This window comes from Mycobacterium sp. 4858, from assembly GCF_900240975.1.
Lineage (GTDB): Bacteria > Actinomycetota > Actinomycetes > Mycobacteriales > Mycobacteriaceae > Mycobacterium.
In genome coordinates this window covers 2,705,416-2,761,203 of the sequence record NZ_LT968776.1, presented here as the reverse complement: position 1 = coordinate 2,761,203, position 55,788 = coordinate 2,705,416, and the positions used below count along the sequence as shown (strand labels likewise).

At 69.9% G+C, this 55,788-nt stretch carries 58 protein-coding genes, 2 tRNA genes and 1 pseudogene (2 of these 61 cut by a window edge); 31 read left to right on the top strand and 30 right to left on the bottom strand.

Features of this window, described 5'->3' with window-relative positions; all coding sequences use genetic code 11:
* Both C1737_RS21525 and C1737_RS21520 read right to left on the bottom strand, forming a co-directional pair.
* Positions 1-277: the beginning of an ABC transporter permease gene (locus C1737_RS21525; protein WP_068097984.1), read on the bottom strand. 650 nt of this gene lie to the left of the window's left edge; 277 of the gene's 927 nt are visible here — the first part of the coding sequence; it begins with the start codon at positions 275-277; its stop codon lies off the left edge, out of view.
* 3 nt (positions 278-280) lie between these two features.
* Entirely contained in the window at positions 281-1,891 is a 1,611-nt protein-coding gene (locus tag C1737_RS21520; protein ID WP_102419416.1) for an ABC transporter substrate-binding protein, read from the bottom strand.
* A 186-nt stretch (positions 1,892-2,077) separates the two neighbouring features.
* Here C1737_RS21520 and C1737_RS21515 point away from each other — a divergent pair, with 186 nt between their 5' ends.
* Positions 2,078-2,761, top strand: a complete 684-nt coding sequence (locus tag C1737_RS21515) for a hypothetical protein (protein WP_233214804.1) — start codon at positions 2,078-2,080, stop codon at positions 2,759-2,761.
* Between the two features lie 7 nt (positions 2,762-2,768).
* Here C1737_RS21515 and C1737_RS21510 read toward each other — a convergent pair whose 3' ends face one another.
* The gene (locus C1737_RS21510; RefSeq protein ID WP_199182900.1) at positions 2,769-3,311 is read right to left on the bottom strand and encodes a DUF4232 domain-containing protein; all 543 of its coding nucleotides are present in this window, start codon (positions 3,309-3,311) and stop codon (positions 2,769-2,771) included.
* A 115-nt stretch (positions 3,312-3,426) separates the two neighbouring features.
* Between C1737_RS21510 and acs the strand changes: the two genes are divergently transcribed.
* Positions 3,427-5,397, top strand: coding sequence for an acetate--CoA ligase (gene acs, locus C1737_RS21505; RefSeq protein ID WP_102419415.1), 1,971 nt, complete (start codon positions 3,427-3,429; stop codon positions 5,395-5,397).
* A gap of 5 nt (positions 5,398-5,402) precedes the next feature.
* Here the strand turns inward: acs and C1737_RS21500 are convergent, their stop codons facing one another.
* Positions 5,403-6,101: a S1 family peptidase gene (locus C1737_RS21500; protein ID WP_102419414.1), complete on the bottom strand. Its 699-nt coding sequence runs from the start codon at positions 6,099-6,101 to the stop codon at positions 5,403-5,405.
* A gap of 245 nt (positions 6,102-6,346) precedes the next feature.
* Between C1737_RS21500 and C1737_RS21495 the strand changes: the two genes are divergently transcribed.
* Positions 6,347-6,874, top strand: coding sequence for a phage holin family protein (locus C1737_RS21495; protein ID WP_067918853.1), 528 nt, complete (start codon positions 6,347-6,349; stop codon positions 6,872-6,874).
* Positions 6,875-7,828 carry an alpha/beta fold hydrolase gene (locus C1737_RS21490; RefSeq protein ID WP_102419413.1) on the top strand — a complete coding sequence of 318 codons (954 nt, stop codon included), beginning with the start codon at positions 6,875-6,877 and terminating at the stop codon, positions 7,826-7,828.
* Here the strand turns inward: C1737_RS21490 and marP are convergent.
* Genes marP through nth form a run of 4 tightly spaced genes read right to left on the bottom strand, consistent with a single transcriptional unit; the run spans position 7,821 to position 11,217 of the window.
* Positions 7,821-9,014: an acid resistance serine protease MarP gene (marP, locus tag C1737_RS21485; protein ID WP_102420061.1), complete on the bottom strand. Its 1,194-nt coding sequence runs from the start codon at positions 9,012-9,014 to the stop codon at positions 7,821-7,823. The genes C1737_RS21490 and marP overlap by 8 nt on opposite strands.
* 11 nt (positions 9,015-9,025) lie before the next feature.
* On the bottom strand, positions 9,026-9,850 hold the full coding sequence (locus C1737_RS21480; protein ID WP_102419412.1) for a CoA pyrophosphatase: 825 nt from the start codon (positions 9,848-9,850) through the stop codon (positions 9,026-9,028).
* 29 nt (positions 9,851-9,879) lie between these two features.
* Positions 9,880-10,527: a TlpA disulfide reductase family protein gene (locus tag C1737_RS21475; protein ID WP_102419411.1), complete on the bottom strand. Its 648-nt coding sequence runs from the start codon at positions 10,525-10,527 to the stop codon at positions 9,880-9,882.
* Positions 10,528-10,536: 9 nt separating this feature from the next.
* On the bottom strand, positions 10,537-11,217 hold the full coding sequence (nth, locus tag C1737_RS21470) for an endonuclease III (RefSeq protein WP_067918857.1): 681 nt from the start codon (positions 11,215-11,217) through the stop codon (positions 10,537-10,539).
* A gap of 188 nt (positions 11,218-11,405) precedes the next feature.
* On the opposite strand from nth, the gene C1737_RS21465 reads away from it, so the two are divergent.
* Together C1737_RS21465 and crp are read left to right on the top strand one after the other, a co-directional pair.
* Positions 11,406-11,786 (top strand): hypothetical protein, encoded by a 381-nt coding sequence (locus tag C1737_RS21465; RefSeq protein ID WP_068097977.1) that lies wholly within the window; start codon positions 11,406-11,408, stop codon positions 11,784-11,786.
* Between the two features lie 98 nt (positions 11,787-11,884).
* Positions 11,885-12,559 carry a cAMP-activated global transcriptional regulator CRP gene (gene crp / locus C1737_RS21460; RefSeq protein ID WP_067918859.1) on the top strand — a complete coding sequence of 225 codons (675 nt, stop codon included), beginning with the start codon at positions 11,885-11,887 and terminating at the stop codon, positions 12,557-12,559.
* A gap of 171 nt (positions 12,560-12,730) precedes the next feature.
* Here crp and C1737_RS21455 read toward each other — a convergent pair whose 3' ends face one another.
* The 3 genes from C1737_RS21455 to C1737_RS21445 are packed head-to-tail and all read right to left on the bottom strand — an operon-like array spanning position 12,731 to position 14,145.
* Positions 12,731-13,522 (bottom strand): MBL fold metallo-hydrolase, encoded by a 792-nt coding sequence (locus C1737_RS21455; RefSeq protein WP_067918860.1) that lies wholly within the window; start codon positions 13,520-13,522, stop codon positions 12,731-12,733.
* Positions 13,519-13,983 carry a RidA family protein gene (locus tag C1737_RS21450; protein ID WP_102419409.1) on the bottom strand — a complete coding sequence of 155 codons (465 nt, stop codon included), beginning with the start codon at positions 13,981-13,983 and terminating at the stop codon, positions 13,519-13,521. Before C1737_RS21450 ends, C1737_RS21455 begins: the two co-directional genes overlap by 4 nt.
* Positions 13,984-14,145 (bottom strand): DUF4177 domain-containing protein, encoded by a 162-nt coding sequence (locus tag C1737_RS21445; protein WP_007166633.1) that lies wholly within the window; start codon positions 14,143-14,145, stop codon positions 13,984-13,986.
* Positions 14,146-14,222: 77 nt separating this feature from the next.
* On the opposite strand from C1737_RS21445, the gene C1737_RS21440 reads away from it, so the two are divergent.
* Positions 14,223-15,242, top strand: a complete 1,020-nt coding sequence (locus C1737_RS21440) for an ArsA family ATPase (protein WP_067918862.1) — start codon at positions 14,223-14,225, stop codon at positions 15,240-15,242.
* Positions 15,239-16,384, top strand: a complete 1,146-nt coding sequence (locus tag C1737_RS21435; protein ID WP_068097976.1) for an ArsA family ATPase — start codon at positions 15,239-15,241, stop codon at positions 16,382-16,384. Before C1737_RS21440 ends, C1737_RS21435 begins: the two co-directional genes overlap by 4 nt.
* Positions 16,385-16,406: 22 nt before the next feature.
* Here C1737_RS21435 and C1737_RS21430 read toward each other — a convergent pair whose 3' ends face one another.
* Positions 16,407-16,757, bottom strand: a complete 351-nt coding sequence (locus C1737_RS21430; RefSeq protein ID WP_067921444.1) for a WhiB family transcriptional regulator — start codon at positions 16,755-16,757, stop codon at positions 16,407-16,409.
* 359 nt (positions 16,758-17,116) lie between these two features.
* Here C1737_RS21430 and ponA2 point away from each other — a divergent pair, with 359 nt between their 5' ends.
* The 5 genes from ponA2 to C1737_RS21405 all read left to right on the top strand — a co-directional run bounded on the left by ponA2 (position 17,117) and on the right by C1737_RS21405 (position 22,503).
* Positions 17,117-19,549: a transglycosylase/D,D-transpeptidase PonA2 gene (gene ponA2, locus C1737_RS21425; protein WP_067921446.1), complete on the top strand. Its 2,433-nt coding sequence runs from the start codon at positions 17,117-17,119 to the stop codon at positions 19,547-19,549.
* Positions 19,550-19,626: 77 nt separating this feature from the next.
* Positions 19,627-20,586, top strand: coding sequence for a metallophosphoesterase (locus C1737_RS21420; protein ID WP_067921892.1), 960 nt, complete (start codon positions 19,627-19,629; stop codon positions 20,584-20,586).
* Positions 20,583-21,710 (top strand): PLP-dependent cysteine synthase family protein, encoded by a 1,128-nt coding sequence (locus tag C1737_RS21415; RefSeq protein ID WP_199182898.1) that lies wholly within the window; start codon positions 20,583-20,585, stop codon positions 21,708-21,710. Before C1737_RS21420 ends, C1737_RS21415 begins: the two co-directional genes overlap by 4 nt.
* 61 nt (positions 21,711-21,771) lie before the next feature.
* Positions 21,772-21,845, top strand: a tRNA-Pro gene (locus C1737_RS21410).
* An 82-nt stretch (positions 21,846-21,927) separates the two neighbouring features.
* Positions 21,928-22,503, top strand: coding sequence for a hypothetical protein (locus tag C1737_RS21405; protein ID WP_142393480.1), 576 nt, complete (start codon positions 21,928-21,930; stop codon positions 22,501-22,503).
* A 42-nt stretch (positions 22,504-22,545) separates the two neighbouring features.
* Here the strand turns inward: C1737_RS21405 and C1737_RS21400 are convergent, their stop codons facing one another.
* The 3 genes from C1737_RS21400 to C1737_RS21390 form a co-directional block, all read right to left on the bottom strand.
* Positions 22,546-22,848: a DUF4193 domain-containing protein gene (locus C1737_RS21400; protein ID WP_102419407.1), complete on the bottom strand. Its 303-nt coding sequence runs from the start codon at positions 22,846-22,848 to the stop codon at positions 22,546-22,548.
* Between the two features lie 75 nt (positions 22,849-22,923).
* Positions 22,924-23,214, bottom strand: coding sequence for a hypothetical protein (locus tag C1737_RS21395; protein WP_067922594.1), 291 nt, complete (start codon positions 23,212-23,214; stop codon positions 22,924-22,926).
* Between the two features lie 84 nt (positions 23,215-23,298).
* Positions 23,299-23,610: a hypothetical protein gene (locus tag C1737_RS21390; protein WP_233214802.1), complete on the bottom strand. Its 312-nt coding sequence runs from the start codon at positions 23,608-23,610 to the stop codon at positions 23,299-23,301.
* Positions 23,611-23,808: 198 nt separating this feature from the next.
* On the opposite strand from C1737_RS21390, the gene C1737_RS21385 reads away from it, so the two are divergent.
* Positions 23,809-24,504 (top strand): HAD family hydrolase, encoded by a 696-nt coding sequence (locus tag C1737_RS21385; RefSeq protein WP_102419406.1) that lies wholly within the window; start codon positions 23,809-23,811, stop codon positions 24,502-24,504.
* On the opposite strand, the gene C1737_RS21380 is transcribed toward C1737_RS21385, so the two are convergent.
* Both C1737_RS21380 and C1737_RS21375 read right to left on the bottom strand, forming a co-directional pair.
* Entirely contained in the window at positions 24,469-24,969 is a 501-nt protein-coding gene (locus C1737_RS21380) for a DUF6328 family protein (RefSeq protein ID WP_068097971.1), read from the bottom strand. The genes C1737_RS21385 and C1737_RS21380 overlap by 36 nt on opposite strands.
* Before the next feature lie 96 nt (positions 24,970-25,065).
* On the bottom strand, positions 25,066-25,434 hold the full coding sequence (locus tag C1737_RS21375) for an STAS domain-containing protein (protein WP_231980514.1): 369 nt from the start codon (positions 25,432-25,434) through the stop codon (positions 25,066-25,068).
* A 163-nt stretch (positions 25,435-25,597) separates the two neighbouring features.
* Here C1737_RS21375 and C1737_RS21370 point away from each other — a divergent pair, with 163 nt between their 5' ends.
* From C1737_RS21370 to C1737_RS21345, 6 genes are read left to right on the top strand one after another with little or no spacing between them, the layout of a single operon-like run.
* The gene (locus C1737_RS21370; RefSeq protein ID WP_067922575.1) at positions 25,598-26,500 is read left to right on the top strand and encodes an STAS domain-containing protein; all 903 of its coding nucleotides are present in this window, start codon (positions 25,598-25,600) and stop codon (positions 26,498-26,500) included.
* Positions 26,501-26,521: 21 nt separating this feature from the next.
* Positions 26,522-26,911 carry an STAS domain-containing protein gene (locus C1737_RS21365; protein WP_068061358.1) on the top strand — a complete coding sequence of 130 codons (390 nt, stop codon included), beginning with the start codon at positions 26,522-26,524 and terminating at the stop codon, positions 26,909-26,911.
* Entirely contained in the window at positions 26,901-27,311 is a 411-nt protein-coding gene (locus C1737_RS21360; protein WP_067922571.1) for an anti-sigma regulatory factor, read from the top strand. The genes C1737_RS21365 and C1737_RS21360 overlap by 11 nt, the downstream gene beginning before the upstream one ends.
* On the top strand, positions 27,304-27,930 hold the full coding sequence (locus tag C1737_RS21355; RefSeq protein ID WP_067922568.1) for a SpoIIE family protein phosphatase: 627 nt from the start codon (positions 27,304-27,306) through the stop codon (positions 27,928-27,930). The genes C1737_RS21360 and C1737_RS21355 overlap by 8 nt, the downstream gene beginning before the upstream one ends.
* On the top strand, positions 27,927-30,140 hold the full coding sequence (locus C1737_RS21350) for a SpoIIE family protein phosphatase (protein ID WP_102419405.1): 2,214 nt from the start codon (positions 27,927-27,929) through the stop codon (positions 30,138-30,140). The genes C1737_RS21355 and C1737_RS21350 overlap by 4 nt, the downstream gene beginning before the upstream one ends.
* A gap of 49 nt (positions 30,141-30,189) precedes the next feature.
* Positions 30,190-31,209, top strand: coding sequence for an iron-containing redox enzyme family protein (locus C1737_RS21345; RefSeq protein WP_067922578.1), 1,020 nt, complete (start codon positions 30,190-30,192; stop codon positions 31,207-31,209).
* Here the strand turns inward: C1737_RS21345 and C1737_RS21340 are convergent.
* From C1737_RS21340 to selD, 9 genes are all read right to left on the bottom strand, one after another.
* The gene (locus C1737_RS21340; protein WP_082975042.1) at positions 31,157-31,405 is read right to left on the bottom strand and encodes a CDGSH iron-sulfur domain-containing protein; all 249 of its coding nucleotides are present in this window, start codon (positions 31,403-31,405) and stop codon (positions 31,157-31,159) included. The genes C1737_RS21345 and C1737_RS21340 overlap by 53 nt on opposite strands.
* Positions 31,402-32,091: a HemK2/MTQ2 family protein methyltransferase gene (locus C1737_RS21335; protein ID WP_067922563.1), complete on the bottom strand. Its 690-nt coding sequence runs from the start codon at positions 32,089-32,091 to the stop codon at positions 31,402-31,404. Before C1737_RS21335 ends, C1737_RS21340 begins: the two co-directional genes overlap by 4 nt.
* Positions 32,092-32,190: 99 nt before the next feature.
* Positions 32,191-32,745 (bottom strand): type 1 glutamine amidotransferase domain-containing protein, encoded by a 555-nt coding sequence (locus C1737_RS21330; RefSeq protein WP_067922561.1) that lies wholly within the window; start codon positions 32,743-32,745, stop codon positions 32,191-32,193.
* A gap of 25 nt (positions 32,746-32,770) precedes the next feature.
* Positions 32,771-32,983, bottom strand: coding sequence for a hypothetical protein (locus tag C1737_RS21325; protein ID WP_199182896.1), 213 nt, complete (start codon positions 32,981-32,983; stop codon positions 32,771-32,773).
* 152 nt (positions 32,984-33,135) lie between these two features.
* Positions 33,136-34,122: an LLM class F420-dependent oxidoreductase gene (locus C1737_RS21320; RefSeq protein WP_067928523.1), complete on the bottom strand. Its 987-nt coding sequence runs from the start codon at positions 34,120-34,122 to the stop codon at positions 33,136-33,138.
* Between the two features lie 147 nt (positions 34,123-34,269).
* A complete protein-coding gene (gene nrfD / locus C1737_RS21315; RefSeq protein ID WP_102419404.1) occupies positions 34,270-35,361 on the bottom strand; it encodes an NrfD/PsrC family molybdoenzyme membrane anchor subunit in 1,092 nt (363 codons plus the stop codon).
* A gap of 7 nt (positions 35,362-35,368) precedes the next feature.
* Positions 35,369-36,340, bottom strand: a complete 972-nt coding sequence (locus tag C1737_RS21310) for a 4Fe-4S dicluster domain-containing protein (protein WP_068097965.1) — start codon at positions 36,338-36,340, stop codon at positions 35,369-35,371.
* Positions 36,303-39,620 carry a formate dehydrogenase gene (gene fdh, locus C1737_RS21305; RefSeq protein WP_233214846.1) on the bottom strand — a complete coding sequence of 1,106 codons (3,318 nt, stop codon included), beginning with the start codon at positions 39,618-39,620 and terminating at the stop codon, positions 36,303-36,305. The genes C1737_RS21310 and fdh overlap by 38 nt, the downstream gene beginning before the upstream one ends.
* 58 nt (positions 39,621-39,678) lie before the next feature.
* A complete protein-coding gene (gene selD / locus C1737_RS21295; RefSeq protein ID WP_369807569.1) occupies positions 39,679-40,680 on the bottom strand; it encodes a selenide, water dikinase SelD in 1,002 nt (333 codons plus the stop codon).
* Positions 40,681-40,699: 19 nt separating this feature from the next.
* Between selD and C1737_RS21290 the strand changes: the two genes are divergently transcribed.
* The 3 genes from C1737_RS21290 to C1737_RS21280 all read left to right on the top strand — a co-directional run bounded on the left by C1737_RS21290 (position 40,700) and on the right by C1737_RS21280 (position 43,805).
* Positions 40,700-40,794: transfer RNA gene (locus C1737_RS21290), tRNA-Sec, on the top strand.
* Between the two features lie 18 nt (positions 40,795-40,812).
* Positions 40,813-42,105 carry an L-seryl-tRNA(Sec) selenium transferase gene (gene selA / locus C1737_RS21285; protein WP_102419402.1) on the top strand — a complete coding sequence of 431 codons (1,293 nt, stop codon included), beginning with the start codon at positions 40,813-40,815 and terminating at the stop codon, positions 42,103-42,105.
* The gene (locus C1737_RS21280; RefSeq protein ID WP_102419401.1) at positions 42,093-43,805 is read left to right on the top strand and encodes a selenocysteine-specific translation elongation factor; all 1,713 of its coding nucleotides are present in this window, start codon (positions 42,093-42,095) and stop codon (positions 43,803-43,805) included. The genes selA and C1737_RS21280 overlap by 13 nt, the downstream gene beginning before the upstream one ends.
* Here C1737_RS21280 and C1737_RS21275 read toward each other — a convergent pair.
* The gene (locus tag C1737_RS21275; RefSeq protein WP_068097961.1) at positions 43,789-44,253 is read right to left on the bottom strand and encodes a GatB/YqeY domain-containing protein; all 465 of its coding nucleotides are present in this window, start codon (positions 44,251-44,253) and stop codon (positions 43,789-43,791) included. The genes C1737_RS21280 and C1737_RS21275 overlap by 17 nt on opposite strands.
* Between C1737_RS21275 and C1737_RS21270 the strand changes: the two are divergent.
* The 5 genes and pseudogenes from C1737_RS21270 (at position 44,252) to C1737_RS21250 (ending at position 49,789) form a co-directional block, all read left to right on the top strand.
* Positions 44,252-45,627, top strand: a pseudogene (locus tag C1737_RS21270) (hypothetical protein). The gene C1737_RS21275 and the pseudogene C1737_RS21270 sit on opposite strands and share 2 nt — an antisense overlap.
* Before the next feature lie 13 nt (positions 45,628-45,640).
* Entirely contained in the window at positions 45,641-46,294 is a 654-nt protein-coding gene (locus C1737_RS21265) for a DUF4129 domain-containing protein (RefSeq protein WP_102419400.1), read from the top strand.
* Entirely contained in the window at positions 46,294-47,436 is a 1,143-nt protein-coding gene (locus C1737_RS21260; RefSeq protein WP_102419399.1) for a DUF4350 domain-containing protein, read from the top strand. The genes C1737_RS21265 and C1737_RS21260 overlap by 1 nt, the downstream gene beginning before the upstream one ends.
* Positions 47,433-48,413, top strand: a complete 981-nt coding sequence (locus tag C1737_RS21255; RefSeq protein WP_102419398.1) for a MoxR family ATPase — start codon at positions 47,433-47,435, stop codon at positions 48,411-48,413. The genes C1737_RS21260 and C1737_RS21255 overlap by 4 nt, the downstream gene beginning before the upstream one ends.
* Before the next feature lie 53 nt (positions 48,414-48,466).
* Entirely contained in the window at positions 48,467-49,789 is a 1,323-nt protein-coding gene (locus C1737_RS21250) for a DUF58 domain-containing protein (protein WP_067925495.1), read from the top strand.
* Between the two features lie 4 nt (positions 49,790-49,793).
* Here C1737_RS21250 and C1737_RS21245 read toward each other — a convergent pair whose 3' ends face one another.
* A complete protein-coding gene (locus C1737_RS21245; RefSeq protein WP_067925492.1) occupies positions 49,794-50,786 on the bottom strand; it encodes a stage II sporulation protein M in 993 nt (330 codons plus the stop codon).
* A gap of 36 nt (positions 50,787-50,822) precedes the next feature.
* Between C1737_RS21245 and C1737_RS21240 the strand changes: the two genes are divergently transcribed.
* Positions 50,823-51,692 carry an RDD family protein gene (locus C1737_RS21240; RefSeq protein ID WP_199182894.1) on the top strand — a complete coding sequence of 290 codons (870 nt, stop codon included), beginning with the start codon at positions 50,823-50,825 and terminating at the stop codon, positions 51,690-51,692.
* A 9-nt stretch (positions 51,693-51,701) separates the two neighbouring features.
* Here C1737_RS21240 and C1737_RS21235 read toward each other — a convergent pair whose 3' ends face one another.
* A complete protein-coding gene (locus C1737_RS21235; protein ID WP_068097955.1) occupies positions 51,702-52,094 on the bottom strand; it encodes a hypothetical protein in 393 nt (130 codons plus the stop codon).
* 210 nt (positions 52,095-52,304) lie between these two features.
* On the opposite strand from C1737_RS21235, the gene C1737_RS21230 reads away from it, so the two are divergent.
* Complete coding sequence (locus C1737_RS21230) at positions 52,305-53,012, top strand: PadR family transcriptional regulator (protein WP_068097954.1); 708 nt, start codon at positions 52,305-52,307, stop codon at positions 53,010-53,012.
* A gap of 25 nt (positions 53,013-53,037) precedes the next feature.
* Here C1737_RS21230 and glpK read toward each other — a convergent pair whose 3' ends face one another.
* Entirely contained in the window at positions 53,038-54,555 is a 1,518-nt protein-coding gene (glpK, locus tag C1737_RS21225) for a glycerol kinase GlpK (RefSeq protein ID WP_102419397.1), read from the bottom strand.
* 86 nt (positions 54,556-54,641) lie between these two features.
* On the opposite strand from glpK, the gene C1737_RS21220 reads away from it, so the two are divergent.
* Positions 54,642-55,788: the 5' portion of a glutamate--cysteine ligase gene (locus tag C1737_RS21220; RefSeq protein WP_102419396.1), read on the top strand. 338 nt of this gene lie beyond the right edge of the window; the window shows 1,147 of its 1,485 coding nt (coding positions 1-1,147); its start codon is at positions 54,642-54,644; its stop codon lies off the right edge, out of view.

Genomic DNA, 55,788 nt, shown 5'->3' with positions numbered 1-55,788 from the left:
GGGCGAGAACGCTACTCACTGGCAGGCCGGAGTAGGAGCGGCCCAAGTCGCCGCGCAGAACGCCGCCGAGGTAGCGCAGGTACTGAACGATGAACGGGTCGTCCAGGTGGTAGCGGGCCCGCAGCTGCGCGGCGACCTCGGGCGTGAGCGGACGGTCCCCCGCGATCGCGGCGACCGGGTCGCCCGGCAACAGGAACACCATGCCGTAGACGAGCAGCGTGGCACCGAGGAAGACGGGCACCATGATGGCGATCCGGCGCGCGATGTACCAGCCCATGGCTCAGGCCTTGCCGATGTTCTCGTAGTCGGGCAGGCCGTTCCAGGTGAGCTTGACGCCGCTGACCTGCGGCGACCACCCGACCACCGCGATGTAGTACCACAGCGGCACAGCAGGCATGTCGTGCAACAGGATTCGTTGGGCCGCGTTGACCAGCACGTCGGCCCGCTGCAGGTCGGGGGCGGCCTCCGCGGCGGCCAGCGCGGCGTCGAACTCCGGGCTCGAGTATCCGACATCATTGGATCCCGCTCCGGTGGCGTACAGCGGGGCCACGAACTCGATCATCGACGGGTAGTCGCCGATCCAGCCCGCACGGAACGCGGTATCGATGGTGCGGCTGGTGATCTGGGTGCGAAAGCCCGCGAACGTGGGGTGTGGCGCGCCGACGGCATCGATGCCCAGCACGTTCTTGATGCTGTTGGCCACCGCGTCCACCCACTCTTGATGCCCGCTGTCGGCGTTGTATGCGATCCAGTACCGCCCGCTCCATGGCGAGATCGCGTTGGCCTGCGCCCAGAGTTGGCGCGCCCGTTCGGGTCTGAAGTCCAATGCGTCGTTACCCGGGATGTGTGGATCGAAGCCGGGCAGCGAGCTGGCGGTGAAATCCCGGGCCGGGCTGCGGGTGCCGTTGAAGATCTGCTGACAGATCTGCGGCCGGTTGATGGCCGCCGACAACGCCAAGCGGCGCAGTCGTCCTTCCTCGCCCCCGAAATGCGGTAGCCGCAGCGGCGTGTCGAGCGATTGGCTGACCGCGACGGGTGCACTGGCGGCGTTGCCGCCCAGGTCACGTTTGTAGATGGTCAGCGCGCTGGACGGAATCGTGTCCAGCACATCGAGATTACCGGACAGCAGGTCGGCGTAAGCGGTGTCCAGGTTGGCGTAGAACTCGAACCGCAGCCCCTTGTTGTGCGGCTTTCGGTTGCCGTGGTAGTCGGGATTGGGCTTCAAGTCGATCTTGACGTTGTGTTCCCAGGCCGGCCCGTCGGGACCGTCCGCCAATTCGTATGGGCCGTTGCCGACCGGGTTGCGGCCGAACGCCGCCATATCCCGAAAAGCCCTGTCCGGTAACGGGTAGAACGCGTTGTGTCCCAGCCGCAACGTGAAGTCGACGGTCGGCGCCTTGAGCCGGACGGTGAACTCCAGGTCGCTGACCACATGCAGCCCGGACATGGTGGTCGCGCTCGGCTTGGCGGCCGCGACGTCGTCGAACCCGACGATCGGGCTGAAGAAGCTTTGCTGCAGTTGCGCATTGCTGCTCAGCGCCCCGTAATTCCACGCGTCGACGAACGAATGGGCCGTCACCGGCGAGCCGTCGGTGAACTTCCAGCCGGGCTTGAGAACGATTCGGTAGTTGGCGTTGTCGGTCGTCTCGACCGACTGCGCCACTTCCGGCGCCGGCTTGCCGGCGGCGTCATAGGACACCAAACCGGCGAACAGCCGATCCAGGATCCGCCCTCCGAGGCTGTCGTTCGTGGCGGTCGGAATCAGCGGATTGGGCGGTTCACCTCCGTTGACCACCACGAGCTCGGGGCTCAGCGCCCCGCCGCCGCACGCGGTCAGCGACGCGACCGCCGATAAGCCGGCGGCCAGGATCAGCACCCGCATCCGACGCATGACACCCGACCCTAGGGCCTGCCGACCGCACCGGCGGTGAAGTGTCCGGTACGGCATCGTCGATTAGGCTCGCGCCGTGATCGTTGCCTATCTGGCATCGGATGAATCCGCCGCTGAGCAGGCGGGGCGTTTGATGTTCGCGCTCGGCGTCCCCGCGATCGGGTTGGTGTGTCTGATCATCGGCGTGTGGGAGCGCTCGCGCCGGCGTCGGCGGCTTCCTCCCTACCCGCCGCCGTACCACCCCGGCTATCCGCCACCGCCACCGCCGACGGGGTATCCGGGCCCGTACCCCGCTCCTACCCGGGCTGCCCGCCCGCCGTGCCCCCGCGGCAATCCAAGGGCAAGTCGGCCACCGCGCTCATCACCATCGGTATCGTCCTGCTGGCGTTGGGCGGGCTGAACATCCTCCTCCACGCGGCCCGAGCGCTGTCGGAGCACCGGGGTGACTCGTTGCTGCGGGTCGGCGAGTGCATCAGTGAAAACGACTACAAGGCAAACCATTTCGATGCCCACCCGAGCGGTGGCTGCACCGACCCCGCCGCGACTTACGAACTGGCGTTCAAGGGGGACGCCTCAGCGAGCTGCCCCGACGGTAAACGGGAGCACTCGATCTACGAGCGCGCCAGCAATCATTCGACGACGCTGTGTTTCATCGTCAACTTGCAACAGGGCCGCTGCTACCTGTTCATCAGCGACGGCGAATCCGTGAGCCTCAGACCGGGCGACTGCGGCAACCCCAACCAGATTCAGGTCAAAGTGGCGCAGCGCATCGATGGCACGGTGGACGCCAGCCAATGCCCGCCCGGCGACAAGGCGGTCAGCTACCCGCAGCCGGCTCGGGTCTACTGCCTGGCGCGGGCGGACTCGTGACACCGCTTCAGACGGGCGTGACGGGGTGCACCTGCAGCGCGCACGCGTCGATGGCGACCGGCACGGTCAGCACCACGGTCGTGTCCGGGGGGTTGACCAGCAGCTCGGTGTAGGTGGGGCAGGGATCGCCGTCGGCATCGATGGCGATGCCCTCCACGACGGCCTGCGCCTGGGTGGACAGGGACAGGATGACGGTGGGCGGGGAGTCGGCGCCGCCCGGCAGGCCGCCCATGTAGCCGCGCGGCGTGGGTTGCGCATGAATGAGCGGCCCACCGGCACCCGAGTCGACCCCGGGGTAGCCGGTCAGCGTGCACGGCTCCGCGCCGCCGGCGAGGCTGAACACCAGGGTGGTCGCGCGGTGGCCCACGGCGGCCTGAGCCGGCGAGGCGGTGACGGCGATCTGGTCCGACCAGCATGGGGTCGGCGCGTCGGCGTTGTCGGCCGGCATGGCCCACGCCGGAGTCCCCAGCATGGCGGTGGCCGCGTAAACCGTTGCGGCCGTTGCAAAGCTGGGAACTAGTCGGCGAATCCGCCGCCCGTGACCCGGCACAGCGGTGATTATCCGCCATCCGCGCGCACTTTGAGCTCCATTTCGGGCGTTGCATTTCACCTTGTGGGGCTAGGCTCTCTGACGATTGACGAGCCTCGACACTAGGAGGAAGCCAGTGACCGCCACCGACGCCGTAGGCCCGTCGTCGTTTCCGCCGGCCCCCGCGTTCGTCGCGCAGGCCAACGCGGGCGAGGAACTGTACCGCGAGGCCGACGAGGACCGGTTGGCCTTCTGGGCCAAACAGGCGCGTCGGCTGTCCTGGGCGACGCCGTTCACCGAGGTGCTGGACTGGTCGGACGCCCCGTTCGCCAGGTGGTTCGCCGACGGCAAGCTCAACGTCGCCTACAACTGCGTGGACCGCCACGTGGAGGCGGGCAACGGGGATCGCGTCGCGATCCACTGGGAGGGCGAGCCGGGCGACAGCCGCAGCCTGACCTACGCCGAGCTGCAGGAGCAGGTGTGCAAGGCGGCCAACGCGCTGACCGGCCTGGGCCTGGTCGCCGGTGACCGCGTCGCCATCTACATGCCGCTGATCCCCGAAGCGGTGATCGCGATGCTGGCCTGCGCCCGCCTGGGCATCATGCACAGCGTCGTGTTCGCCGGCTTCACCGCGAAGGCGTTACGCGCCCGCATCGCCGACGCGCAGGCCAAGTTGCTGATCACCAGCGACGGGCAGTTCCGCCGCGGCAAGCCGGCACCGCTGAAGGACGCGGCCGACGAGGCCGTCAGAAAGGACGCCGAGTCCGGCCCGGACGGCGACAGCCCCGTCGAGCACGTCCTGGTGGTGCGCCGCACCGGAATCGACGTGTCCTGGGACGACGACCGCGACCTGTGGTGGCACGACGCCGTCGACGCCGCGTCGCCCGAGCACACCCCGGAGGCCTTCGACGCCGAGCAGCCGCTGTTCTTGCTGTACACCTCGGGCACCACCGGAAAGCCCAAGGGCATCGTGCACACCAGCGGCGGGTACCTGACCCAGACCTCGTACACGCACTACTACGTCTTCGATCTCAAGCCCGAGACGGACGTGTTCTGGTGCACCGCCGACATCGGCTGGGTCACCGGACACACCTACGGTGTCTACGGCCCGCTGTCCAACGGGGCCACCGAGGTCCTCTACGAGGGCACACCCGACACGCCGACCCAGCACCGGCACTTCGAGATCATCGAAAAATACGGCGTGACAATCTATTACACCGCGCCCACGCTCATCCGCACGTTCATGAAGTGGGGTCGCGAGATCCCCGACGCGCACGACCTGTCCAGCCTGCGGCTGCTGGGCACGGTGGGCGAGCCGATCAATCCCGAGGCGTGGCGCTGGTACCGCAAGGTGATCGGCGCCGAGCGCCTTCCGATCGTGGACACCTGGTGGCAGACCGAGACCGGCTCCGCGATGATCTCCCCGCTGCCCGGGGTCGCCGCGGCCAAGCCGGGTTCGGCGATGAGGGCGTTGCCGGGCATCTCCGCGAGCATCGTCGACGACCACGGCGATCACCTGACGCCGACCGTCCATCACGGCGAACACGTCAGCGGCTACCTCGTCTTGGACCAGCCCTGGCCGTCCATGCTGCGCGGCATCTGGGGTGATCCCGAGCGCTACGTCGAGACCTACTGGTCCAGGTTCGCCGAGCAGGGCTGGTACTTCGCCGGGGACAGCGCCTATTACGACCGCGACGGCGCCATCTGGGTGGTGGGCCGCATCGACGACGTGATGAACGTGTCGGGCCACCGGCTCTCGAGTGCCGAACTCGAGTCGGCGCTGGTCGGTCACCACGGAGTCGCCGAGGCCGCGGTGGTCGCGAAGACCGACGAGACCACGGGCCAGGCCGTCTGCGCGTTCGTCGTCTTGTGCGCCGAGTACGAGGTGCACGACGGGGTCGTCGAGGAGCTGCGCGCCGAGGTGGCCCGGGAGATCTCACCCATCGCCAAGCCGCGGGAGATCCATGTGGTACCCGAGCTGCCCAAGACGCGCAGCGGCAAGATCATGCGCAGGCTCCTGCGTGACGTCGCCGAGAAGCGGGAGCTCGGAGATACGTCGACGCTGCTCGACCCCGGCGTGTTCGACGCGATCCAAGCCGCGAAGTAGCCGGCTCAGGCCGGTAGCGGTGTGAACCCCGCGCCGGGCCGGTGCTTGGCGTTGACGTCGGCCAGGATCACGCTGAACGACTGCACCACGGCCGGCGTGTGCAGCGGGATGTACTTGATGACGCAGGTCGGCAGGTTGTCGCTGAACGCCCCGTGGATCATGCCGACCAGCATGTTGTTGACCGTCACCGGCGCCCCGGAGTCACCCGGCTGGCCGCAGACCTGCATGACGATGGTGCCCGGGTCCTGGCCCGGCCCCCAGGTGACGCCGCACGAGTTTCCGGTGGTGCGCCCCTGCTTGCAGGCGATCTCGCCGAAGGCCGGATCCGGGCCGACGCCGTTGATCGCGAAGCCGTTGAAGTTGGCGGTCGGCGTCACCTTGGCCGGATCGAATTTGATCACCGCGTAGTCGAGGTTGTCGTTGCCGGCCACCATGGTGCCCAGGATGCCGGCGTTTTCGGCGCCCTCGGCGGCGACCTGAGCGCCGGGACCGCCGCAGTGCGCGGAGGTGAATCCGATCAGCTCACCGGCGGAATCGCCGCCGATGGTCGTCAGGGTGCACATCGTGTCCCCGTTGATGACGATGCCGGCGCCGCCGCCCATCGGGATCCTGACGTCGGCCGCGGCGGCGCGTGGGAGGCAGCCCACCAGGGCCACGAGGACCGCCGCCATCGCCGCCACGAAGCACCGGTGCGCCGTCTGCACAGCACCACTCCCATCGACAGGCCGGACCCGGACCGGCTTGGCCAGTCTAGTCGGCCTGACGCCTCGCCGGTCGTGCCGAGCGAGTTTGCCGGATCGCGTCGACCGGGCGCTGACGTCGCCGCCGGTCGCCGCCGATCGACGTCGGTCCGGGCGCCGTCTTCGGCTGGCCTCGTCTGGCATAGCGCCGCATGGCAACATGAACCGCAACGAGTGAGCCCGGCCGACGACGAAAGAGGGGACCGTCTGTGAGCAAAGCCGACGGCAAGAACGGTGTGCCCAGCACCCTGACCACGATCCCCCTGACCGACCCGCACGCCCGGCCCGCCGAGCCGTCGATCGGCGACCTGATCAAGGACGCGACCACGCAGGTGTCCACGCTGGTGCGCGCCGAGGTCGAACTGGCCCGGGCGGAGATCACCCGGGACGTCAAGAAGGGCCTGACCGGCAGCGTGTTCTTCATCGCCGCGCTGGTGGTGCTGTTCTACTCCACGTTCTTTTTCTTCTTCTTCGTCGCCGAGTTGCTCGACACCTGGCTCTGGCGGTGGGTGGCCTTCCTGATCGTGTTCGGGATTCAGGTGGTGGTCGGGGCCCTGCTGGCCCTGCTGGGCTTCCTCAAGGTGCGCCGGATCCGGGGACCGCGCGAGACCATCGAATCGGTCAAGGAGACGCGCACCGCCCTCACCCCGGGCCACGACAAACCGCAGGGGGCGGCCAAGCAGATCGCCGGACACGGCAAGCACGAGAAGCCCGAACCCGATCCCTCGGGTTGGTAGATGGCGCCGCCGGATCCGTCGGTTACCCGCATCGACGGGCCATGGCGGCACTTCGACGTGCACGCCAACGGCATCCGGTTCCACGTCGTGGAGGCCCTGCCCGACGACGCCGGCACGGCCACGCCGCCCACGGCCCGACCGTTGGTGATGTTGCTGCACGGTTTCGGCTCGTTCTGGTGGTCGTGGCGTCACCAGCTGCGTGGGCTCAGCGACGCGCGGGTGGTCGCGGTCGATCTGCGCGGCTACGGCGGCAGCGATAAACCGCCCCGCGGCTACGACGGCTGGACGCTCGCCGGCGACACCGCGGGCCTCATCCGCGCGCTGGGGCACTCGTCGGCGACGCTGGTCGGTCACGCCGACGGCGGGCTGACCTGCTGGGCCACCGCGCTGCTGCACGCGCGGCTGGTCTCGGCCATCGCGCTGATCAGCTCGCCGCACCCGGCGGCGTTGCGCCGTTCCACGCTGACCCGGCGCGACCAGGGCTACGCGCTGCTGCCGACATTGCTGCGCTACCAGATGCCCCTCTGGCCGGAGCGCCTGCTGACCCGCGACGACGCGGCCGAGATCGAGCGCCTGGTCCGCCGCCGGAGCAGCGCCAAATGGCTTGCCTCCGAGGACTTTTCCGAATCCATCCGGTATCTGCGGATGGCCATCCAGATTCCGTCGGCGGCGCACTGCGCGCTGGAATACCAGCGTTGGGCGGTGCGCAGTCAGCTGCGCGACGAAGGCCGCCGCTTCATGAAATCGATGTGCCAGCAGCTCAGCGTGCCGCTGCTACACCTGCGTGGCGACGCCGATCCCTACGTGCTCGCCGACCCGGTCGACCGCACGCAGCGCTACGCACCGCAGGGGCGTTACGTATCCATCGCCGGCGCAGGGCATTTCAGTCACGAAGAGGCGCCCGAGGAAGTCAACAGACACTTGATGAAGTTCCTCGGCCACGCGGTCAGCTGACGCAGGACCCGGTGGTCACCTGCTGGGTGTCACCGATCTTGGCGAGCTGACCGGCCACCTCGTCGGCCGTCAACACGAAACCGGTGTCGGGGTCGTCGACGGCCGCGCCGAACACCACGCCGAGCACTTGACCGTTCAGGTCGATCAGCGGCCCACCCGAATTGCCTTGCTCCACATTGGCTCTGATGGTGTAGACGTCGCGGGTCACCGGCGCGGGATCGCGGTAGATGTCGGGGCCGCTGAGCTTGATCACCTCGCGGATGCGCGCCGGCGTCGCGGTGAAGTTGCCCCCGCCCGGATAGCCCAGCACCACGACGCTGGTACCGGTTTTCGCCTCGTTCTGCGCGAACGCCAGCGGCTGTGGCGGCAGGTTGGGGACCGCGAGAATGGCGATGTCCACCGACGGATCGTAGGACACGACGGTGGCGTCCAGCGGGCTGCCGCTGGCGTAGATCTGCACGCTGTTGGAGCCGGCGACCACGTGCGCGTTGGTCATCACCCGGTCCGGGGCGATCACAAATCCGCTGCCCTCCAACACCTTCTGGCAGCTCGGCGCCAGGCTGCGCACCTTGACGACGCTCGGCGCGGTGGCCTGCACCACCGGGTTGTTGGCCAGGGCCGGGTCGGGCGAGGCGACGGGAATCACCGGTGTGCGGCTGAACGGCTCCAGCACCGCCGGCAGGCCGGAGGTGTTCAGCAGGGCCGACAGCCGCTTGGGCACCGTCTTCAGCCACGGCGGGGCTACCTCGTTGACCTGGGCCAGCACCCGCGACCCGCGGACCGCGGCGGCCAGTTCCGGCTGATCTTTCGACTGGGTCAGCGGCGTCGCCAGCAACCAGGCCGCGGTCAGCACCACCACCAGCTGAACGCCCACCCCGATGAACGAGTCCACCGTCCGGATCATGCGGCTGCGGATCGCGCCGCGGACCGCCCGTCCCAGCACCACCCCGGCGACCTCGCCGATGACGACCAGCGCCAGGATCAGGAACAGGGCCGCGAACAGCTTGGCCCGGGGCGCGGCGATGTGGCTGACGAGGTGGGGCGCCAGCAGCACACCGGCGATGGCGCCCAGCAACACGCCGACGAACGACAGCAACGAGCCCAGCGCGCCGGAACGCCAGCCCGAGACGGCCGCGATGAAGGCGACCGCCAGCACGGCCACGTCAAGCCATTGCGACGGGGTCATCGAATTCATGTTCATCGCGGGGGTCCACCCTGCTCGCCGACCAGCGCCATCGCCGCGTCCAATTCGCGGACGTCGGTGGTGTCCCAGGGCTGGGCCCAGCCGGCGACGTCGAGCATCGCACAGATCACCTGGCCGGTGAATCCCCAGACCAGCATCTCGTTCAGCAGAAACGCCGGCCCGGCCCACCGGCGGCCGAGGTCACTCCTGTACACCATCAGCCGGTTGGCCGGATTGATGAACGCGCGCAACGGAACCCGCGCCACGATCGCGGTTTCGGCCTCGTTGACGACGGCCACCGGCCCGGGGTCGGGTGAGTAGGCCAACACCGGGACCACGTGGAACCGCGATGGCGCGATGAACGTGCGTTCCATGGTGACCAGGGGACGCAGCCGGGACACGTCGATGCCGGTCTCCTCCCGCGCTTCGCGCAGGGCGGTGGCCACCGGACCGTCATCGACGGGATCTGAGGCACCGCCGGGAAACGCCGCCTGCCCGGCGTGGTGGCGCAGCGTCGAGGCCCGCACGGTGACCAGCAGGTCGGCGTCGTCGGGGACGCCGCCGGCGGGCGGCGCGGATTCCGGACCCGAGAACAGCACCAGGACCGCGGCCTCGCGGCCGCCGCCGCGCATCGCCGACAGCGACGGCGCGGCCTTGCCGGTGATCATCGCCAGCACGTCGGCCGGTAGCCGGCGCCGGTACGCGTCGGGCATCCGGGCGACGTTGTCGACCAGGGGGCGCAGCCACGCCGGGGAGGCGTCGGGCGCCAGCGGAACCGTCCCCCGCGTGTCGGCCGGGGTCCCACCTTCCGCGGGCGGGGGCGTGCCCCCAACAGTCACCGGGCGCTCCAGTCGGTCCAATGTACGGCTTATCCCTTGTCGTTTCCGACCGCTGCGGCGATCTCGTCGGCACTGCCGAAAGCCCTTGGCAGCATCTGGGCAACGCTACCGTCCGGCCGCAGAACCACCGTCGCAGGCATCACGTTTACCACGCCCAGCGCCGCCGCGACCCGCCGGCGGCCGTCCTGCAGCGTCGGCAGCCGAACGCCCAGCTCGGCCAGGCGCAGCAGTGCGGCCGTCTCGTTCTCGTCTTGATGCACGGTCCCCACCGTCACGTCGGGCCCCGCCCGCCGTTGATACTCGGCCATCGCGGGCAGTTCGGCCGCGCATGGGGCGCACCAGTACGCCCACAGGTTGAGGACCACCCGCCGCCCGGCCAGCGCGCGGGCGACGTCGACAACCGAACCGTCCGCGGCACACTCGGCCGTGACACCTCGCAGCGCCTGGGGGCCGGGAGCCTCGCCGGCGGCGGGGCACGGCGGTAGGTCGGCCCGCTGCCGCGGGCCCGCCAAGGCCGCCGCCGTGTCGGCGTCGCGGTGTTCGCGGTCGGCGGTGTCCGCGGTGGTACCGGGCTTCGACGGCGTCGCGGACTCGTCGCGCAGCTGGGCCACCAGGGCCGCGGTCAACGCCGCCACCACCGCGAGGATCGCGATCGTCCAGCGCGTGGTGCGCGTCAAGGCCGTGCCCTACAGGCCGGCCAGGGCCAGCAGGTGCTCGGTTTCCGGGCCCCGCACCAGCGGCGCGGCCAGCAGCGGCTCGGTGGGCCCGAGGCCGAAGGACGGGCAGTCCTTGGCCACCACGCACACCCCGCACGCCGGCTTGCGCGCATGGCACACCCGGCGGCCGTGGAAGATCACCCGGTGGCTCAACATCGTCCACTCGCTGCGTTCGATCAGTTCGCCGGCCGCGCGCTCGATCTTGACCGGGTCCTTGTCGGCGGTCCAGCGCCACCGGTGCATCAGACGCGCGAAATGGGTGTCGACCGTGATGCCGGGAACGCCAAAGGCGTTGCCCAGGATCACGTTGGCCGTCTTTCGGCCCACCCCGGGCAGCGTGACCAGCTCCTCCATGGTGGAGGGCACCTCACCGTCGAACCGTTCGACCAGCGCCTGCCCCAATCCGATCAGGGAGGTCGCCTTGTTCCGGAAGAACCCCGTCGGGCGGATCAGGGTCTCCAGTTCGTCGCGGTCCGCCTGCGCGTAGTCCAGCGCCGACGGGTATCGCTTGAACAACGCCGGCGTCGTCAGGTTCACCCGTTTGTCGGTGCTCTGCGCGGACAGGATGGTGGCGACCGTCAGCTCGAGCGGCGTGGTGAAGTCGAGTTCGCAGTGCGCGTCCGGAAAGGCCTGCGCCAGCGCCCGATTCATCCGCCGGGCCCGTCGCACCAAGCCGGTTTGGGTCTCCTCGGACCAGCGCCGTGCCGCATCGCCGCCCGGAGCTGCCGACGTGGACTTCGTGCGCCCGGACGACTTAGCCGCTGTCACCTACGACAGAGTACTGATTTCGTGATCCCGCCGAGACCTCGTGTTGATTGAAGGCCCTGTTTACTCTCCTTGTGTCATGGTTGCTGGTGGCCGTCGTTCCGGGGCTGCTGATGCTGGCGGCGCTCGGCTTGGGACGGCTCGAACGGGGCCTTTCCCGCGATGACGCCGCGGTACTGGCGGTCACCGAGCTTTTCGAGCGCGTCGAGCTCGTCGACATGCGCACCCTGGCCCGGGAGGGCATGCCGGAGGCGGTGGAATACCTGCACCGGCGCGAGGCCTGGGAACTGTCCGAGGCCGCGCTCGCCGGGATCACGGCCCGGCCGCGGCACGCGGCACCGTCGTTTGCCGCCAGCTTCGTCGACCATGCGGAGCTGACATTGCCGACGCGAATACACGCGCATTCGCCGATCAATCCGCAGTTTAAGGCCACTCGGCGCGTCAATCGTGTGTAGCGTTGCACGTTGGACAAAATGTCCTACCGCTAGACTCAGCACGCGAGCACGGGATTAACCTGCCCGTAGCGCAATCATTGGAAATCTGAAGAGGCAATGTGGACGAGATCCTGGCAAGGGCAGGAATCTTCCAAGGGGTTGAGCCCAGCGCCGTCGCCGCGCTGACCAAGCAACTGCAACCCGTCGACTTCCCCCGTGGGCACACGGTCTTCGCCGAGGGTGAGCCGGGCGACCGGCTGTACATCATCGTCTCGGGGAAGGTGAAGATCGGCCGTCGGTCACCCGACGGCAGGGAGAACCTGCTGACGATCATGGGCCCGTCGGACATGTTCGGTGAATTGTCGATTTTCGACCCGGGCCCGCGGACTTCCAGCGCGACCACCATCACCGAGGTGCGTGCGGTGTCGATGGACCGCGACGCGTTGCGGGCGTGGATCTCCGATCGACCCGAGATCGCCGAGCAGCTGTTGCGGGTGCTGGCCCGACGGCTGCGCCGCACCAACAACAACCTGGCCGACCTCATCTTCACCGACGTGCCCGGCCGGGTCGCCAAGCAGCTGCTGCAGCTCGCCCAGCGGTTCGGCACCCAGGAGGGTGGCGCGATGCGGGTCACCCACGACCTGACCCAGGAGGAGATCGCCCAGCTGGTGGGCGCGTCCCGGGAGACGGTGAACAAGGCGCTGGCCGACTTCGCCCACCGCGGCTGGATCCGCCTGGAGGGCAAGAGTGTGCTGATTTCGGACTCCGAAAGGCTGGCCCGCCGAGCAAGGTAAGCGCGCGCGAAGCGCGGGCGCAACCGAGCGAGCAATCCAACCCCGAGCAAGGTAAGCGCGCGCGAAGCGCGGGCGCAACCGAGCCAGGTAAGCGCACGAATTGCGCCGAGATCGACGTTATCGACGCGTCCTCTGGAACTTTTCCGCGATAGCGTCGATTTCGACGAGAGTTCAGCGCTGCAAATAGTCCAGCTGCGCCTGAACGGACCATTCGGCGGCGTCCCAGAGTTTCTCGTCGACGTCTACGTAGACGTGTTCGACGACCTGGCGCGCGGTGGCGTCCTCGCCGATGTCCCGCAGCGCCGCGCGCACCTGCTCCAGGCGCTCGTGGCGGTGGGTCAGGTAGCCCGAGGCGACGGCCTCCAGGTCGGCCAGCTCCGGCCCGTGACCGGGCAGCACCGTCCGGTGCCCCAGGCCGCGCAGCCGGCGCAGCGACTCGAGATAGTCGGCCAGGCTGCCGTCTTCGGAATCTATGACCGTGGTGCCGCGGCCCAGCACGCTGTCGGCGGTGAGCACGGCGTCGTCGAGCAGGAACGAGAACGAGTCGGCGGTATGGCCGGGGGTGGCCATCACCTTGATCTTCAGGCCCGCCGCGTCGATCACCTCCCCGTCGGCGAGGTGGCCGCCCAGGCCGCGCAGGAAGCCGCTGCCCGCCGAGCGCACCGTCGCCCCGGTCCGCTCGACCAGCTTGTCGATGCCGTCGGTGTGATCGCCGTGCCGGTGACTGATCAGCACCAGCGCGATGCGGCCCAGTTCGGCGACCCGGGCGATGTGTTCGTCGTCGTCTGGCCCGGGATCGACGACCACCATCTCGTCGCTGCCCTTGCCGCGCAGCACCCAGGTGTTGGTGCCCTCGAGGGTCAGCAACCCGGGGTTGTCGGCCAACAGGACCGAGGCGGTGTCGGTGACCGCCCGCAGCCTGCCGTAGGCGGGATGGCTCAGCGACTCGGGTGCGGCGGTCACGGTCGTGAGCCGACCTCCACGATCAGCTCGACCTCCACCGGCGCATCCAGCGGCAGCTCGGACACGCCGACCGCCGACCGCGCGTGTGCGCCGTCATCGCCGAACACCTCGGCCAGCAGCTCGGAAGCCCCGTTGATGACGGCGGGCTGACCGTTGAAACCCGGGGCGGAGGCGACGAACCCGACGACCTTGACCACCCGGGTCACCGCGTCGATGCCCACGAGCGAATCGACGGCCGCCAGGGCGTTGAGCGCGCAGATCCGCGCCATCGCCTTGCCCTCTTCGGGGCTGACCTGCGCCCCGACCTTGCCGGTGCCGGCCAGCTGCCCGGCCTGCATCGGCAGCTGGCCCGCGGTGTAGACCAGGTCACCCGTGCGCACCGCGGGCACGTAGGCGGCCAGCGGCGCCACCACCTCGGGAAGCGCGACGCCGAGTCGCGCGAGCCGGTCCGACGCGGTCATCTACTTGGGGCGCTTCAGATACGCGACGTGTTGCTCACCGGTGGGACCGGGCAGGACGGACACCAGTTCCCAGCCGTCGGCACCCCACTGGTCGAGAATCTGTTTGGTGGCGTGCGTCAGGAGCGGGACGGTGACGTATTCCCATGCGGTCGGTTGGCTCATGGCGCGAGCTTATCGGTCGGATGTGAACGGCTCTGGCCTGCCCGTGGCCCGGGCGCCGGCCGGGCTAGCATGCGAAGGTGGCAAACACATCGAGCGGCGGTAGCGCCGTCGGCTGGCCGGCGCGGCTGTCAAAAGCCCGCCTGCATTTCGTCACCGGCAAAGGCGGGACGGGCAAGTCGACGATCGCAGCCGCACTGGCGCTGACCCTGGCAGCCGGAGGCCGCAAGGTGCTCCTCGTGGAAGTCGAAGGGCGCCAAGGCATTGCGCAGCTCTTCGACGTTCCGCCGCTGCCCTACCAGGAAGTCAAGATCGCCACCGCCGAGCGCGGCGGCCAGGTCAACGCCCTGGCGATCGACATCGAGGCGGCGTTCCTGGAATACCTGGACATGTTCTACAACCTCGGCATCGCCGGGCGGGCGATGCGCCGCATCGGCGCGATCGAGTTCGCGACGACGATCGCGCCCGGGCTGCGCGACGTGCTGCTCACCGGAAAGATCAAGGAATCGGTGGTGCGCGTCGATAAAAACCGGCTCCCGGTCTACGACGCGGTGGTCGTCGACGCCCCACCGACGGGGCGGATCGCCCGCTTCCTGGACGTCACCAAGGCCGTGTCGGATCTGGCCAAGGGCGGCCCGGTGCACGGGCAGGCCGAGGGAGTGGTCAAGTTGTTGCACTCCGAGCAGACCGCCATCCATCTGGTCACCCTGCTGGAAGCGCTGCCGGTGCAGGAGACGCTGGAAGCCATCGAGGAACTCGCCGAGATGGAGCTGCCGATCGGCAGCGTGATCGTCAATCGCAACATCCCCTGCCACCTGCAGCCCGCCGATCTGGCCAAGGCCGCCGAGGGACACGTCGACGCCGACTCACTGCGGGCGGGATTGGAGATGGCCGGGATCAAGCTGAACGACACCGACTTTGCCGGTCTGCTGACCGAAACCATCGAGCATGCGACCGTGATCGCCGCGCGCGCCGAGATCGCACAGCAGCTGGATGCGCTGAAGGTGCCGCGGCTGGAACTGCCCGCCATCTCCGACGGCGTCGACCTGGGAAGCCTCTACGAGCTTTCGGAATCGCTTGCCCAGCAGGGGGTTCGATGATTACCGCACCGAATAGGCTTGACATGGCGGCCATCCTGGCCGACACGACCAACCGGGTGGTGGTGTGCTGCGGCGCCGGCGGGGTGGGCAAGACCACCACCGCGGCCGCCATGGCCTTACGCGCGGCCGAATACGGCCGCAACGTCTGCGTATTGACGATCGACCCGGCCAAGCGGCTGGCGCAAGCGCTGGGAGTCAACGACCTGGGCAACACCCCCCAGCAGGTGCCGCTGGCGCCCGAGGTGCCCGGCGAGCTGCACGCGATGATGCTCGACATGCGCCGCACGTTCGACGAGATGGTGCTCCAGTACTCCGGAAACGGCCGGGCGCAATCGATTCTGGACAACCAGTTCTATCAGACCGTCGCCAGCTCGCTCGCCGGCACGCAGGAGTACATGGCGATGGAGAAGCTCGGTCAACTGCTGGCCGAGGACCGCTGGGACCTGGTGGTGGTGGACACGCCGCCCTCGCGCAACGCGCTGGACTTCCTGGACGCGCCGAAACGACTGGGCAGCTTCATGGACAGCCGGTTGTGGCGGCTGCTGCTCGCGCCCGGTCGGGGCATCGGCCGATTGGTCACGGGCGCAATGGGTTTGGCGATGAAGGCGATATCCACCGTACTGGGCTCGCAGATGTTGAGCGATGCGGCGGCGTTCGTGCAGTCGCTGGACGCGACCTTCGGCGGCTTCCGGGAGAAGGCCGACCGCACCTACGCGCTGCTGAAGCGGCGCGGCACCCAGTTCGTCGTGGTGTCGGCGGCCGAGCCCGACGCGCTGCGCGAGGCCTCCTTCTTCGTCGACCGGTTGTCCCAGGAGGGCATGCCGCTCGCCGGGCTGGTCTTGAATCGCACCCACCCGACGTTGTGTTCGTTACCCGCCGAGCGGGCCATCGACGGAGCCGAGACCCTGGAGGCCGAACCGGATTCCGAGGCGGCCTCGTTGGCCGCGGCCGTGCTGAGCATTCATGCCGATCGCGCGCAGACCGCCAAGCGGGAGATCAGGTTGCTGTCACGCTTCACCGGGGCCAATCCCCACGTGCCGGTGGTCGGGGTGCCCTCGCTGCCGTTCGACGTGTCGGACCTGGAAGCGTTGCGCGCGCTGGCCGATCAGATCACTTCCACCGGAGACGCGGCGGTCCGCTGAGACACCCGGTCGAACCCGTGGCTCAGCCGGCGCTGCGGGTTCTCCTCTTGTCGAAGAAGTCCGCCCAGGACACCACCTCGGGGTGCTGCTTGAGCAGGGCGCGACGCTGACGTTCGGTCATGCCGCCCCAGACGCCGAACTCGACTTTGTTGTCCAGCGCGTCCGCGCCGCACTCCTGCATGACCGGGCAGTGCCGGCAGATGACGGCGGCTTTACGTTGGGCGGCTCCCCGGACGAAGAGCTCGTCCGGGTCCGTGGTCCGGCACAGTGCTTTGGAAACCCAGGCGATCCGTTCTTCGGCATCAACGCTGCGGAGTACCCCTTGAGCGGCCGCAATGTTTGTCCTACGCGCCGCAGGCCGTGTTCCTGACACGAGCTGGTCCCTTCCCTACCGGCCGCCTTCGCGACCGCCCTCCTCAGGTGCAGATCCTGACCTGCGATCTACGCCACACTGTGTACATCGGTGTTACCTGAATCTCACCGTGTGTCTAAGTTAGGTGGTCAGCTGCCAATTGCGCAACAGTCCGATAACGCTTTTTTTGGGACGGGCGTGCCGTCTCGCCTCAGAACCATAGGCGAAGAAGTGATCTTGCACACGTCGGCGGGAGCCTCCGCTGACGCAGGCGACAATTTTATCGCGGCCCCGCGCGTAAAGCACCCGTCGATGACGGGGCGCAAAGTGGACGAACTCGCAGCGTGGCGGCGTGACTGGGGGCCGCTACTGTAGTAGCCATGTCAGACCGCCCCCCGGCCATCCTCACCATCCTCAAGCTTGCGGGGTACTGCTTGCTGGCCGGTGTTGTCGCCACGGCCCTGATGTTTCCGTTCGCGGGCGGCCTGGGGCTGATGTCCAACCGCGCCTCCGAAGTCGTCGCCAACGGCTCGGCCCAACTCCTCGAGGGCGAGATACCCGCGGTGTCGACGATGGTCGACGCCAAGGGCAACACCATCGCCTGGCTGTACTCCCAGCGCCGGTTCGAGGTGCCCAGCGACAAGATCGCCAACACGATGAAGCTGGCGATCGTGTCCATCGAGGACAAGCGGTTCGCCGACCACAACGGGGTGGACTGGAAGGGCACGCTGACCGGGTTGGCGGGCTACGCGCGCGGCGACGTCGACACCCGGGGCGGTTCGACCATCGAGCAGCAGTACATCAAGAACTACCAGTTGCTGGTGACGGCCAAAACCGACGCCGAGAAGCGCGCCGCCGTGGAGACCACCCCGGCGCGCAAGCTGCGCGAGATCCGGATGGCGCTCACCCTGGACAAGACCTTCACCAAACCCGAGATCCTGACCCGCTACCTGAACCTGGTGTCCTTCGGCAACGGTTCGTTCGGCGTGCAGGACGCGGCCCAGACCTACTTCGGCATCAACGCATCCGATCTCAACTGGCAGCAGGCGGCGCTGCTGGCGGGCATGGTGCAGTCGACCAGCGCGCTCAACCCCTACACCAACCCCGAGGGCGCGCTGGCCCGGCGAAACCTGGTGCTGGACACCATGATCGAGAACATCCCGCAGGAGGCCGACGCGCTGCGCGCCGCCAAGGCCACCCCGCTGGGCGTGCTGCCGCAGCCCAACGAACTGCCGCGCGGCTGCATCGCGGCCGGCGACCGCGCGTTCTTCTGCGACTACGTCCAGGAGTACCTGTCCCGCGCCGGGATCAGCAAAGACCAGGTGGCCCGGGGCGGCTACCTGATCAAGACCACGCTGGACCCCGACGTGCAGATCCCGGTCAAGTCGGCCATCGACCAGTTCGCCAGCCCGACGCTGCCGGGCATCTCCAGCGTGATGAGCGTGATCCAGCCCGGAAAGACGTCGCACAAGGTGATGGCGATGGCCAGTAACCGCACCTACGGCCTGAACCTCGACGCCGGCGAAACCATGCGGCCGCAGCCCTTCTCGTTGGTCGGCGACGGCGCGGGGTCGGTCTTCAAGATCTTCACCACGGCCGCCGCCCTGGACATGGGCATGGGCACCAACGCCACGCTCGAGGTGCCGGCGCGCTTCCAGGCCAAGGGCATGGGCAGCGGCGGCGCCAAGGGCTGCCCCAAGGACACCTGGTGCGTGGTCAACGCGGGCAACTACCGCGGGTCGATGAACGTGACCGAGGCGCTGGCCACCTCGCCCAACACCGCGTTCGCCAAGCTGATCCAGCAGGTCGGGGTGACCCGCACGGTGGACATGGCGATCAAGCTCGGACTGCGGTCCTACGCCGACCCCGGCACCGCGCGCGACTACAACCCCGACAGCAACGAAAGCCTGGCCGACTTCGTCAAACGGCAGAACATCGGGTCGTTCACCCTGGGCCCGATCGAGGTCAACGCGCTGGAGCTGTCCAACGTCGCGGCCACGCTGGCCTCCGGCGGCACCTGGTGCCCGCCGAATCCGATCGACAAACTGATCGACCGGCACGGCAACGAGGTCGCGGTGACCACCGAGACCTGCGATCAGGTGGTGCCCGAAGGGCTGGCGAACACCCTGGCCAACGCCATGAGCAAGGACGCACTCGGCGGCGGCACGGCGGCCGGTTCGGCCTCCGCCGCGGGCTGGAACCTGCCGGTGTCCGGCAAGACGGGCACCACCGAGGCGCACCGCTCCTCCGGCTTCGTCGGGTTCACCAACCACTACGCGGCGGCCAACTACATCTATGACGACTCCACGACGCCGACGGACCTGTGCTCGTCGCCGCTGCGCCATTGCGGCGAGGGCGACCTCTACGGCGGTAACGAGCCGGCCCGCACCTGGTTCACGGCGATGAAGCCGATCGCCACCAACTTCGGGCCGGTGCAGTTGCCGCCCACCGATCCGCGCTACGTCGACGGGTCGCCCGGCTCACGGGTGCCCAGCGTCGCCGGCCTGGACATCGACGCGGCACGCTCGCGCCTCAAGGAGGCGGGCTTCCAGGTCGCCGACCAGAACAACTTCGTCAACAGCACCGCCAAGCAGGGCGAGGTGGTCGGAACGACGCCGAGCGGTGCGACGATCCCCGGGTCCATCATCACCATTCAGGTCAGCAACGGCATCCCGCCGGCTCCCCCACCGCCGCCGGAGGGCGCGCCACCGCCGGTCGGCTCGCAGGTGGTGGAGATCCCGGGACTGCCCCCGATCACCATTCCGCTGCTGGCGCCGCCGCCTCCGCCGGCCCCGGGGCAGCCGCCGCCGTAGACCGGCACAGCCCACCATTTCATGCTCGCCGCGCAAGCATTGCGTTGCCAAAGCGCAACCGGCAGTAGGCTGCCAGCATGGCTGATGTTCTGCCCACGCTGATACGCGCCGGTGCCGCCGCGCTCGGTTCTGCCGTCGTCGGCATCGGTTATGCCGCCGTCGTCGAGCGCAACGCCTTCGTCCTGCGCGAGATAACCATGCCCGTCCTGACGCCGGGCTCCACGCCGCTGCGGGTGCTGCACATCAGCGATCTGCACATGCTGCCCGACCAGCGCCGCAAACAGGCCTGGCTGCGCGAGCTGAGCAACTGGGAACCCGACCTGGTGGTCAACACCGGCGACAACCTGGCGCACCCCAAGGCGGTGCCCGCGGTGGTGCAGGCCCTCGGGGACCTGCTGTCGCGGCCGGGTGTCTTCGTGTTCGGCAGCAACGACTACTTCGGGCCGCGCCTGAAGAACCCGCTGAACTATCTGACCAACCCGTCGCACCGGGTCCACGGTGAGCCGCTGCCCTGGCAGGACCTGCGGGCGGCCTTCACCGAGCGCGGCTGGCTCGACCTGACCCACACGCGGCGCGAGTTCGAGGTGGCCGGCCTGCACGTCGCCGCCGCCGGCGTCGACGACCCGCACATCGACCGGGACCGCTACGACACGATCGCCGGACCGGCCAGCCCGGCCGCGAACCTGCGGCTCGGGCTGACCCATTCCCCGGAGCCGCGGGTGCTGGACCGCTTCGCCGCCGACGGCTACCAGCTGGTGATGGCCGGACACACCCACGGCGGCCAGGTCTGCCTGCCGCTCTACGGCGCCCTGGTCACCAACTGCGGCCTGGACCGGTCGCGCGCGAAGGGCCCGTCCCGCTGGGGCGCGCACATGCAGCTGCATGTCTCCGCCGGGATCGGCACCTCGCCGTTCGCGCCGGTGCGCTTCTGCTGCCGGCCCGAGGCCACGCTGCTGACCTTGATCGCCACCCCGATGGGCGGACGCGACTCGGCCAGCGACCTGAGCCGTTCGCAGCCAACAGTTTCGGTGCGTTGAGCCAGCGGACCCGGATCGCGGTCCGCAGCCGCTCGCGGTGCTGGACGGACGACGCGGTCCGGCTGATCCACGCCGACGCCCGCCGCAGCGCCGACACCCACCTGCTGCGCTACCCGCTGCCGTCGGCGTGGGGCCAGGATCGCAGCGGTGTCGGCGGCGATGTCGATGTGGCGCTCTACCTCAAGGACGAGACCACGCACATCACCGGCAGCCTCAAGCACCGGCTGGCGCGGTCGTTGTTCCTGTATGCGCTGTGCAACGGGTGGATCAACGAGGGCACCACCGTGGTCGAGGCCTCGTCGGGCTCCACCGCGGTGTCGGAGGCCTACTTCGCCGCGCTCCTGGGCCTGCCGTTCGTGGCCGTGATGCCGGCGTCCACCAGCTCGTCCAAGGTGGCGCTGATCGAAGCCCAAGGCGGCCGTTGCCATTTCGTGCGCGACTCCTCCGAGGTGTACGCCGAGGCCGAGCGGGTCGCCCGCGACACCGGTGGGCATTACCTGGACCAGTTCACCAATGCCGAACGCGCCACCGACTGGCGGGGCAACAACAACATCGCCGAGTCGATCTTCGACCAGATGGCCGAGGAGGCGCATCCGGTCCCGGAATGGATCGTGGTCGGTGCGGGCACCGGCGGCACCAGCGCGACGATCGGCCGCTACATCCGCTACCGGCGGCACGCCACCCGGCTGTGCGTCGTCGACCCGGAGAACTCCGCGTTCTTTCCCGCCTACGCCGAGGGCCGCTACGACGTCGTGGTGTCCGAGTCCTCTCGCATCGAGGGCATCGGCCGGCCACGGGTCGAGCCGTCGTTCCTGGCCGACGTGGTCGACCGCATGGTCTTGGTCCCCGACGCGGCGTCCGTCGCCGCCGCCCGCCACGTCAGCGCCGTCCTGGGGCGCCGGGTGGGGCCCTCGACGGGCACCAACGTGTGGGGCGCGTTCGGGCTGCTCGCCGAGATGGTCGCCGAGGGCCGCGGCGGTTCGGTGGTCACGCTGCTCGCCGACAGCGGCGACCGCTACCAGGACACCTACTTCAACGACGAGTGGGTCAGCGCGCAGGGACTCGATCCGAGTGGCCCCGCCGAGGCGTTGACGGAGTTCGAGCGCTCCTGCCGGTGGCCGTGACCCGCCACGCCGCGATTTGGCCAGCCGCTGGGCCGGTGCGATAGGCTGTCGGAGCTTCAAGCGGGGTGTGGCGCAGCTTGGTAGCGCGCTTCGTTCGGGACGAAGAGGCCGTGGGTTCAAATCCCGCCACCCCGACTCAATGGTGTTAGCTGGTACGCCGGCCGGCACCGGCGTCTGACACTGCGGCGTCGCGGGTTTGCCATTAAGCTCTGCGCGCATGGCGCTGGCAAGCCCGTCGCCCGCGCAGGGCCACCCGCGTGGGCCCGGCCAACGGGTCAGGACATTTGCTGATCCCGTGGCGGGCAGCGGCGGCCGCGGACACCCGACCCTGGCCGAGGTCGCGCAGCGGCAGCAGGAGATCCGGACGTGGGAAGCGCTCAACGTCGGCGGCTACCGGTTCGCGAAACCGGGCACCATCATCGGCGCCCTGATCTCTGCGGTGCTGGTCATTCTGGTGGTGACGCCCCTCCCGCCGAACTGGCCGTGGGACATCCCGACGATGATCTTGGCCATCTTCACCGCGGTGGCGACGGTGACCTGTGGCCTGCTTTGGTTCGACAAACCGCACTCGCCTCCGCCGCCCGAGCCGTTGGTGATCGTGCCGTTCTCGCGCGCGGAGAACCTACAGCTGATGGCGGGCCAGCCCGTGGAGCCCTACCGCGCCATCTGCGCGTGCCCCGGCTGCGGCGACACGTCGGCCCATCTGATCCGCGAGCCGGCCCCGGACGAACCGGCCTGGGCGATGGTCACCCGGCGGTGCGCCGTGTGCGACCGCGAATGGGCGCAGACCTGAATCGATTGTGCGGCAACCACTTCCCCAGCGGCAGTGCCGATGTCAGGCGCAGTCGGCGCAGATCGACAGGCCCGCGTTCGAGCTGCGCAACCGGCTACGGTGTTGCACCAGGAAACAGCTCGAGCACGTGAATTCGTCGGACCGTTGGGGGATCACGGTCACCGACAGCTCTTCGCCGGACAAATCCGCGCCGGGCAGCTCGAAGAAGTGCACATCGTTGGGGTCCTCGTCGACCACCGCGGTGGCGGGTCCGTGCAGGGTCGGCGCCAATTCGCCGATGGCGGACTTGTCCTGGGTGTCGGAGTCGGAGGCGCGGCGTGCGTCATAGTCGCTTGCGGTCGGCATGGCGGTTCCTTCCTGCTGATGAACCCGGGCTGACGCACTTTCCTGTACTCACCCGTGGCGCAGGACGTACCCCATTCAGGCGCGCGTTACACCGATCGGCTGCAAAAAGTTGCGCCGGCGGACCTTGAGCCGCCGCATGCGCCGGGCCACCGCGGGGTAATGCGCCAGCGCCAAGCCCAGCCACGGCGCGACCACGGACACGATCAGCGCCGCGATGCCGATTCCCTCGTGGCCGATCAACAGCTCGAACAGGCCGATCGCCAAGCTCACCGCCCAGACCCCCACGGCGGCGAGTCCGAGCAGCGCAAAATCCCGCCCGTACTCGACCGGGTAGTTTGCTGCTCGCAATGAAACGGGCGCGACCATAATCCGCTTCTACCCGGTCATGGCAACAAATAAACGCCGGACCCGGTGGCAGCGCGCCAACCGGTGTTCGTTAGCTCACACCGGTCAACCGCTCGGCGGCGGGGCGGGCTTGTCGGAATGCGTGGCGTGCCAGGCAAGTTCGGCGTCGCGCACCCTGCGATGTGCGCGCAGCAACCACACGGCGCTCGCCGCGCCGAGCACGACGGCCAGGATCACGGCCGTCACGCCCGCGGCCAAATGACCGGTCGCCAAGGCGAACAAGCCGACGATGAGGGCAACCACCGCTACGGCCGAGCCGGCCAAACCGGGGGCGTTCGCGCCGTAGGTGAGGGTTTCGCCGGCGTGCCGGCGGGCGGTCCGATGGTGATCGACCGGGTCGCCGTTGTGGTAATTCACCTGTACTCCTCGTGAGAAAGATTGCGCTCCAATGTGATTCGTGTGGCACCGCGGTTCGCCGCTCGACCGCCGGCCGAGCCGGCCATCCCGCGGCAAAGGAGCCGCAACCGCTCACCCACGCCGGTTACCCGCCGCCCCCGGACCCAAACGACTCCGCGCGCCGGTGTCAGCCGGCTCCGGCCTGGGTATGCCGCGCAGATGAAACCCGCCGTTCTCTTCGACGTCGACGGAAGCCTGGTCGACTCCAACTATCTGCACGTCTACGCGTGGCAGCGCGCCTTCGGCGCCGAGGGTCTGCCCGTGGCCGCCTGGCAGATCCACCGCTGCATCGGCATGGACGGTTCCACCCTGGTGCGCACGCTGTCCCGGGACGCCCCGGACGAGGTCCAGGAGCGGCTCAGCGACGGGCACAGCCGCTACTACCGGGAATGCACCCCGCTGCTCGCGCCGCTGCCCGGTGCCCGGGCGCTGCTGCGCCGGGTCGCCGAGCTCGGCCTGCAGGTCGTGCTGGCCACCTCGGCACCCGACGACGAACTGGAGATCTTGCGCAAGGTCCTCGACTGCGAGGACGTGATCTCCGCAACGACGTCGTCGCGCGACGTCGACACCGCCAAACCCGAACCCGGCATCGTGCAGGTCGCGCTGGACCGGGCGGGGGCCGACGCCGGCCATGCCGTGTTCATCGGGGACGCGGTCTGGGACGCGCACGCCGCGGCGGGCGCCGGATTGCCGTGCATCGGCCTGCTCAGCGGCGGCGTCGCCCGCGAGGAGCTGCAGGCGGCGGGCGCGTCACCGATCTTCGCCGACCCGCAGGACCTGCTCGAGCACCTGGACTCGACTCGCATCGCCGAACTCGCGCTACATGCCGCGGGTGCGGAGCAGCAGCGGCAGTAGCCACCAGAACAAGGTGAACAGCGTCAGCGCGCACGCGCCGGCGACGACGCCCGGGCTGGTGCCGGCCACCGCGGTGAAGACGACGACAGTCACCCCGGTCAGCGCCAGGCCCAGGAGGCCCAGCCCGGCGTACGCACAGCGGTGCGCGGCGGACACCAGCACCTGCAGACGATGGCGCCGGAACAACAGCCGATGCATGCCGACCGGGGCGATCAACAGCACGGTTGCCCCCACCGAGCAGCCCACCGTCGCGAGATAGAGGTTGCGCATCGCCGGGGCCAGGACGTCGAACCGCTGCTGGAACGGCAGCGTCAACAGGAAACCGGTGAGCAGCTGCACACCGGTCTGCACCACGCGCAGCTCCTGCAGCAGGCTGTTCCAATTGCGGTCCAGCCGTTGGATTTCGGTCTCGCCACGCTCGCGACTGTCCCACCGCTGGTCGCCTTGCGGATTGTCGACGTCCATAGCGCTGATCATCGCACCTGGCGCGTGCGGCAGCGCCGATTCGGCGATTTTACCCAAATGCCTTCGCGCGCAGGCCATCCCGGCCGCGCCACGCGCCTAGCGGTTGATGTTGTCGTCGCGCACCGCGGTCAGCGCGTCGTCCAGCGTCGGGTACAGCGGGAAGGTCTTGTCCAGGCCGGTCAAATGAATGGGCCTCCTGGTCGCCGGACCGCGTGCGACCACGCCGAACCCCGTCGCCGTGCCCAGCTTCTCGTAGGTCGCCGCCAGGATCTTCAGCCCCACCGAACCGAGAAACTCCACCGCGGAAAGATCGATCACCAACGCCGCCGGGTTATCCGCAACCACCGCGCCGATGGCCTGTTCCAGGGCCGGAGCCGTGACCAAATCGATTTCGCCGCTGACACTGACCACCGACACCCCATCGTGGTCCTCAACCAACGTGGTAATCGAATCAGGAGCTGACAATGGCAATCCTTTGTCCCGGGCTTCAGGGTGTGGTGCAAGCCTAGCCTGCGTTGCGGACTGCGAGAAGAATATGCCCTCAACACCTGCCCCGCGGCAACCCAGGCTAGTCTCGCAAAATCGAGCCTGCACACGGCGGGGCGCGGACCGGCACCTGGGAGGCCACATGTCAGATTCGCCGGCGGAGTTCAGCGGCGCGGGCGCCACCGTGCAGGCAGTCGGTATTTCCAGCGAGGGCCTGTTACCCCAGCTCGTCCAGCACCTGCGGCAGAACCGCACCGTCCTGCGCGAGGAGTGGGCGCGCCGGATCACCGAGGCCGAACTGCTCACCGCGATGACGCCGGAGGAGCTGTTCTCCGAGGCGACGGCCGTCTACGACAACTACGTGGAGGTGCTCGAGACCGGTAGCGTCGAGGCGCTGCAGGCCTACGCGCGCGACCTGTCGGAGCGCATCATTCCGCGGGGCGTGGAAACGGACGAGGTCGTCGGCATCGTGCTGCTGCTGCGCGACGTGCTCGCACGTTCGTTGTTCGAGAAGTACCAGACGGAATTCGACATGCTCAACCGGGTTCTGGACGCGTACGAACCGGCGGCCAACCGCATCGCCAACACCGTGGCGGTCAGCTTCGTCCAGGAGCGCGAGCGCATCATCCGCCAGCAGCAGGAGGCGATTCGCGAGCTGTCCACGCCGGTGCTGCAGGTGCGTGAACAGCTGCTGATTCTGCCGATCATCGGTGTGCTCGATTCCCAGCGCGCCCGCCAGGTCACCGAACAGCTGCTGAGAGCCATCCGCGCCAACCGCGCGAAGGTGGTGGTCATCGACATCACCGGTGTGCCCACCATCGACTCCACGGTGGCCAACCACCTGGTGCAGACGGTCGACGCGTCGGGGTTGATGGGCGCCAGCGTCATCATCACCGGCCTGTCCTCCGAAATCGCCCTGACGCTGGTGACGATCGGCCTGGACCTGTCGAAGATGAACGCCGTCGGCGACCTGCAGGGCGGCATCGAGGAAGCCGAGCGGCTGCTGGGCTACGAGGTCACCCGCACCGGCGAGCAGACCGGATAAAAAGAGGAACACGAGCGCCCCATGCCGGTACCGATCCTGAAACAGGGTGCGATCCTCATCGCCTCGGTGCAGGCCGCGCTCAGCGACTCCGACGCCGAGCGGCTTCGCTATGACCTCATGGAGCGGGTCAGCCGGTTCCGCGCGCAGGGCATCATCGTCGACGTCACCGCCATCGACGTGATGGACTCCTTCGCGGCCCGGTCGCTGCGGACGATCGCCCACATGACGCGGCTGCGCGGCGCGGACACGGTGATCGTCGGCCTGCAGCCCGAGGTGGCCTTCGCGATGGTTCAGCTGGGCCTGGCGTTCGACGACATGAATACGGCGCTGGACCTCGAGGAGGGCCTGGCCCTGCTGAATCGCCAACTGGCGCAGCGGAAACCGGCGATCGGGCGCGACGGTGGAGACTGACATCGTCGTCGACATCGACAATTCTGACGACATCGTCGAAGCCCGCAAAGCCGGACATCAACTCGCACTCGACCTGGGATTCTCGCTCACCGACGTCACGATGATCGCCACGGCGATCTCCGAGATCGCGCGAAACATCACCAGCTACGCCGGTCGCGGCGTGGTCAGGGTCTTCGTCGCCGACCGGGAGGGCCGCAAGGCCCTGGTGGTGCGCGCGGAGGATCAGGGACCGGGCATCGCCGACATCGAGCGGGCGATGGAGGACGGGTATTCGACCGGGCGCGGGCTCGGCATGGGCCTGCCCGGCTCGCGACGACTGATGGACAGGTTGTTCGTGGAATCCGCGCTCGGCCGGGGGACGGTCGTCGAGATGTGGAAATGGGTTCCGCCCCATGCGTGAGAACGGCCGCTTCGGGCCGATCGAGTGGGCGCGGGCGGGTCGTCCCCTGCCCAGTGAGTTCACCTCCGGGGATCGGGGCATCGCGGTCGACGTCGGCGGCGAGGCCGCCCTGTTCGGCGTGGTGGACGGCCTCGGCCACGGTCCGGAGGCCGCGACCGCGGCGCTGCGGGCCGTCGAAGCGGTCAAACGCTCCAGCGGTGAGCGGATCGAGGTGTTGATCCAGCTCTGTCACCGGCTGCTCGCCGGGACCCGAGGCGTCGCGATGACCCTGGCGCGGGTCGACTTCGCGGCCAACACGCTGACGTGGACGGGCGTCGGCAACGTGACCGCCGACCTGGTGGCCAAGGCCCCCACCGGCATCCAGGTGAGGTCCAGTGCGCGGCTGACCGCGGGCATCGTCGGCTATCGCATACCGGAAATCAGGCCCGCGCAAGTGATTTCGATGCGTCCGGGCGACCTGCTCGTGATGAGCACCGACGGAATCGCCGAAGACTACCTGGACCACATCGACTTCGCCGCGCCCGCCGTCGCCATCGCTGAGGAGCTTCTCGGCAAGGACGCGAAGGAAACCGACGACGCCATGGTGCTGACCGCCCGGCACCGGGGAGCCTCGACATGAGCGACGACGACTTCCACGCCCGGTACGCCGCGGCGTTGCGTGCCTATATGGAGGCGCGCGACGAGGACAGCCTGGCTGTCGCGTATGAGCTCGGGCGCCGGGCGTTGCAAGAAGACGTCAGCCTGCTGGGCATCATCGAGCGCCACGTCGAGCTGATCCTCGAACTGGCCAAGGACATCCAGATCGACGCACCGATCGCGCTGGAGTTCCTGCTGCAGATGCTGGTGCCCCTCGACATCGCCACCCGCGGCTTCCTGGACGGCACCAGGCGCTACGCGCGCGAGCGCGCCCGCGCCGAGGGGCTGGCCGACCGCGACAAATTCCGCACCGCGCTGGTGAATTCGTTGCAGGAGGGCTTTTTCGTCGCCGCCCACGAGGGCTCCGTGGTCGAGATGAACACCGCCCTCATCGAGACCCTCGGCTACCCCGCCGAGGACCTGCCGTACCGGTGGCCGCATCCGTGGTTGGTCGACCAACAGGGCGCCACCCAACAGCAGGCGCTCGTGCGCAGCATCGGCAGCACCGCGTACGAGACGCCGATCCGCCATCGCGACGGGCATCTGGTCTGGGTGACGGTGAGCATCAACGCGGTCCAGGGCAGCGGCAGCGACCAGGACGTCTTCGTGGGAACGATCCGGGACATCACCGCCGAGCGGGCCTTCGCCGCGCGGGAAAGCGCGGTCCTGCGTCTGGCCACGGCGGTGGCGGTGGCCAAGAGCGTGGACGAGCTGCTGTCCATCACGCTCGCCGAGTGCACCGCGGCGATCGACGTGCAACGGGTGATCGCGATCTCCTGGCCGGCCACCGGGGGAGAACCGACCGTCCAGGTCGCCGGCGAACCGTCCGAGACCTCCTGGCGCACGCTGGATCCCTGGCTGCGTCACACCTTCGAGGACGCGCGCCACCAGCTGCCGCTGACCGCCAAGACGGTCGAGCGACCCGACAGCCCCGGCAAGGCCCAGGGATTGGTGGCGGTGCTCTCCGGCGCGGGCGACGTGGCCCTGTGGCTGGAGCTGCGCTCACCGCGCTGGGTCAGCGCCGAAGACCGGCTGCTGATCACGGTCCTCATCGGTCACCTCAGCCTGGCCATGCAACACGTCCGCCAGTTCGAGAGCGCCCGCGAGACGTCGCTGACGTTGCAGCGCGCCCTGCTGCCGACCATGGAACCGCCGCCGGGCTTCGCCGTGCGCTACGAGCCCGCCGTCCCACCCCTGGAAATCGGCGGCGATTGGTATGACGTGCTCCCGATCGGCGATCACCGCATCGGCATCGTCGTGGGTGACTGCGTGGGCCGCGGCCTGCCGGCGGCGGCGGTCATGGGGCAGCTCCGCAGTTCGGCGCGGGCGCTGTTGATCAATGGGGCCGAGCCCGCGCTCTTGCTCGAGCAGCTCGACTCGGCGGCGTCGCTCATCCCGAATGCGTACTGCACCACCGTGTTCCTGGCGATCCTGGACACCGAATCCGGGGTCCTGCAGTACAGCAACGCCGGTCACATGCCCGCCGTGCTCGTCGGCTCGGAGCCCGGCACGGTGATGATGCTGACCGACGCCTCGTCGGTGCCGCTGGCGGTTCGTCGCACGGAGCCCCGCCCGCAGGCCAGCCGGGTGCTGCCGCCCGGCTCGACCCTGATGCTGTTCACCGACGGGCTGGTCGAGCGCAAGCACGAGTCCATCGACGACGGGATCAATCGGGCGGCGGCGGTTCTGGCGAAGACGACGACGTTGCCGTTGGATTCCGTCGCCGATGCGGTGTTGCGTGAGTTGGCTCCCGCTTCGGGGTATGACGACGACGTGGCCATGGTGATCTATCGGTACCGGCAATCCCCGCTTCGCATCGAAATTGAGGCCAGGGCAGACCAATTGGCCGGCATTCGGCACAGGTTGGCCGACTGGCTGCGCGCCGCGGGCCTGCCGGACGAACTGGCCGCCGACATCGTGCTGGTCGCCAACGAGGCCTGCACGAACTGCGTCGAGCACGCATACTCCGGGCAGCCGCCGGGCACGATGTCGCTCGACGTCGAACTCGCGGACGGGAAAATCCGCGCCCGGGTCACCGACCACGGCTCCTGGAAGGAACCGGCCGTCAACCCCGGCAACGGCGGGCGGGGCCTAATGCTGATGAGGGCGCTCAGCAGCACGCTGGAGCTCGATCACGGCCCCGACGGAACCGCCGTCGACCTCACCTTTCGCCTGCCGGCCGAGGCCGGCTAGGGGTGGCACCGCACCGTTTGTGGCCCCTGGATTGCGGGTAGTCGTGGGCGTGACCCGCGCATCGATCTCGACTGAACCCGTCCTGCCTGCGGCACACGGCCCGTTGTCGACAGCGGTTCGTCGCGCCCTGACGGGGCCGCCGTCGCATGACCACCTGACGCGCATCGGCGCGTCGGTGCGCGATTCGGATCCCTACGGCCTGGACCTGCAGCTGGCGCTGTGCATGTGCTACGAGCTGCACTACCGCGGATTCGCGGGGGTGGATCCGGCCTGGGAGTGGAATCCGGCGCTGCTGGCCCTGCGCGCCGAACTGGAACGCGTCTTCCTGGCCGGTGTGCGCCGCGACGTCGGGCCCATCGCGGACGACCAGACCGCGGCCGCCGAAATGGAGGCCATCTCGGTCGAACCGGCCGACGGCACCGGCCCGTCGTACTACTTGCGCGACACCGGAACGTGGCAGCAGATGCGCGAATACTTCGTGCACCGCTCGGTGTATCACCTCAAAGAGGGCGATCCCCACGCGTGGGCGATCCCGCGACTGATGGGTGTCGCCAAAGCGGCTTTCGTGGCAATCGAATTCGACGAATACGGCGCCGGGCGGGGCCCCCGGTTGCATCAGCAGCTCTTCGCCGACCTGATGGCGGCCGCGGGCCTCGACACGACGTATCTGGCCTATGCGGACGTTGTCACCGCCGAGGCGCTGGCGGCGGTGAACCTGATGTCGCTCTTCGGGCTGCACCGCGAGTTGCGCGGCGCCGCCATCGGGCACTTCGCGTCAACCGAGATCACGTCACCACCGGGGTCCCGGCGCATGGTGCAAGCCCTGCAGCGGATGGGGGCGCCGTCCGCGTGCGTGGAGTTCTACGCCGAGCACGTCGAGGCCGACGCGGTGCACGAACACGTGGTGCGCATCGATGTCGTCGGGGACCTCGTCGCCCGGGAGCCACAGCTCGATCGCGACGTTGTGTTCGGGATCCGCGCGCATGCCGCGGTCGAAAACCGGTTGGCCGACGCCGTTATGGCGTCGTGGCAGCAGGGTCGGACGTCGTTGCGGAGGGCGCTGGACTAGGCGTCCGCCGGGACAGATTCCGGCATCGCCGGTGGCTGGTGTCGCACAACGGATAGTTGTCGCTGCGCCGGCAGGTGCAGATGGCCACCATGAACCGGTCGGATTCGACGACCTCCCCGTCGGGCATCTCGATGCTCACCGGGCCGGCCACCAGCACCGGTCCGCCCACAACCACCTGTACCCGGGTGCCGCTCATCGCTTGTCCGCCCGGATCACGATCAGCTCCTCCTCCCGGCGGCCGGGCGGTATCAACCCGCCGCTCTGCAGCCAGGCCGCCCGCGCCGTCATCACGGGGCCGAACGGTATCCATTTCGACGCAACGACTTTCGCGTCCATGCCGGCCCACTTCAGCGCGTCCAGCGATTGCTGGACACCGGCCAGGGCCGAGTGCACCAACAGCAGGGTTCCGCCGTCGCACAACAACTTCGGCGCCGCTTCGCACAGCGGATCCAGCACCATCCGCCCGTCCGGGCCGGCGTTCCACGCCCACGACGGCCCCGCGCTCACCGGGATCGCCGCCGTGTCGTCGTGCGGCGGTGCGGGCACGTACGGCGGGTTGGACACGACGACGTCGAACGGCGCGCAGTCCAGTGCGTCGCTCCACGTGCCGTTGCGGACGTCGACGTGCACGCCGGCGGCGACGGCGTTGCCGCGCGAACAGCCCACCGCCTGCGGACAAATGTCGAAGGCCGTGACACCGGCGGCGCCCATTTCGGCGGCGGCGATCGCGACAAATCCGCTGCCCGTGCACAAGTCGAGAACACGCCGGCCCGGTATGAGTCCGCTTTCTGCCATTACGCCCACCAGCAATCGGGAATCATCTTGCGGCTGATAAACGTTCGAGGCAGCAGAAACAACGGGTCCGGGATATGTTGTGGTCAACTTTGGCCTTTCGACGGATCGCCGCGGCGATCACTGCTTGGCCTGTGTAATGCCCGCAAACCGGTGGCTTCAAACGGAGTGCGGGAAGGCCCTTTTCGGCTAACCCGCAGGCGCGTGTGCTAATTGCTGCACGATGGTCGCGCAAAACGCGGGGAGGTCCTTGGGTGATCGACTGGTGATCAGATTGCCGTCGACGACGACCTCCTCGTCCACCACGTTCGCCCCGGCGTTGCGAAGGTCGGTGCGGATGGACGGATACGACGTGAGCGTGCGGCCCTTTGCCACGCCGGCTTCCAGCAGCGTCCAGGGACCGTGACAAATCGCGGCGACCGGCTTTCCGGAGGCGGCGAAGTCGCGCACGAAGGACACGGCGGAGCTGTCCATCCGCAGCTTGTCCGGGTTGACGGTGCCGCCGGGCAGCACCAGGCCGTCGAATTCGGAGACCGATGCGTCCGAGACCGCCCGGTCGACTTCGAAGGTTCCGGCCGGCTCCAGATCGTGGTTGCGGGCCTGGATTTCGCCGGTCTTCAGCGAAAGCAACTCGACCTGGGCGCCCGCTCCCTCGAGCGCCGAACGGGGTTGTTCGAGTTCCACCTTCTCGACGCCATCGGCGGCGAGAATCGCGACTTTCTTGCCCTGCAATTCATTTGCCATGGCGATTCCCCTTCCTTACTTCCGGTCAACTCGGATTGAGGATGACTTTGGTGCAGCCGTCCTCTTTGTTCTTGAAGATCTCGTATCCGTGCGGCGCCTGATCAAGGGTCAGGTGGTGGCTGACGATGATGGTCGGGTCGATGTCGCCGTTGCGGATCCGGTCCAGCAGCGGCCGCATGTAGCGGTGCACGTGACACTGGCCGGTCTTGATGGTGAGCGACCGGTTTCCATTGCCCATCGTCAGCTCTCCTTGCCTTGCGGCGAACACAAATCGGTCAAAGTTGCTGGCGGACAGCCGCTTTGCAGATCGTTCGGGCGCCACACCGGCCCGTACTCGGTGGACGCGCGATTGAGGCCGGATACCCGGGCCGATACCGCCCAAACGTGGGATCAGTTTGCTGCGCTGCGCAGTGCGGCAAGCAAAGGTTCGGCGGCTTCTTTGAGGAAGAGATCCTGGGATTCCCCGCCGACCTGGACCAGCGCCACGTCGGTGAATCCGGCCTCCCAGTAGGGCCGGACGGCCTCGACGATCGCATCGAGGTCGGGCCCGCAGGGGATGGACTCGGCGACGTCTTCGGGGCGGACGAATTGGGTCGCGCCGGCGAAGCCGGCCGGCGTCGGCAGGTCGGCGTTGACCTTCCAGCCCCCGGCGAACCAGCGAAACTGGTCATGGGCGCGTTGGATCGCGGTGTCGCGGTCGGGGTCCCAGCACACAGGGATCTGGCCGACGACGCGGCCGCCGCCGGCGAGGTTGCCGGCCTGCCGCGCGGCGTGCCAGGCGTCGACGAGCTCCCCGTCCGGCTCGACCGCAACGAAGTGGTCGGCCAGCCGGCCGAATTTGTCGATGGCCTTGGCGCCGCCCATCGCCACCGCGATGCCGACCGGGACCTCGGGCACGTCCCACAAGCGTGCGGAGTCCACCTGGAAGTAGTCGCCGCTGAAGTTCACCAGCTGGCCGCCGAACAGCTCGCGGATGATCTTGATCGCTTCGCGCAGCATATCCTGCCGGCGCTCGACGGTGGGCCAGCCCCGGCCGACGATGTGCTCGTTGAGGTTCTCGCCGGTACCGAGGCCGAGCGTGAACCGGCCATCGGACAGGATCTGCACGGTGGCGGCCTGCTGGGCCACGACGGCCGGGTGATACCGCATCGTCGGGCACGTCACATACGTGTAGAGGTCCACCCGCTCGGTGGCGTGCGCCACCGCGCCCAGCACGGTCCAGGCGTTGGGCGCATGCCCCTGCGATGTCAGCCAGGGGGAGAAGTGGTCGCTGCACACCTCGAAGTCGAAACCGCGCTCTTCGGCGGAAACAGCTTGGCGGACAAGGTCTTTGGGTCCACTCTGTTCGGTCATCAGAGTGTAGCCAAAATGCGTCATGCTGCTATGGTTACCCCGGCCCGCCGGGCGCAAACCGCCGCGCCGGGCCACCCCCTTCGCGAGCGTAACGGCACTGCGAAAAATGGGGCCCAGAATCGCGGTGACGTTACGCTCGCGACCTGGGGCCCCTGCGCCTTAGCGCGCCGCTCAGCCCGCGGTGGTGATCGAGTCCCCCGTGACGCCCGCCGCGCGGCGCGCCGCCAGCCGGCGTTTCTGCGGCTCGATCGTGTAGCGGGGGTGGCGCGCCGATTCCAGCCCAGCCTCGAACACGCCGAAACGGGTCAGGGCGGACGCCGTCGCCAGCGCCAGGCCGGACACCGCCGCGACGGCGCGGTTGCGGCCCCCGAGCAGCGTGCCCAACCCGCCGGCGATCACCAGCCGTTCGCTCCACCGCAGCATCCGGCCCGGGGCGCCGTGGTGCAGCGGTTCGGCGGCGACCGGGTCCATCCGGCGCTCCATCAGCCTCGTCGCCACCAGGTCACCGATCACACCGAGCACGGCCAGTGTGCGGGCCGGGCCGGCCTCGTCGACCGGGGTGGTGAGCATCGCCAACCCCGACGCGGCCAGGCTCGCCGAACTGACGAACACGAACGGCAGGTCCTCGTGGGCGGCGTTCCAGGTCGGCGTCGCCGTGTCGGAAAGCAGCACCGCGGTGTAGACGGCCAGCGGCGGGGCGAGGAGCGCCGCCTCCAGGCCGGCCGGCCCCTCGGCGGCGCGCAGCACCGGCCGCAGCGGCCCCAGCGGTAGTCGCTCCCCCGTCATCCGATCGACCTCGGACGCGGCGGCCACCCCGATCCCGGCGCTGAAGGAGGTCAGGATCCACGAGCCGAGGTTCATCGGCGAGGTGAGCTTGAACGTGCGCAGCATGTGCAGGAACCGCTCGGGCCGGCCCAGGTCCTTCACCAGCGCGACGAGGCTCAACAGGACGGCCGCCAAGCCGGTGAGGCGGGTGTTGCGGCGCAGCCTGGTGCGGCCGGTGAGCTGCGCGCCGGCCGCCAGCAGGCCGGAGCCGCCCGCGACGCCGCCCAGGAACAGGTACGCGGCCACCTCGGACTCCCAGGGCGGCGGCTTGACCACCGGACGCCCGTAGTAGGAGCTGAATTCGGCTTCGGGCACCATCGGCGTCTCGCGGGAACCATCAAAACTCCTGCCGCCGCCCCGGCGGCCCCTGCGCTGCCGCTTGCGCCGACCGCCGACGGGCTCGGGCGGGCGCAGGCTGTCGTATTCCGAAGTGCTCATGGGCTTTTCACCGGCCTTTCCAGAAGGCCAGCGCCGCGGCGGCGAACATGCCCGCCGCGGCCACGCCGGCTCGTTTGAACATCTGGGGCAGGTCGGCCGTGCACACCCGCGGGTCCGGCGGCAGGCCGTAGACCTCGGGCTCGTCGAGCAGCAGGAAGATCGATCCGGTGCCACCCACGCCGTCGTGTTCGTTCGCCCCGTAGAGGCGGGCCTCCGTGAGCCCCTGGGCGCGCAGCGCGGCCACCCGTTCCCGCGCCGTGATGACCAGGTCGTCGTGGTCGCCGAACTTGATCGACGTCGTCGGGCAGGTCTGCGCGCACGCCGGGATCTGGTCCTCGACCAGGCGGTCGTAGCACAGCGTGCACTTCTGGGCGACCCCGGTGGCGAACTTCTCGGTCGGGCGGCCCGGCCGCTGCGCGGGCGTCGCGTAGGTGCCGTCGCTGCGGCGTTCGACCACGCCGAACGGGCACCCGGCCACGCAGGTGCCGCACCCGTTGCAGACGTCGTCCTGCACGACGACCGTGCCGAACTCGGTGCGGAACAACGCACCAGTCGGGCAGACGTCCAGGCAGCCGGCGTGCGTGCAGTGCTTGCACACGTCCGACGACATCAGCCAGCGGAACTCCGGGGTGTCGGGCGGGGTGAGGTCCGGCTCCGACGCGGCACCCGGCAGCGCCGGCATGCCCAAATCGGTGAGGGCGCGCCCGGATTCGCGCGCCTCCTCGATGCGGTCGCGGTCCTGCTCGATGAAGGCGACGTGCCGCCAGGTGCTGGCGCCCAGCGCGCCGGTGTTGTCATAGGACGAACCCAGGAGCTCCAGGTCGCCGTCGCGGGGGTTGCGGTTCCACTCCTTGCACGCGACCTCGCAGGCCTTGCAGCCGATGCAGATCGAGGTGTCGGTGAAGAAGCCCTTGCGCGGCTTGGGTTCTGCCCAGCCCGCGTCACTCGTCGGGTCGGTCGGTCCGCTCAGCTGACCCATCGGCTCCCCCTTCCCAGACGCCGTCGTCGATCCGCACGTTGCCGGTCTCGGTGGTGGCCCCCGAGCGGGACTGATACTCGGCGATCAGCCGCAGCAGATCCTCGCCCTGCGGCCGGCGCCCCGGCCGGATGTCACACGAGCCGGCCTTGGACTCCTGGATCTGCACGTTGGGGTCCAGCGTGATGCCCAGCAGATCGTTGGCCGCGTCCCCGCTCACGACGGCGTCACCGCCGACGCCCCAGTGATACGGCAGGCCGATCTGATGCACGGTGTGACCGTTGATCACCAGCGGCGCAACGCGTTTGGTGACCAGCACCCGCGCCTCGATCGCCGCGCGCGGCGACACGATGGTGGCCCACCCATACGGCTCGAGGCCGCGTTCGGCGGCCAGCTCCGGGGACACCTCGCAGAACATCTCCGGCTGCAGCTCCGAGAGGTAGGGCAGCCACCGGCTCATCCCGCCGGCGGTGTGATGCTCGGTGAGCCGGTAGGTGGTGAACACGTACGGATACACGTCGGCACCCGGCTCGCCTGCGCTGGGCGCGCTCAGATTGTCCTTGCGCGGGAAGGTGATTCGTCCCGGGTTGCGCTGCTGGGGGTACAACGCGTTGGCGACCGGGGACTCCTGTGGTTCGTAGTGCGTGGGCAGCGGGCCGTCGACCAAGCCCTTCGGCGCGAACAGCCACCCCTTGCCGTCGGCCTGCATGATGAACGGGTCGTCCCCGGCGAGCGCGTCGGGACCGCCGACGTCGGGATCGGGCCGGCTGCCCGGCGCCCGGTCGGCCACGAAGTCGGGCACGTCATACCCGACCCAGCGCCGCTGGTCCGCGTCCCACCACACGTATTTCTTGCGTTCGCTCCACGGCTTGCCGTCCGGGTCGGCCGACGCGCGGTTGTAGAGGATTCTCCGGTCGGCGGGCCACGCCCAGCCCCACTCGTGCTGGCTCGGCGAGTCACCGCCGCGCGGGACGCGGCGGGCGGCCTGGTTGGTGGCGTTCGCGTAGACGCCCGTGTAGATCCAGCAACCGGCGGCGGTCGACCCGTCGGCGCGCAACTCGGTGTACGACGACAGCGGCGCGCGGTCGGCGGTGTGATACCCGTTGATCTCGGCCAGCACGGCTTCGCCGTCGGGCTCGCCGTGCTCGTCGGTCGGGTAGTCCCACGTCAGGTCCAGCAGGGGCCGGTCGCGCTCGTCGGTCGACCCGGCCAACCGCTGCCTGATCCGCCTGCCGAGTTCGAAGAAGAACTGCAACTCGCTCTGACACTGGCCCGGCGGCTCGACGGCCTTGTGGCGCCACTGCACCAGGCGCTGGGTCTGGGTGAACGATCCGGCCTTCTCCACGTGCGTGGCGGCGGGCAGGAAGAACACCTCGGTCTCGATGTCCTCCGTTTTCAGTTCGCCCGAAGCGATTTCGGGCCCGTCCTTCCACCAGGTGGCCGACTCGATGAGGTTGAGGTCGCGCACCACCAGCCACTTGAGGTGGGACATGCCCATCCGCTGCATCCGGCCGTGCGCCGACCCGACCGCCGGGTTCTGGCCGAGCAGGAAGTAGCCCTCCACCTCGTCGGCCAGCATGCCCATCACGGTCTGATAGGTGCCGTGCGGCCCGGACAGCCGCGGCAGGTAGTCGTAGGCCCAGTCGTTGTCCTTGGTGGCCGCCTCCCCCCACCACGCCTTGAGCAGGCTGATCGCATAGGTGTCGGAGTTGGCCCAGAACCCCTTCTGTTTCTTCGATCCCACCACGTCGAGATAGTCGGCCAGGGTGTCGTGCATGCCGGCCTTGGGCATGGGCAGGTAGCCGGGCAGCAGGTTGAACAGCGTCGGGATGTCCGTGGAGCCCTGGATGGTGGCGTGGCCGCGCAGCGCCATGATGCCGCTGCCCGGCCGGCCCACGTTGCCCAGCAGGAGCTGCAGAATGGTTGCGGTGCGGATGAATTGGGCGCCGAGGGTGTGCTGCGTCCACCCGACGGCGTAGGCGAAGCAGGTGGTCCGCTCGCGCCCGGAGTTCTCGACGATGGAGCGGGCGAGGTAGTCGAAATCCGCGCGGCTGATGCCACAGACGTCGGTGACCATCTCCGGGGTGTAGCGGGCGTAGTGGCGCTTGAGGATCTGGAAGACCGTGCGCGGGTGCTGCAGGGTTTCGTCCCGCTTCACCTTGGCGTGCGCGAGCGGCGGGCCGCCGCTGCCGTGCTCGTCGCCCGCCGCGCTCGGTGACGCGGTGGCACCGTGCGTGTGGTCGCCGCCGGCGGACTCGATCTGGCCGTTCCCTTCTTGGTCGTACGCCCACGTCGCCGTGTCGTACTGCCCGGTCTCGGGGTCGAAGCCGGAGAACAGGCCGTTCAGATCCTCGGTGTCCCTGAACTTTTCGTTGATCAACGTGGCGGCGTTGGTGTAGGCGACCACGTACTCCTTGAACCACAGATCATTGCTGAGGATGTGGTTGATCAACGCGCCGAGCAGCACCACGTCCGAACCGGCCCGGATCGGGATGTGTTTGTCCGACACCGCCGAGGTGCGGGTGAAGCGCGGGTCCACATGGATCACCCGCGCGCCGCGGGCCCGGGCCTCCTCGACCCACTGGAAACCCACCGGGTGGCACTCGGCCATGTTGGAGCCCTGGATGACGATGCAATCGGCGTTCGCCATGTCCTGCAGTGTTTGGGTGGCGCCGCCGCGCCCGAAGGAGGCTCCCAGACCGGGAACCGTGGCGGAGTGTCAAATGCGAGCTTGGTTCTCGATCTGAATGGCGCCCGCGGCGGTGAAGAGCTTCTTGATGAGGTAGTTCTCTTCGTTGTCCAGCGTCGCCCCGCCCAGCGCGGCGATGCCCATGGTGCGGCGCAACAGGTTGCCCTTCTTGTCGATGTCCTGCCAGGTGTGGCGGCGGGACTCGACGAACCGGTCGGCGATCATGTCGATCGCGGTGTCCAGCTCGAGGGGCTGCCATTCGGTCGCCCGGGGGGCGCGGTAGAGCACCTGCAGCTGCCGGCCGGGCGAGTTCACCAGCTGTTCACTGGCAGCACCCTTGGGGCACAGGCGGCCTCGCGAGATCGGCGAGTCCGGGTCGCCCTCGATCTGGACCACCCGTTCGTCCTTGACGTAGACCCGCTGCCCGCAACCGACCGCGCAATAGGGGCAGATGCTCTGCACCATGCGGTCGGCCGTCGTCGTGCGCGGCGTGACGGCGCGGGTGCGCTTCGAGGTCACGGCCGAGCCGCGGCCGAGCTTGTCGCCCGAACGCAGCTGACGTACGACGGGCCACTCGAGGAAAAGCTTCCGCATGTCTTTTTTCGGGGCCATGACCACCACCCTAGTGCGCGGCGCCGAAACCCCGCTCGGTTCACCGCACCACGATCGTGTGCTCGCCGCGCGGCACCAGCTCACCGATCACCGGGGCGCCCGGTATCTCACCGGCGACCAGCAGGCCGCCCGAGGTCTGCGCGTCGGCGAGCAACAGGGCGTCGGACTCCCCGACCGCGGACAGGTCGGCGTGCGGGGCCACCCAGTCGAGGTTGCGGCGCGTGCCCCCGCTGACGTAGCCGGCCGCCAGCGCCTCCCGGGCCCCCTCCAGGTAGGGCACCGCCGCCGCGTCGACGATCGCTGTGACGCCGCTGGCCCGCGCCAGCTTGTGCAGATGACCGAGCAGCCCGAAACCGGTGATGTCGGTTGCGCATTCGGCGCCGGCGGCCAGCGCGGCGGTGGCCGCCTCGGCGTTGAGGGTGGTCATCACCCGGATGGCCTGCTCGAAGCGCTCCCCGGTGGCCTTGTGCCTGCTGTTGAGCACGCCGACGCCGAGCGGTTTGGTCAGCGACAGCGGCAGCCCGGGCTTCCCGGAGTCGTTGCGCAGCAACCGGTTCGGGTCCGCGATCCCGGTGACGGCCAGCCCGTATTTGGGTTCCGGGTCGTCGACGCTGTGCCCGCCGGCGAGGTGGCAGCCGGCCAGGCCGCAGACGTCCAGGCCGCCGCGCAGCGTCTCGGCCGCCAGTTCGAACGGCAGCACGTCGCGCGGCCAGCCCAGCAGGTTCACCGCCACTACCGGGCGCCCGCCCATCGCGTAGACGTCGGACAGCGCGTTGGTGGCCGCGATGCGCCCCCAGTCGTAGGCGTCGTCGACGACCGGGGTGAAGAAGTCCGTCGTCGCGATCAGCGCCGTGCCGTCGGCGATCCGCACCGCGGCGGCGTCGTCGCCGTGCTCCAGCCCGACCAGCAGCTCGCCGACCGGGTCGCGCGGCGCGCTCACCCCCAGCCCGCGGACCACCTCCTCGAGCTCGCCGGGCGGGATCTTGCACGCGCAGCCGCCACCGTGGGCGTACTGAGTCAGCCGGTAGGTCACGGGATACATAATTGTCGGCATGGTCCGAGGAGGCGTGTCCGGTCTGGTGACCGGCGCGGTCTTCAAAACCGTCGAACGGCAGACGCTGCCGCTGGCGGGTTCGATTCCCGTCCGCCTCCGCCATACTCTTTCAAGCCCGACATGACCGACCCGCGCCGGCGGGTGCCGGGGACCGATACGCTGCTCGCCGATCCGCGCCTGGTCGAGGCCCAGCGGGTGCTGGGGCGGGCGCTGGTGAAGTCGGTGATCGCCGACGCGCAGCGGCGGGCGCGCGCCGGGGAGATCGAGCCCGAGCGTGTCGCCGAGCATGCCCTCGGCGCGCTGCCCAGCACCGCGTCGAGCCTGCGGCCCGTGATCAACGCCACCGGCGTCGTCGTGCACACCAATCTGGGGCGCGCGCCGCTGTCGCGGGCCGCCGTCGACGCCGTGGTCGCCGCCGCGGGCACCACCGACGTCGAGCTGGACCTGGCGACGGGCCGCCGCGGCCGCCGCGGCCGGGGCGCGCTGGCGGCGCTGGCCCGCGCGGTACCCCTCGCCGATGGGGTGCACGTCGTCAACAACAACGCGGCCGCGCTGCTGCTGACGGCCCTCACGCTCGCTGGGGGCTGGTCGGGGGGCAAGGAGATCGTGCTCAGCCGCGGCGAGCTGGTCGAGATCGGCGACGGGTTCCGCATCCCCGAGCTGCTGGCCTCCACCGGATCGCGGCTGCGCGAGGTCGGCACCACGAACCGCACCAGCCTGCGCGACTACACCGAGGCGATCGGGCCGCAGACCGGTTTCGTCCTGAAGGTCCACCCGTCCAACTTCCACGTCACCGGGTTCACCTCGGCGGTGAGCGTCGCGGAGTTGTCCCGACTGGACGTCCCCCTCGTCGTCGACATCGGGTCCGGGCTGCTGGCCCCGCACCCCCTGCTGCCCGACGAGCCCGACGCCACGACGGCCCTGCGCGACGGCGCCGACCTGGTCACCGCGAGCGGCGACAAACTGCTCGGCGGCCCCCAGGCGGGCCTGCTGCTGGGCGACGCCGAGCTCATCGAACGGCTGCGCCGCCACCCGGCCGCGCGCGCCCTGCGAGTGGACAAGCTCACCCTGGCCGCGCTGGAAGCGACCCTGACGGGGCCGCCGACGCCGGTGGCCGAAGCGCTGGTCGCCGACGTGGCGGGGCTGCGCGCCCGTGCGGAGTCGCTGGCGGCCGCGCTGCCGGGCGCGCAGGCGGTGGACTGCGTCGCGGCCGTCGGCGGCGGGGGGGCGCCGGACGTCCGGCTGCCCAGCGCCGCCGTGAGCCTGCCGGAGCACTACGCCGCCGCGCTGCGCGCGGCCAGCCCGCCGGTCGTCGGCCGCCTCGAGGCCGGCCGGTGCCTGCTCGACCTGCGCACCGTGGCGCCCGAGGACGACGCGCTGCTGGCGGCGGCGGTGCTCGCATGTTCGTCATAGCCACCGCCGGGCATGTCGACCACGGCAAATCCACCCTGCTGCACCGGCTCACCGGCATGTGGCCGGACCGGCTGGCCGAGGAGCGGCGCCGGGGCCTGACCATCGACCTCGGTTTCGCGTGGACCGAGCTCGGCGGCCGACAGCTGGCGTTCGTCGACGTCCCCGGGCACGAGCGGTTCGTGGCCAACATGCTGGCGGGGGTGGGGACCGTCCCTGCGGTGTTGTTCGTCGTCGCCGCGACCGAGGGCTGGATGCCGCAATCCGACGAACACCTCGCGGCGCTGGACGCGCTCGGGGTCCGGCACGGGCTGGTGGTGATCAGCAAGGCCGACCTCGCCGATCCCGGCCCGGCCATCGAGCAGGCGCGGGAACGGTTCGCCGCCACCTCGCTGGCCGGGGTCCCCGTCGCGATCGGGACCGACCTGGAGCGGGTGCGCGCGGAGCTGCTGGCGCTCACCGACCGGCTGCCGGCTCCGGACCCGGACGCCGACGTGCGGCTGTGGGTCGATCGGAGCTTCACCGTCCGGGGCGCGGGCACCGTGGTGACCGGGACGCTGGCGGCCGGGACGATCCGGGTGGGCGACGAGCTGGAGCACGCCGGTCGGCGCGTCATGGTGCGGGGGCTGCAATCGCTGGGCCACGACCAGCCGGCGGTCGGCCCGGTGGCGCGCGTCGCGCTCAACCTGCGCGGCGTGGACCGCCAGCACATCGGTCGCGGCGACACCGTTCGGACGCCGGGCGTGTGGTTGCAGACGGCGGAGATCGACGTCGCCCTGCGGTCGGCGGACGCGCTGCACCGCCAGCTGGTGCTGCACGTCGGGTCCGCGGCCGTGCCGGTGCAGGTGCGCCCGCTGGGCGAGGCGGCGGCCCGGCTGCGGCTGGCGCGGTCGCTGCCGCTGCGGGTCGGCGACGTGGGACTGCTGCGCGATCCCGGCGAGCACCGGATCGCGGCGGGTGTCGAGGTGCTCGACGTCCGGCCGCCGGCGCTGCGCCGCCGCGGCGCCGCCCGGGATCGGGCCGCCGAGCTCGCCACCGGGCGGGTGCGCCCGCCGGACTGCGCCCGGGCGGCCGACCTGACGGCGATGGGGCTGCCGCTCGCCGGGCTGCGGGTCGGGGATTGGGTGGTGGATCCCCGGTGGTGGGCCGGCCGGCGCGAGCGCGCGACCGCGGCGGTGCGGCGCTGGGCCGACGACCACGACGTCGCGGCGGGGATGCCGCTGGAGACAGTGCGGCAGCGGGCCGGGCTGCCCGCCGCCGAACTGCTGCCGCCGCTGCTCGAGGGCACCGGCCTTCAGGTCGCCGACGGGCTGGTCCGCGCGCCGGGCGCCGGCCTGCCGGCCCGCGTCGACAAGGCGGTGCGCACCATCGAGGAGTGGCTGGCCGCCGAGCCGTTCCGGGCACCGGAGGCCGACGAACTGGCCGAGCTCAAGCTGGGTTCCCGGGAGCTGGCCGCGGCGGTGCGCGCCGGGCGGCTGACCCGGATCGCCGACGGCGTCGTCCTGGGATCCGGCGCGCTGGACCGGGCGGCCGGCGTCCTCGCGGCGCTGCCACAGCCGTTCACGGTCAGCGACGCGCGCCGGGCGCTGGGCACCACCCGGCGGGTCGCCGTGCCGTTGCTCGAGCAGCTCGACGCCCGGCGCGTCACCCGGCGGGCCGCCGACGGCACCCGGGTGCTGGTCTCGCCTACAGGCGGTCCTTGACCGCCGCCGACAACCGGGCCCCGTCGGCCTTGCCGGCCGCGATCGCGGTGGCCGCCTTCATCACCATCCCCATCTGCTTCATGCTCGGACGCTCGCCGATCTCCTCGGCGACCTGGGCGATGGCGGTGTCGGCGACGTCGGCCAATTCGGCTTCGGTGAGCGGCGTCGGCAAATACTCGTCGATGATGCGCGCCTCGGCGTGCTCGTTGGCGGCCAACTCCCCGCGGCCGTTCTGCGTGTAGATCTCCGCCGACTCGGCACGCTTACGGGACTCCCGGGCCAGCACCTTGATCACCTCGTCGTCGGAGAGGTCTTTGGCCTGCTTGCCGGACACCTCCTCGGTTTGGATCGCGGCGAGCAGGAGGCGCAGGGTCGCCGTGCGCAGCTTGTCCTTGCTCTTCATCGCATCGGTCAGGTCGGCCCGCAGCCGGGATTTGAGTTCCGCCATGCCGAGAACGCTACGCGCCGGCGGCCTGGCCATGATTGAGAAATGCCCGGACCACCGACAGGATGGAGCCCATGACGAACGACGGGCCCGCTCGCAGACGCCGCGGAACACGTTGAGCGCGCCGCCCCCTGGCTATCCGGTTGGCCCGCCACCGGGCTACGGCCCACCACCGGGCCCCCGGGATACGGACCCCCACCTGGCTACGGCCCACCACCGGGTTACGGGCCACCACCGGCCTACGGGCAACCCTTGGGTTACGGCCCACCACCGGGTTACGGCCCACCACCGGGTTACGGCCCACCACCGGGGTATGGACCGCCATCGGGGTATGGACCGCCACCGGGTTACGGCCCCCCACCGGGGTATGGACCCCCGCCGCCGTGGCAATCCGGGCCGGGTGTTCCGGCGGCGGTCAAACCCGGCATCATCCCGTTGCGGCCGCTCACCCTGGGCGACATCTTCAACGGCGCGGTCGGCTACGTCCGCGCCAACCCGAAAGCCACCCTGGGACTGACCACCATCGTGGTGGTGGTCATCCAGATCGTCACGAAACTGGCCGTCTACGGGCCGTTGGCGGCCTACGGCAGGCTGAGCACCGACCACGCCAAGGAGCTGACCAGCGGGGTCATCGGCGCCTGGTTGACGTCGATGGGCGCCGGTGTCCTGGTCGCCTGGCTGGGCGGCATGCTGCTGTCCGGGATGCTCACCGTCATCGTCGGGCGGGCGGTGTTCGGCTCGCCGATCACCATCGGCGAGACGTGGGCCAGGATCCGCGGGCGCCTGGTGCCGTTGTTCGGTCTCGCCCTGCTGGAAGGGGCCGCCCTGGCGGTCGTCGCCGGACTGGTGATCGTGATAGTCGCGGTGCTGGCGGCCATCGGCAACGGCGCGGCGGCGGTCATCCTGGGCGTGCCGCTGGTGCTGGCCGTGATCGCCTTGCTGGTGTACCTGTACACGGTGGTGCTGTTTGCGCCCGTGCTGATCGTGCTGGAGCGGCTGCCCGTCCTGGACGCCATCACCCGATCGTTCGCCTTGGTGCGCAACGGCTTCTGGCGCGTGCTGGGCATCCGGCTGCTGTCGCTGCTGGTGACCTCCGTTGTCGCGGGCGCGGTCTCGGTGCCGTTCGAGATCGCCAGCAAGTTCTTCCCGGTCAGCACGTCCACCGCGGCCTTCCTGGTCAGCACCGCGGTCGCGTCGGTGGGCGCCGCGATCGGCGAGATCATCACCGCGCCGTTCAACGCCGGGGTGATCGCCCTGCTCTACACAGATCGCCGGATGCGTGCCGAGGCATTCGATCTGGTGCTGCAGACCGGCGCCGCGGGCGGGCCGTATGCGGCCGAGTCCACCGATAACCTGTGGCTGACGCGACCGGTCTGAGGACGAGCTGACCGTGCCCTCCATCGACATCGACCGCGATGCCGCACACCAGGCCGCCCAGGACGAGCTCAACAAGCCGATCTACTCCAAGGGCTCGGCCACCGAGCAGATCGCCGAATGGCTCAACGAGATGATTTACCGGCTGCTGCAGAAGACCGCGTCGCTGCCCGGCGGATGGCTCACGGCGACAGTGCTTTTCGTCATGCTCGGGATCGCACTGGTGGCCGCCATCCACATCGCGCGGCGCACCATGCGCACCAACCGCGGCGGCGACTACCAGCTCTTCGAAACCGCGCAGCTCACCGCCGCCCAGCACCGCGCGACGGCCGAAGGCTATGCGGCGCAAGGGGACTGGGCCGCCGCGATTCGGCACCGGCTGCGCGCGGTGGCCCGCCAGCTGGAGGAGACCGGCGTGCTGAACCCGGCGCCCGGCCGCACCGCCAACGAGCTGGCCTCCGACGCGGGCACCGCTTTGCCCCACCTCGCCGGCGAACTTTCGCAGGCCGCAACGGCTTTCAACGACGTCACCTACGGCGAGCGACCGGGGACACCGAGCGCATACCGGATGATCGCCGACCTCGACGACCACCTGCGGTCCCGCTCGGCGCCCGTCGCCGCGGGGCCGGGGCAATCCGCCCCGGCCGACTCGTGGGCCCAGGTGCGGTGATGGCGACCGCCGGGCGCCCCGAAACCGCGACGCCGGTACGGCGCTCGCGATCCTGGCGCTGGGTGATCCTCGCCCTGATCGTGCTCGCCGTGGTCGCCGGGGTCGATGCCTACCTGACGGCGCCACGGCCGGGCGCGCACATGGATCCGGCCTCGACCGGCCCCGACGGCGCCCACGCGCTGGTGGCGCTGCTGCGCGGGGGTGGCGTCGACGTCGTGGTCGCCGACAGCATCGCCGGGGTCGAGCGGGCGGCGCGCCCCGAGGCGCTGATCCTGGTGGCGCAGAGCCAATACCTGACCGAGCCGCTGCTGGACCGGCTTTCGAAGGCGCCGGGCGACCTGCTGCTGGTGGAACCGACGGCGCGCACCCGCGAGGCGCTGATGCCGGGCGTGCGCGTCTCGGCGGCGGCCGACGCCTTCGACACCGATCCGGATTGCACTCTGCGCGAGGCGACGCGGGCCGGGCCGGTGCGGTTCGGGCCCGGCGACACCTACCGCGCCACCGACGGGCGGCCGATGACCCGCTGCTACGGCGGGGCGCTGATCCGCTTCCGCGAAGGCGGGCGGACCGTCACGGTGGTCGGCAGCACCGACTTCTTGACCAACGGCGCCCTGCTGCAGGCGGGCAACGCCGCCCTGGCGATGAACCTCGCGGGTGCCCGGCCCCGGCTCGTCTGGTACGCACCCCACAGCGTCGAGGGCGAATCGTCGCCCCCCGGTTCGGTTTCCGACCTGATCCCGCAGAACGTGACGTGGATCGTCGTGCAGCTGTGCCTGGTCGTCCTGCTGGTCGCGCTGTGGCGGGGCCGCCGTCCCGGGCCGCTGGTCGCCGAGGAGCTGCCCGTCGTGGTGCGCGCGTCGGAGACCGTCGAGGGTCGCGGCCGGCTCTACCGTTCCCGCCGCGCGCGCGACCGCGCCGCCGCGGCGCTGCGCACAGCCACATTGCAGCGGCTGCTCCCCCGGCTCGGCCTGAGCGCCGGCGCGCCGGCGCCCGCGGTGGCGACCGCGGTGGCCGGCCGCAGCGGCGCCGATCCGGCGTTCGTGTCCTACCAGCTGTTCGGCCCACCCCCGGCGACCGACCACGACCTGCTACAACTTGCCCGTGCGCTCGACGACATCGAAAGGCAGGTCACCCGCACGTGACACAGACCCCTTCCCCCGCCCAGACCCCCACCGCTGAATCGGCACGAGACGCGCTGCTGGCGTTGCGCACCGAGCTCGCCAAGGCCGTCGTCGGGCAGGAGGGGGTGATCAGCGGGCTGGTGATCGCGCTGCTGTGCCGCGGCCACGTGCTGTTGGAAGGCGTTCCGGGAGTGGCGAAGACGCTGCTGGTGCGCGCGCTTGCCGCCGCGCTGCGGCTGGAGTTCAAGCGGGTGCAGTTCACCCCGGACCTGATGCCCGGCGACGTCACGGGTTCGCTGGTGTACGACGCGCGCACGGCCGCCTTCGCGTTCCGGCCCGGCCCGGTGTTCACCAACCTGCTGCTGGCCGACGAGATCAACCGGACCCCACCGAAAACGCAGGCCGCGCTGCTCGAGGCGATGGAAGAGCGTCAGGTCAGCGTGGAAGGCGTGGCCCAGCCCCTGCCCGACCCGTTCATCGTCGCCGCCACCCAGAACCCCATCGAATACGAGGGCACCTACCAGCTGCCCGAAGCGCAGCTGGACCGATTCCTGCTCAAACTGAATGTGACTCTGCCGCCGCGGGATTCGGAGATCGCCATCCTCGGCCGGCACGCCCACGGCTTCGATCCCCGCGACCTCTCGGCGATCAATCCGGTGGCCGGACCCGCCGAACTGGCGGCCGGGCGTGACGCCGTGGGCCACGTGCTGGTCGCCGACGAGGTCTTGGGCTACATCGTCGACGTCGCCGGGGCCACCCGCTCCTCGCCCGCGCTGCAGCTGGGCGTCTCCCCCCGGGGGGCGACCGCGCTGCTGGCCACGGCCCGGTCCTGGGCCTGGCTGTCCGGGCGCAACTACGTCACCCCCGATGACGTGAAGGCCATGGCCCGGCCCACGCTGCGGCACCGGGTGATGCTGCGCCCCGAGGCCGAACTCGAAGGCGCCACACCCGACGGTGTGCTCGACGGGATTCTGGCGTCGGTTCCGGTGCCCCGATAGCGGTTGCGCCGGCGACGATGCAGAGCGCGAAGCGATGAGGAGGAGCGGCGCCTATGACACTGACCGGACGCACCGGGCTGGTCGCGCTGTTGTGCGTCCTGCCCATCGCGCTGTCTCCGTCGCCCGCAGGGACTTTCGTCCTTCTGTTGGTCGCGTTGGCGCTCGTGGTGGCCGTGGACGCCGGGCTGGCGGCCAGCCCGCGCAAGTTGCGTTACACCCGCTCCCCGGATCGCTCTGCCCGGCTCGCGCAGCAGGTGGACGTCGGGCTGCTCATCCACAACGACGGCCGGCGCAGGTTCCGCGGCCAGGTCCGCGACGCCTGGCCGCCCAGCGCCGGCGCCCGGCCGCGCATCCATCCCGTGAACATCCCCGCCGGCCAACACCAGCACGTCCAATCCCGGCTGCGGCCGGTCCGCCGTGGCGAGCAGCGCGCCGCGATGGTCACCGCCCGGTCCATCGGCCCGCTGGGGTTGGCGGGGCGGCAGGGGTCGCAAGCGGTGCCGGGCCTGCTCCGGGTGCTGCCGCCGTTCCTGTCCCGCAAACACCTGCCGGCCCGGCTGGCCAAACTCCGCGAGATCGACGGGCTACTGCCGACCCTGATCCGCGGCCAGGGGACCGAATTCGATTCGCTACGCGAATATGTCGTCGGTGACGACGTGCGGTCGATCGACTGGCGGGCCACCGCGCGGCGCGCGGATGTCGTGGTCCGCACCTGGCGGCCCGAACGCGACCGGCGGGTGGTGATCGTGCTCGACACGGGACGCACCTCGGCGGGCCGCGTCGGCGTCGACCCGACCGCCTCCGACCCGGCCGGCTGGCCGCGCCTGGACTGGTCGATGGATGCCGCGCTGCTGCTGGCGGCGCTCGCGTCGCGGGCCGGCGACCACGTCGACTTCCTGGCCCACGACCGGGTCAGCCGGGCCGGTGTGTTCGGCGCATCGCGCACCGAACTGCTCGCCCAGCTGGTCGAGGCGATGGCGCCGTTGCAACCGGCGCTGCTCGAACCCGACTGGACCGCAATGGTTTCGGCGATCGCCCGACGTGCCCGCCGACGGTCCCTGGTGGTGTTGCTGACCGATCTCAACGCGACCGCGCTCGACGAGGGATTGCTGCCCGTGCTGCCGCAGTTGTCGGCCAAACATCACCTGATGGTGGCAGCCGTCGCCGACCCGCGGGTGGACCACATGGCCGCCGGGCGTTCGGATCCGGCCGCCGTCTACGACGCGGCCGCTGCCGAACGATCCCGCAACGACCGCCGGGCGATCGCCACCCGGCTGCGCCACGGCGGGGTGGAGGTCGTCGACGCCCCGCCCACCGAATTGGCGCCCGCCCTGGCCGACCGCTACCTGGCGATGAAGGCCACCGGCCGGCTCTGACCGCTCATCCGGTGGGGACCACGTCGGGCGCGTCTTCGATGTCGCCGGTCTCACCGGCCTTCGCCGCGCGGCGGCCGAAATGCACGATGTAGGACAGGAATGCCGCCTCGGCGATGACCCCGATGCCGACCCGAACGAACGTCGGCAGCGGCGAGGGCGTCACCAACGCCTCGATCAACCCCGAGACCAACAGCACGGCCACCAGTCCGATCGCGACCGACACGACGGCCCGGCCCTGTTCGGCGAGCACCTGTCCGCGGGGCCGGTCGCCGGGTGCGATCACCGACCAGCCCAGCCGCATCCCCGCCCCCCCGGCCAGGAAGACCGCCGTCAGCTCCAGCAGCCCGTGCGGGGCGAGCAGCCCGAGCAGCACACCGCCCTTGCCCGCCTGAAACATCAGCCCGGAGATCAGCCCGAGGTTGGCGGCGTTCTGAAACAGCACGATGGGAATCGGCAGGCCGAGTAGGACCGACATCGCGATGCACTGCGCGGCGACCCAGGAATTGTTGATCCAGATCTGCAGCGCGAAGGCCAACGCCGGATGTTCGCTGTAGTAGGAGGCGACGTCGTGGTTTACCAATTGCTCGATGTCGCTTGGCGTTCCGGCGGCCGACTGCACCTCGGGGTTGCCGATGACCCATAGCGCCATGACCACCACCACGGCGAAGAACGCCACCGCCGTGCCCAGCCACCACCGCCAGGAGCGGTAGGCGACCACCGGGAATGACACCGTCCAGAACCGGGCGAACGTACTGCTCAACGGCGCGTGGGCGCCGGTCACCACGGAGCGGGCCCGCGCGACCAAGCTGGAGAGCCGACCGATCAGCACCGAATCCGACGACGCCGAACGCAGCGTCGAGAGGTGGGTGGACACCCGCTGGTAGAGCTCGACGAGCTCGTCGACCTCGGCGCCGGTCAGCGAGCGACGCCGTCCGACCAGCCGGTCGAGGCGGTCCCAGGTACCGCGATGGGCCAGCACGAATGCGTCGACGTCCACCCTGCGCAGCCTAATCGCCCTGTACCGTTCGGTGTTATGTCGGAGGTGGTCACCGGCGACGCCGTCGTGCTCGATGTGCAGATCGCCCAGTTGCCGGTGCGGGCCGTGAGCGCACTGATCGATATCGCCGTGATCGCCGTCTGCTATCTGCTCGGCCTGATGTTGTGGGCCGCCACGCTGACCCAGTTCGACACCGCGCTGAGCACCGCCGTCCTGCTCATCTTCACGGTGGTGGTGATCGTGGGCTATCCCGTGATCCTGGAAACCGCCACCCGCGGGCGCTCGGTCGGCAAGATCGCGATGGGGCTGCGCGTGGTGTCCGACGACGGCGGCCCAGAACGCTTCCGGCAGGCCCTGTTTCGGGCCCTCGCATCGGTGGTCGAGATCTGGATGCTGTTCGGCAGTCCCGCCGTCATCTGCAGCATCCTGTCGCCGAAGGCCAAGCGGATCGGCGACATCTTCGCCGGCACCGTCGTCATCAACGAGCGCGGACCCCGCCTGGGCCCCCCACCGGTGATGCCGCCGTCCCTGGCCTGGTGGGCCGCGTCGCTGCAACTTTCCGGCCTGTCCCCCGGCCAGGCGGAGGTCGCGCGCCAATTCCTCTCGCGGGCACCGCAACTCGACCGCCAGTTGCGCCAGCAGATGGCCTACCGGATCGCCGGTGACGTGGTGAACCGCATCGCCCCGCCGCCCCCGCCGGGCGCCCCGCCGGAACTGGTCCTGGCCGCCGTGCTCGCCGACCGGCACCGCCGCGAGCTGGCCCGTCTTCGTCCGGCCATGCCACCGGCGGGCGCCCCCCCGGGGCCGGCCCGGCCGCAACCGCACGCTGTCCCATGGCCGGGCGCGGGGGCACCCCCGAAGGGTCCACCCGACGCCGCGCCGGGCGGTTTCTCGCCGCCGGGCTGATCGGTCCCGCTAACCGGAGACGCTGGCCGCCATGAGGGCGACGTCGGCGATCAACAGCGCCCATCCGCACAGCGGAACGGCGATGCCGCCGCGGCGCTTCGCGGTGAAGAGCGAGATGACGATGACCACGACGGCGACCGCGGGCGCGCCGTAGAACGCGACCCCGAAATTGATCCCGCCGTGCCCCAGGTCGGGGCAGCTGCGGTCGGCGCAGCCGTCCGTGCTCATCACCGCGCCCAGCGCGAAAAGCATCACGATGGCGGCGGCGGGCACCGTGGCCAGCGCCAGGCCCCAGTTGACCCACGGCCAGACGTTGCGTTCCCGTCCGCCGCCGCCCTGAGCGGGGCCGGTCGCGGTGGAGGTTCCGCTGCCCACCGTTAGGTGGGAGTCATCCGCGTTCATCCCAGAGTTCCTACCCGCCGCCCGCTGGGTGCAAACCGCCCCGCAGCATCCTGCCCTCGACCCCGCGGACGCACGGCTTCCACCAACGCCGCAGGTCACAAGGGTCGGAGAGCAAATCTGGCGAACGGACGTTGCATCGCGATAGTTTCCGATATATCGTGATACTTCGAAGCGCATGGTGCGCTTCCGCATCAGACGTAAGGAACAGACATGAACCACCCATTCACCCCCACCGGTGACCCCTTCCCCGCCGGCCCCGGCTTCGGCTTCGGTCCCGACACCCACCGACGCGCCCTGCACGGCGCCCGGCGGCGGGCCCGCCAGGAGTTCTTCCAAAACCTCCGCGAGCACGGCCCCGACCATGACGGACCCCTCGGGTTCGGTCCCGGATTCGGGCCCGGGTTCGGCCCGGGCTTCGGTCCTGGCTTCGGCTTCGGGCCGGGCGGGCGGCGCGGCGGATGGCGCCGCGGCGGCCCCGGTCGCGGCAAGCGCGGCGACGTCCGCGCGGCCATCCTGGCGCTGCTGGTCGAGCGGCCGATGCACGGCTACGAGATGATCCAGCAGATCGCCGAACGCAGCAACGGCCTCTGGAAGCCGAGCCCCGGCTCGGTCTACCCGACCCTGCAGCTGTTGACCGACGAGGGCCTGATCACCGCCAGCGAAACCGAGGGCAGCAAGAAGCTCTTCGAGCTGACCGACGAGGGCCGCGCGGCCGCCGAAAAGGTCGAGACCCCGCCGTGGGACGAGATCGCCGAGGGCGCCGACCCCGGTCACATGAACCTGCGGGCGGCCATCGGCCAGCTGTTCGGCGCGGTCGCGCAGTCCGCGCACACCGCCACCGCCGAGCAGCAGCAGCGCATCGTCGAGATTCTCAACAACGCGCGGCGCGAGGTCTACGGCATTCTCGGCGAAGACTGAGCCCCGACGTGCGGCGGACCCTGGATCAGGTCACATCCACCCAGTCCAGGGTCCGCTGCACCGCCTTGCGCCAACCCGCGTATCCGGCGGCGCGCTGCTCGTCGGTCCAGGCCGGCGTCCAGCGCCTGTCCTCGTGCCAGTTGGCCCGCAGGTCGGCCGGGTCGGCCCAGAACCCCACCGCCAAACCGGCCGCGTAGGCCGCGCCCAGCGCGGTCGTCTCGGCCACCACCGGACGGACCACGTCGACCCCGAGCACGTCGGCCTGGATCTGCATGCACAGGTCGTTGCCGGTGACCCCGCCGTCGACCTTCAAAACCTCAAGGCGCACACCGGAATCCGCCGCCATCGCGTCCACCACGTCGCGGCTCTGGTAACAGATCGCCTCCAGCGTGGCGCGGGCCAGGTGCGCGTTGGTGTTGAACCGGGACAGCCCGACGATCGCCCCGCGCGCGTCGGATCGCCAGTACGGCGCGAACAGCCCGGAAAACGCCGGGACGAAATAGACCCCGCCGTTGTCGGCGACCTGACGCGCCAGCGACTCGCTTTGTGCCGCACCACTGATGATGCCCAGCTGATCACGCAGCCACTGCACCGCCGCGCCGGTGACCGCTATCGAACCCTCAAGCGCGTAAACGGGTTTGGCGCCCCCGAACTGGTAGCAGACGGTGGTCAGCAGCCCGTTCTTCGAGCGCACGATCGTCTCACCGGTGTTGAGCAGCAAGAAGTTTCCGGTGCCGTAGGTGTTCTTCGCCTCACCCTCCGACAGGCATACCTGGCCCACCATCGCCGCGTGCTGGTCACCCAGCATTCCCGTCACCGGTACCTCGCCGCCGACCGGCCCGCTCGGCGCGGAGACGCCGTAGGGTTGCGGCGACGACGACGGCGCGATGGCCGGAAGCATCGCGCGCGGGATGGAGAAGAACGACAACAGCTCGTCGTCCCAGTCCAGCGTCTCCAAGTCCATCAGCATGGTCCGGCTGGCGTTGGTCACGTCGGTGACGTGCACGCCGCCGCGCGTGCCCCCGGTCAGGTGCCACAACACCCAGGTGTCCGCGGTGCCGAACAGGGCCTCGCCGCTCTCGGCGGCCTCGCGCACCCCGTCGACGTTCTCCAGGATCCACTGCAACTTGCCGCCGGAGAAGTACGTGGCCGGCGGCAGGCCGGCCTTGCGGCGAATCACGTCGCCGCGGCCGTCTCGTTCCAGCGCCGACGCGATCCGGTCGGTGCGGGTGTCCTGCCAGACGATCGCGTTGTAGTAGGGCCGCCCGGTGCGCCGATTCCACACCAGCGTGGTTTCGCGTTGATTCGTGATGCCCAGCGCGGCAATGTGTTCGGCGGTCAGGTTGGCTCGGTTCAGCACCGACATCAGCACCGAGGAAGTCCGCTCCCAGATTTCGACCGGGTCGTGCTCGACCCAGCCGGCGCGGGGCAGGATCTGCTCGTGCTCGAGTTGATGGCGAGCCACTTCGGCACCGTCATGATCGAAGATCATGCAGCGGGTGCTGGTGGTTCCCTGGTCGATGGCGGCAACGAACTCAGACACGTCAGGAGTCCATCATGGTCTGCGGCCCGGCGACAAGCTCACCGCGTAGCTTGCGTTACCGCCGGTAAACCTGTTCCATCGGCGGTGTGGGCGAAGAGGTCAAGCGCACCACGTACAACAGCGCACATCGGCGGGAATACCGGCGGAAGCTGCAGTTGTGCCTGGACGTCTTCGAAACGATGCTGGCCCAGTCGCATTTCGACTCGGCCAAGCCGCTCACCGGCATGGAGATCGAGTGCAACCTGGTCGACGCCGACTATCAGCCGGCGATGTCGAACCGCGACGTCCTGGACGCCATCGGGGACCCGGCGTTCCAGCCGGAATTGGGCGCCTACAACATCGAATTCAACGTGCCGCCCCACGCCCTGCCCGGGCACACCGCGCTGGACCTGGAGGGCGAGGTGCGGGCCAGCCTGAACGACGCCGAGATCAAGGCGGGCGCGGGTGGGGCGCACATCGTGATGATCGGGATCCTGCCCACGCTGATGCCCGAACACCTGGCGACCGGCTGGATGAGCGACTCGCGGCGCTACGCGGCGCTCAACGAGTCGATCTTCACTGCGCGCGGCGAGGACATCCCGATCAACATCTCCGGCCCGGAGCCGCTGAGCTGGCAGGCCGTGTCGATCGCACCCGAATCCGCCTGCACCAGCATCCAATTGCATCTGCAAGTGGCCCCGGAGGCGTTCGCCGCGAACTGGAACGCCGCGCAGGTGGTAGCCGGGCCGCAGCTGGCGCTGGGCGCCAACTCGCCGTACTTCTTCGGCCACCAGTTGTGGGCCGAGACCCGCATCGAGCTGTTCACGCAGTCCACCGACACCCGGCCCGAGGAGGCCAAGTCCCAGGGTGTGCGGCCGCGGGTGTGGTTCGGCGAAGGCTGGATCGGCTCGGTGCTCGACCTGTACCGGGAGAACATCCGCTACTTCCCCCCGCTGCTGCCTGAGGTGTCCGACGAGGATCCGGTCGCCGAGCTGGCGACCGGGCGGGCACCGCACCTACCCGAGCTGCGGCTGCACAACGGCACGGTCTACCGGTGGAACCGGCCGGTCTACGACGTGGTTGACGGCAGGCCGCACCTGCGGCTGGAGAACCGGGTGCTGCCGGCGGGGCCGACCGTCGTGGACATGCTGGCCAATTCGGCCTTCTTCTACGGCGTGCTGCGCCGCCTGTCTGAGGACGACAATCCCGTGTGGGCCGACATGGATTTCGCCGCGGCACAAGCGAATTTCCTCG

What these genes read in the sequence shown, in the direction of transcription:
- selD (WP_369807569.1), bottom strand. Translation starts at nt 40,680, where the DNA reads ATGTATCCCGTGACCTACCGGCTGACTCAGTACGCCCACGGTGGCGGC.
- C1737_RS21230 (WP_068097954.1), top strand. Translation starts at nt 52,305, where the DNA reads ATGAACCACCCATTCACCCCCACCGGTGACCCCTTCCCCGCCGGCCCC.
- C1737_RS21445 (WP_007166633.1), bottom strand. Translation starts at nt 14,145, where the DNA reads ATGAGCCAACCGACCGCATGGGAATACGTCACCGTCCCGCTCCTGACG.
- C1737_RS21340 (WP_082975042.1), bottom strand. Translation starts at nt 31,405, where the DNA reads ATGAGCGGCACCCGGGTACAGGTGGTTGTGGGCGGACCGGTGCTGGTG.
- C1737_RS21350 (WP_102419405.1), top strand. Translation starts at nt 27,927, where the DNA reads ATGAGCGACGACGACTTCCACGCCCGGTACGCCGCGGCGTTGCGTGCC.
- C1737_RS21320 (WP_067928523.1), bottom strand. Translation starts at nt 34,122, where the DNA reads ATGACGCATTTTGGCTACACTCTGATGACCGAACAGAGTGGACCCAAA.
- C1737_RS21365 (WP_068061358.1), top strand. Translation starts at nt 26,522, where the DNA reads ATGCCGGTACCGATCCTGAAACAGGGTGCGATCCTCATCGCCTCGGTG.
- C1737_RS21450 (WP_102419409.1), bottom strand. Translation starts at nt 13,983, where the DNA reads ATGACCGCGTCGGACCGGCTCGCGCGACTCGGCGTCGCGCTTCCCGAG.
- nrfD (WP_102419404.1), bottom strand. Translation starts at nt 35,361, where the DNA reads ATGAGCACTTCGGAATACGACAGCCTGCGCCCGCCCGAGCCCGTCGGC.
- selA (WP_102419402.1), top strand. Translation starts at nt 40,813, where the DNA reads ATGACCGACCCGCGCCGGCGGGTGCCGGGGACCGATACGCTGCTCGCC.
- C1737_RS21420 (WP_067921892.1), top strand. Translation starts at nt 19,627, where the DNA reads ATGGCTGATGTTCTGCCCACGCTGATACGCGCCGGTGCCGCCGCGCTC.
- C1737_RS21520 (WP_102419416.1), bottom strand. Translation starts at nt 1,891, where the DNA reads ATGCGTCGGATGCGGGTGCTGATCCTGGCCGCCGGCTTATCGGCGGTC.
- C1737_RS21280 (WP_102419401.1), top strand. Translation starts at nt 42,093, where the DNA reads ATGTTCGTCATAGCCACCGCCGGGCATGTCGACCACGGCAAATCCACC.
- ponA2 (WP_067921446.1), top strand. Translation starts at nt 17,117, where the DNA reads ATGTCAGACCGCCCCCCGGCCATCCTCACCATCCTCAAGCTTGCGGGG.
- C1737_RS21400 (WP_102419407.1), bottom strand. Translation starts at nt 22,848, where the DNA reads ATGCCGACCGCAAGCGACTATGACGCACGCCGCGCCTCCGACTCCGAC.
- C1737_RS21235 (WP_068097955.1), bottom strand. Translation starts at nt 52,094, where the DNA reads ATGAACGCGGATGACTCCCACCTAACGGTGGGCAGCGGAACCTCCACC.
- C1737_RS21385 (WP_102419406.1), top strand. Translation starts at nt 23,809, where the DNA reads ATGAAACCCGCCGTTCTCTTCGACGTCGACGGAAGCCTGGTCGACTCC.
- C1737_RS21490 (WP_102419413.1), top strand. Translation starts at nt 6,875, where the DNA reads ATGGCGCCGCCGGATCCGTCGGTTACCCGCATCGACGGGCCATGGCGG.
- C1737_RS21250 (WP_067925495.1), top strand. Translation starts at nt 48,467, where the DNA reads ATGACACTGACCGGACGCACCGGGCTGGTCGCGCTGTTGTGCGTCCTG.
- C1737_RS21275 (WP_068097961.1), bottom strand. Translation starts at nt 44,253, where the DNA reads ATGGCGGAACTCAAATCCCGGCTGCGGGCCGACCTGACCGATGCGATG.
- C1737_RS21395 (WP_067922594.1), bottom strand. Translation starts at nt 23,214, where the DNA reads ATGGTCGCGCCCGTTTCATTGCGAGCAGCAAACTACCCGGTCGAGTAC.
- C1737_RS21355 (WP_067922568.1), top strand. Translation starts at nt 27,304, where the DNA reads ATGCGTGAGAACGGCCGCTTCGGGCCGATCGAGTGGGCGCGGGCGGGT.
- C1737_RS21380 (WP_068097971.1), bottom strand. Translation starts at nt 24,969, where the DNA reads ATGGACGTCGACAATCCGCAAGGCGACCAGCGGTGGGACAGTCGCGAG.
- C1737_RS21325 (WP_199182896.1), bottom strand. Translation starts at nt 32,983, where the DNA reads ATGGGCAATGGAAACCGGTCGCTCACCATCAAGACCGGCCAGTGTCAC.
- C1737_RS21310 (WP_068097965.1), bottom strand. Translation starts at nt 36,340, where the DNA reads ATGGGTCAGCTGAGCGGACCGACCGACCCGACGAGTGACGCGGGCTGG.
- C1737_RS21370 (WP_067922575.1), top strand. Translation starts at nt 25,598, where the DNA reads ATGTCAGATTCGCCGGCGGAGTTCAGCGGCGCGGGCGCCACCGTGCAG.
- marP (WP_102420061.1), bottom strand. Translation starts at nt 9,014, where the DNA reads ATGACCCCGTCGCAATGGCTTGACGTGGCCGTGCTGGCGGTCGCCTTC.
- C1737_RS21330 (WP_067922561.1), bottom strand. Translation starts at nt 32,745, where the DNA reads ATGGCAAATGAATTGCAGGGCAAGAAAGTCGCGATTCTCGCCGCCGAT.
- C1737_RS21260 (WP_102419399.1), top strand. Translation starts at nt 46,294, where the DNA reads ATGGCGACCGCCGGGCGCCCCGAAACCGCGACGCCGGTACGGCGCTCG.
- C1737_RS21240 (WP_199182894.1), top strand. Translation starts at nt 50,823, where the DNA reads ATGTCGGAGGTGGTCACCGGCGACGCCGTCGTGCTCGATGTGCAGATC.
- nth (WP_067918857.1), bottom strand. Translation starts at nt 11,217, where the DNA reads ATGAATCGGGCGCTGGCGCAGGCCTTTCCGGACGCGCACTGCGAACTC.
- C1737_RS21405 (WP_142393480.1), top strand. Translation starts at nt 21,928, where the DNA reads ATGGCGCTGGCAAGCCCGTCGCCCGCGCAGGGCCACCCGCGTGGGCCC.
- C1737_RS21435 (WP_068097976.1), top strand. Translation starts at nt 15,239, where the DNA reads ATGATTACCGCACCGAATAGGCTTGACATGGCGGCCATCCTGGCCGAC.